This window comes from Duganella sp. SG902 (assembly GCF_013376005.1).
Classification (GTDB): Bacteria; Pseudomonadota; Gammaproteobacteria; order Burkholderiales; family Burkholderiaceae_D; genus Rugamonas.
In genome coordinates, this window is sequence record NZ_JABMJK010000020.1 from 1 (window position 1) to 57,671 (window position 57,671).

At 63.2% G+C, this 57,671-nt stretch carries 49 protein-coding genes, 1 pseudogene and 1 riboswitch (1 of these 51 running past the window's edge); of the genes and pseudogenes, 30 read left to right on the forward strand and 20 right to left on the reverse strand.

The window, feature by feature from the left end; translation table 11 throughout:
• The first annotated feature begins 285 nt into the window (after window positions 1–285).
• Entirely contained in the window at window positions 286–2,673 is a 2,388-nt protein-coding gene (locus FHW83_RS27230) for a catalase (RefSeq protein ID WP_176649507.1), read from the forward strand.
• Window positions 2,674–2,680: 7 nt separating this feature from the next.
• On the opposite strand, the gene FHW83_RS27235 is transcribed toward FHW83_RS27230, so the two are convergent.
• Window positions 2,681–4,024, reverse strand: coding sequence for an amidohydrolase (locus tag FHW83_RS27235; protein WP_176649508.1), 1,344 nt, complete (start codon window positions 4,022–4,024; stop codon window positions 2,681–2,683).
• Window positions 4,024–4,872: a pyruvate, water dikinase regulatory protein gene (locus FHW83_RS27240; RefSeq protein ID WP_176649509.1), complete on the reverse strand. Its 849-nt coding sequence runs from the start codon at window positions 4,870–4,872 to the stop codon at window positions 4,024–4,026. The genes FHW83_RS27235 and FHW83_RS27240 overlap by 1 nt, the downstream gene beginning before the upstream one ends.
• Window positions 4,873–5,025: 153 nt before the next feature.
• On the opposite strand from FHW83_RS27240, the gene ppsA reads away from it, so the two are divergent.
• The 5 genes from ppsA (at window position 5,026) to FHW83_RS27265 (ending at window position 10,222) form a co-directional block, all read left to right on the forward strand.
• Window positions 5,026–7,455: a phosphoenolpyruvate synthase gene (gene ppsA / locus FHW83_RS27245; RefSeq protein ID WP_176649510.1), complete on the forward strand. Its 2,430-nt coding sequence runs from the start codon at window positions 5,026–5,028 to the stop codon at window positions 7,453–7,455.
• Window positions 7,456–7,596: 141 nt separating this feature from the next.
• Window positions 7,597–8,019 carry an NfeD family protein gene (locus FHW83_RS27250; RefSeq protein WP_176649511.1) on the forward strand — a complete coding sequence of 141 codons (423 nt, stop codon included), beginning with the start codon at window positions 7,597–7,599 and terminating at the stop codon, window positions 8,017–8,019.
• 21 nt (window positions 8,020–8,040) lie between these two features.
• Window positions 8,041–8,976 carry an SPFH domain-containing protein gene (locus FHW83_RS27255; protein WP_176649512.1) on the forward strand — a complete coding sequence of 312 codons (936 nt, stop codon included), beginning with the start codon at window positions 8,041–8,043 and terminating at the stop codon, window positions 8,974–8,976.
• Between the two features lie 2 nt (window positions 8,977–8,978).
• A complete protein-coding gene (locus FHW83_RS27260) occupies window positions 8,979–9,389 on the forward strand; it encodes a DUF4259 domain-containing protein (protein WP_176649513.1) in 411 nt (136 codons plus the stop codon).
• 2 nt (window positions 9,390–9,391) lie between these two features.
• On the forward strand, window positions 9,392–10,222 hold the full coding sequence (locus FHW83_RS27265; protein WP_176649514.1) for an NAD-dependent protein deacetylase: 831 nt from the start codon (window positions 9,392–9,394) through the stop codon (window positions 10,220–10,222).
• Here the strand turns inward: FHW83_RS27265 and FHW83_RS27270 are convergent.
• From FHW83_RS27270 to smpB, 3 genes are all read right to left on the reverse strand, one after another.
• Window positions 10,219–10,770, reverse strand: coding sequence for a FlgO family outer membrane protein (locus FHW83_RS27270; RefSeq protein WP_155463898.1), 552 nt, complete (start codon window positions 10,768–10,770; stop codon window positions 10,219–10,221). The genes FHW83_RS27265 and FHW83_RS27270 overlap by 4 nt on opposite strands.
• The gene (locus tag FHW83_RS27275) at window positions 10,770–11,444 is read right to left on the reverse strand and encodes a hypothetical protein (protein WP_229224383.1); all 675 of its coding nucleotides are present in this window, start codon (window positions 11,442–11,444) and stop codon (window positions 10,770–10,772) included. The genes FHW83_RS27270 and FHW83_RS27275 overlap by 1 nt, the downstream gene beginning before the upstream one ends.
• Window positions 11,445–11,597: 153 nt before the next feature.
• Window positions 11,598–12,047 (reverse strand): SsrA-binding protein SmpB, encoded by a 450-nt coding sequence (gene smpB / locus FHW83_RS27280; protein WP_176649516.1) that lies wholly within the window; start codon window positions 12,045–12,047, stop codon window positions 11,598–11,600.
• Between the two features lie 75 nt (window positions 12,048–12,122).
• On the opposite strand from smpB, the gene FHW83_RS27285 reads away from it, so the two are divergent.
• From FHW83_RS27285 to FHW83_RS27295, 3 genes are all read left to right on the forward strand, one after another.
• Window positions 12,123–12,557: a type II toxin-antitoxin system RatA family toxin gene (locus tag FHW83_RS27285; protein ID WP_176649517.1), complete on the forward strand. Its 435-nt coding sequence runs from the start codon at window positions 12,123–12,125 to the stop codon at window positions 12,555–12,557.
• Window positions 12,547–12,837, forward strand: a complete 291-nt coding sequence (locus FHW83_RS27290) for an RnfH family protein (protein ID WP_176649518.1) — start codon at window positions 12,547–12,549, stop codon at window positions 12,835–12,837. Before FHW83_RS27285 ends, FHW83_RS27290 begins: the two co-directional genes overlap by 11 nt.
• Window positions 12,838–13,237: 400 nt before the next feature.
• Complete coding sequence (locus FHW83_RS27295; protein WP_176649519.1) at window positions 13,238–13,495, forward strand: hypothetical protein; 258 nt, start codon at window positions 13,238–13,240, stop codon at window positions 13,493–13,495.
• On the opposite strand, the gene FHW83_RS27300 is transcribed toward FHW83_RS27295, so the two are convergent.
• Window positions 13,492–14,688: a triacylglycerol lipase gene (locus FHW83_RS27300; RefSeq protein ID WP_229224384.1), complete on the reverse strand. Its 1,197-nt coding sequence runs from the start codon at window positions 14,686–14,688 to the stop codon at window positions 13,492–13,494. The two genes, FHW83_RS27295 and FHW83_RS27300, sit on opposite strands and share 4 nt — an antisense overlap.
• 129 nt (window positions 14,689–14,817) lie before the next feature.
• Here FHW83_RS27300 and FHW83_RS27305 point away from each other — a divergent pair, with 129 nt between their 5' ends.
• Window positions 14,818–15,660, forward strand: coding sequence for an ABC transporter substrate-binding protein (locus FHW83_RS27305; protein WP_176649520.1), 843 nt, complete (start codon window positions 14,818–14,820; stop codon window positions 15,658–15,660).
• On the opposite strand, the gene FHW83_RS27310 is transcribed toward FHW83_RS27305, so the two are convergent.
• The 8 genes from FHW83_RS27310 to FHW83_RS27345 form a co-directional block, all read right to left on the reverse strand.
• A complete protein-coding gene (locus tag FHW83_RS27310) occupies window positions 15,657–17,903 on the reverse strand; it encodes a glycoside hydrolase family 3 protein (RefSeq protein WP_176649521.1) in 2,247 nt (748 codons plus the stop codon). The two genes, FHW83_RS27305 and FHW83_RS27310, sit on opposite strands and share 4 nt — an antisense overlap.
• Window positions 17,904–17,940: 37 nt before the next feature.
• Window positions 17,941–20,310 (reverse strand): GH36-type glycosyl hydrolase domain-containing protein, encoded by a 2,370-nt coding sequence (locus tag FHW83_RS27315; protein ID WP_176649522.1) that lies wholly within the window; start codon window positions 20,308–20,310, stop codon window positions 17,941–17,943.
• Between the two features lie 13 nt (window positions 20,311–20,323).
• Window positions 20,324–21,661 (reverse strand): MFS transporter, encoded by a 1,338-nt coding sequence (locus FHW83_RS27320; protein ID WP_373997276.1) that lies wholly within the window; start codon window positions 21,659–21,661, stop codon window positions 20,324–20,326.
• 92 nt (window positions 21,662–21,753) lie between these two features.
• On the reverse strand, window positions 21,754–22,224 hold the full coding sequence (locus FHW83_RS27325) for a gluconokinase (RefSeq protein WP_176649569.1): 471 nt from the start codon (window positions 22,222–22,224) through the stop codon (window positions 21,754–21,756).
• Window positions 22,225–22,366: 142 nt separating this feature from the next.
• On the reverse strand, window positions 22,367–23,395 hold the full coding sequence (locus FHW83_RS27330; RefSeq protein WP_176649524.1) for a LacI family DNA-binding transcriptional regulator: 1,029 nt from the start codon (window positions 23,393–23,395) through the stop codon (window positions 22,367–22,369).
• Window positions 23,396–23,458: 63 nt separating this feature from the next.
• Window positions 23,459–23,947, reverse strand: a complete 489-nt coding sequence (locus FHW83_RS27335; protein ID WP_176649525.1) for a DUF4124 domain-containing protein — start codon at window positions 23,945–23,947, stop codon at window positions 23,459–23,461.
• 74 nt (window positions 23,948–24,021) lie between these two features.
• Window positions 24,022–24,495, reverse strand: coding sequence for an FxDxF family PEP-CTERM protein (locus FHW83_RS27340; RefSeq protein ID WP_176649526.1), 474 nt, complete (start codon window positions 24,493–24,495; stop codon window positions 24,022–24,024).
• Between the two features lie 164 nt (window positions 24,496–24,659).
• Entirely contained in the window at window positions 24,660–25,310 is a 651-nt protein-coding gene (locus tag FHW83_RS27345; protein ID WP_373997277.1) for a PEP-CTERM sorting domain-containing protein, read from the reverse strand.
• 642 nt (window positions 25,311–25,952) lie between these two features.
• Here FHW83_RS27345 and FHW83_RS27350 point away from each other — a divergent pair.
• The 3 genes from FHW83_RS27350 to guaA all read left to right on the forward strand — a co-directional run bounded on the left by FHW83_RS27350 (window position 25,953) and on the right by guaA (window position 30,524).
• Entirely contained in the window at window positions 25,953–26,969 is a 1,017-nt protein-coding gene (locus FHW83_RS27350; RefSeq protein WP_176649527.1) for a PIG-L family deacetylase, read from the forward strand.
• A gap of 418 nt (window positions 26,970–27,387) precedes the next feature.
• Window positions 27,388–28,851, forward strand: a complete 1,464-nt coding sequence (gene guaB / locus FHW83_RS27355; protein ID WP_176649528.1) for an IMP dehydrogenase — start codon at window positions 27,388–27,390, stop codon at window positions 28,849–28,851.
• Window positions 28,852–28,913: 62 nt separating this feature from the next.
• Window positions 28,914–30,524, forward strand: coding sequence for a glutamine-hydrolyzing GMP synthase (guaA, locus tag FHW83_RS27360; protein WP_176649529.1), 1,611 nt, complete (start codon window positions 28,914–28,916; stop codon window positions 30,522–30,524).
• Window positions 30,525–30,528: 4 nt separating this feature from the next.
• Here the strand turns inward: guaA and FHW83_RS30965 are convergent, their stop codons facing one another.
• The 3 genes and pseudogenes from FHW83_RS30965 to FHW83_RS31425 all read right to left on the reverse strand — a co-directional run.
• Window positions 30,529–30,774 carry a transposase gene (locus tag FHW83_RS30965; RefSeq protein WP_176649530.1) on the reverse strand — a complete coding sequence of 82 codons (246 nt, stop codon included), beginning with the start codon at window positions 30,772–30,774 and terminating at the stop codon, window positions 30,529–30,531.
• Window positions 30,775–30,799: 25 nt separating this feature from the next.
• Complete coding sequence (locus FHW83_RS27370) at window positions 30,800–31,738, reverse strand: family 43 glycosylhydrolase (RefSeq protein ID WP_176649531.1); 939 nt, start codon at window positions 31,736–31,738, stop codon at window positions 30,800–30,802.
• Window positions 31,739–31,784: 46 nt separating this feature from the next.
• Window positions 31,785–31,988 (reverse strand): annotated as a pseudogene (locus FHW83_RS31425) (MFS transporter); the annotation flags it as partial.
• Between the two features lie 194 nt (window positions 31,989–32,182).
• Between FHW83_RS31425 and FHW83_RS31430 the strand changes: the two are divergent.
• Window positions 32,183–32,524: a response regulator transcription factor gene (locus FHW83_RS31430; protein ID WP_373997278.1), complete on the forward strand. Its 342-nt coding sequence runs from the start codon at window positions 32,183–32,185 to the stop codon at window positions 32,522–32,524.
• Window positions 32,525–32,526: 2 nt separating this feature from the next.
• On the opposite strand, the gene FHW83_RS27380 is transcribed toward FHW83_RS31430, so the two are convergent.
• Complete coding sequence (locus tag FHW83_RS27380; protein ID WP_176649532.1) at window positions 32,527–33,438, reverse strand: LysR family transcriptional regulator; 912 nt, start codon at window positions 33,436–33,438, stop codon at window positions 32,527–32,529.
• Between the two features lie 158 nt (window positions 33,439–33,596).
• Here FHW83_RS27380 and FHW83_RS27385 point away from each other — a divergent pair, with 158 nt between their 5' ends.
• Window positions 33,597–34,379, forward strand: a complete 783-nt coding sequence (locus FHW83_RS27385) for an SDR family oxidoreductase (RefSeq protein WP_176649533.1) — start codon at window positions 33,597–33,599, stop codon at window positions 34,377–34,379.
• Window positions 34,380–34,400: 21 nt separating this feature from the next.
• Here the strand turns inward: FHW83_RS27385 and FHW83_RS27390 are convergent, their stop codons facing one another.
• Window positions 34,401–34,805, reverse strand: a complete 405-nt coding sequence (locus tag FHW83_RS27390) for a hypothetical protein (RefSeq protein ID WP_218106467.1) — start codon at window positions 34,803–34,805, stop codon at window positions 34,401–34,403.
• Between the two features lie 143 nt (window positions 34,806–34,948).
• Here FHW83_RS27390 and FHW83_RS27395 point away from each other — a divergent pair, with 143 nt between their 5' ends.
• From FHW83_RS27395 to FHW83_RS27465, 15 genes are all read left to right on the forward strand, one after another.
• Window positions 34,949–35,278, forward strand: coding sequence for a hypothetical protein (locus tag FHW83_RS27395; RefSeq protein WP_176649535.1), 330 nt, complete (start codon window positions 34,949–34,951; stop codon window positions 35,276–35,278).
• A gap of 233 nt (window positions 35,279–35,511) precedes the next feature.
• Complete coding sequence (locus FHW83_RS31195; RefSeq protein WP_176649536.1) at window positions 35,512–37,125, forward strand: methyl-accepting chemotaxis protein; 1,614 nt, start codon at window positions 35,512–35,514, stop codon at window positions 37,123–37,125.
• Window positions 37,126–37,257: 132 nt separating this feature from the next.
• The gene (locus tag FHW83_RS27405; protein WP_176649537.1) at window positions 37,258–40,197 is read left to right on the forward strand and encodes a diguanylate cyclase; all 2,940 of its coding nucleotides are present in this window, start codon (window positions 37,258–37,260) and stop codon (window positions 40,195–40,197) included.
• A 128-nt stretch (window positions 40,198–40,325) separates the two neighbouring features.
• Complete coding sequence (locus FHW83_RS27410) at window positions 40,326–40,958, forward strand: response regulator transcription factor (RefSeq protein ID WP_176649538.1); 633 nt, start codon at window positions 40,326–40,328, stop codon at window positions 40,956–40,958.
• Window positions 40,959–41,037: 79 nt separating this feature from the next.
• Window positions 41,038–43,137, forward strand: a complete 2,100-nt coding sequence (locus FHW83_RS27415) for an EAL domain-containing protein (protein WP_176649539.1) — start codon at window positions 41,038–41,040, stop codon at window positions 43,135–43,137.
• A gap of 120 nt (window positions 43,138–43,257) precedes the next feature.
• A complete protein-coding gene (locus FHW83_RS27420; protein ID WP_176649540.1) occupies window positions 43,258–46,158 on the forward strand; it encodes a TonB-dependent receptor domain-containing protein in 2,901 nt (966 codons plus the stop codon).
• 111 nt (window positions 46,159–46,269) lie between these two features.
• Window positions 46,270–47,100 (forward strand): PHB depolymerase family esterase, encoded by an 831-nt coding sequence (locus FHW83_RS27425; protein ID WP_218106468.1) that lies wholly within the window; start codon window positions 46,270–46,272, stop codon window positions 47,098–47,100.
• A 2-nt stretch (window positions 47,101–47,102) separates the two neighbouring features.
• Window positions 47,103–49,043, forward strand: coding sequence for a beta-L-arabinofuranosidase domain-containing protein (locus tag FHW83_RS27430; RefSeq protein WP_176649541.1), 1,941 nt, complete (start codon window positions 47,103–47,105; stop codon window positions 49,041–49,043).
• A gap of 69 nt (window positions 49,044–49,112) precedes the next feature.
• Window positions 49,113–49,331: riboswitch (cobalamin riboswitch) on the forward strand.
• A gap of 269 nt (window positions 49,332–49,600) precedes the next feature.
• Window positions 49,601–51,601 (forward strand): TonB-dependent siderophore receptor, encoded by a 2,001-nt coding sequence (locus FHW83_RS27435; RefSeq protein ID WP_176649542.1) that lies wholly within the window; start codon window positions 49,601–49,603, stop codon window positions 51,599–51,601.
• Window positions 51,589–53,091: a PepSY domain-containing protein gene (locus FHW83_RS27440; protein WP_176649543.1), complete on the forward strand. Its 1,503-nt coding sequence runs from the start codon at window positions 51,589–51,591 to the stop codon at window positions 53,089–53,091. The genes FHW83_RS27435 and FHW83_RS27440 overlap by 13 nt, the downstream gene beginning before the upstream one ends.
• 71 nt (window positions 53,092–53,162) lie before the next feature.
• On the forward strand, window positions 53,163–53,798 hold the full coding sequence (locus FHW83_RS27445; RefSeq protein WP_176649544.1) for a response regulator transcription factor: 636 nt from the start codon (window positions 53,163–53,165) through the stop codon (window positions 53,796–53,798).
• Window positions 53,799–54,038: 240 nt separating this feature from the next.
• A complete protein-coding gene (locus tag FHW83_RS27450; protein ID WP_176649545.1) occupies window positions 54,039–55,019 on the forward strand; it encodes an alpha/beta fold hydrolase in 981 nt (326 codons plus the stop codon).
• A complete protein-coding gene (locus FHW83_RS27455) occupies window positions 55,016–55,861 on the forward strand; it encodes an alpha/beta fold hydrolase (protein ID WP_176649546.1) in 846 nt (281 codons plus the stop codon). Before FHW83_RS27450 ends, FHW83_RS27455 begins: the two co-directional genes overlap by 4 nt.
• Before the next feature lie 12 nt (window positions 55,862–55,873).
• Complete coding sequence (locus tag FHW83_RS27460) at window positions 55,874–56,554, forward strand: isochorismatase family protein (RefSeq protein WP_176649547.1); 681 nt, start codon at window positions 55,874–55,876, stop codon at window positions 56,552–56,554.
• 10 nt (window positions 56,555–56,564) lie between these two features.
• Window positions 56,565–57,173: a pyridoxamine 5'-phosphate oxidase family protein gene (locus tag FHW83_RS27465; RefSeq protein ID WP_176649548.1), complete on the forward strand. Its 609-nt coding sequence runs from the start codon at window positions 56,565–56,567 to the stop codon at window positions 57,171–57,173.
• A 6-nt stretch (window positions 57,174–57,179) separates the two neighbouring features.
• Here FHW83_RS27465 and FHW83_RS27470 read toward each other — a convergent pair whose 3' ends face one another.
• Window positions 57,180–57,671, reverse strand: the 3' portion of a protein-coding gene (locus FHW83_RS27470; protein ID WP_176649549.1) for a triple tyrosine motif-containing protein. It continues 2,442 nt past the right edge of the window; 492 of the gene's 2,934 nt are visible here — the last part of the coding sequence; its start codon lies beyond the right edge, outside the window; it ends in the stop codon at window positions 57,180–57,182.

Here is a 57,671-nt window from a genome sequence, read left to right on the forward strand (position 1 = left end):
CCGTTAACCAATACCTGCAACACCTTCAGGCTTATTCAAGCAAATTTATTCCGGACAGCAGTGCGCCTGCGCGGGAATGACGGCTCATCAGTTTGTACTCAACGGCATTAGGGTCAGGCATTAGCGGCATTAGGGTCACGGCATTAGCGGCATTAGGGTCAGGTCCTCCATTTCTACACGAGCTCATGCTCAAATGGAGGACCTGACCCCGGATTGAGGCGGATCAAGCCGTCTCGGCCGTAACAATCGCACACTCGTTCCTCTGTTCAACAAAGGAGGTGCGACATGGCTAAACGCAAGAGCAACGGCGGCGCGGTGGATGGCGCCGGATCGATCCTGAGCACGGTGGCCGGGCCGGCGGCGCCGCCGCATCCCTCCCGCCTCGGGCCGCCCAATCCGATCGCTGAGCAGTTGCTGGAAAAGGTGACCGGCGATGAGGCGCTGGCCGCCGAGATGCCGTTCAACGCCACCAAGCCGCTGGAGTATGGCGAGGCGGCCTACACGCCCCACGCCGGCGAGACCCACGCTCCACCGACGCCCATCGCCACCGCCAGCACCAGCACCGAGACCATCGCCTCGCCCAAGCTGGGCGACGGCCAGCCGGAGATCGGCGACAACGCGCTTACCCGCCCGCTGGACCGCGTGCGCGTCGATGACACCGGCCGCGAACTGACCACTAATCAGGGCGTGCCGGTGGCCGACAACCAGAACTCCCTGAAAGCAGGCCTGCGCGGCCCGACCGCGATGGAAGACTTCATCCTGCGTGAAAAGATCACCCATTTCGACCACGAGCGCATTCCCGAGCGGGTGGTGCACGCGCGCGGCTCGGCCGCCCACGGTTATTTCGAAAGCTATGAGGATCTGCGCGCCATCACCCGCGCCGCACCGTTTGCGGCAGCCGGGAAACGCACGCCGGTGTTTGTGCGCTTCTCCACCGTGGTGGGCGAGCGCGGCTCGGCTGATACTGTGCGCGATGTACGCGGCTTCGCCACCAAGTTCTATACGGATGAAGGCAACTGGGACCTGGTGGCCAACAATATCCCGGTGTTCTTCATCCAGGATGCAATGAAGTTCCCGGACCTGGTGCATGCGGTCAAGCCGGAGCCGCACCACGCCATGCCACAAGCCTCCAGCGCCCACGATACCTTCTGGGATTTCGCCTCGCTCAGCCCCGAGATCGCGCATATGCTGATGTGGCATACCTCGGACCGCGCCATCCCGCGCAGCTACCGCATGATGCAGGGCTTCGGCGTGCACACCTTCCGCTTGATTAACGCGCAGGGCCAGTCGCTGTTCTGCAAATTCCATTGGACGCCGCTGGCCGGCACGCATTCTCTGGTGTGGGATGAGGCGGCAAGGCTGGCCGGCGCCGATCCTGACTACCATCGCCGCGATCTGTGGGAAGCCATCGACAGCGGCCAGTTCCCGGAATGGGAACTCGGCCTGCAGCTGTTCACCGAAGAGCAGGCGGCCCAATTCCCGTTCGATATCCTCGACTCCACGAAAATTGTGCCGGAGGAGATGGTGGCGGTGCGCCCGGTCGGCAAGCTGGTGTTGGACCGCAATCCCGATAACTTCTTTGCCGAGACCGAGCAGGTGGCGTTTTGCGCCGCGCACGTGGTGCCGGGTATCGACTTCACCGACGATCCCCTGCTGCAAGGGCGGCTGCATTCCTACATCGACACGCAGATCAGCCGCCTGGGCGGGCCGAACTTCCACGAGATTCCGATCAACACCCCGGTGGCGCAGATCCACAACAACCAGCGCGAAGGCTTCCACCGCCAGCAGATCAACCGTGGCCGCGTGAATTACGAGCCCAATTCGCTGGCCGGCGGCTGCCCGTTCCAGGCCGGCGCGCGTGGCTTCAGCAGCTTCCCGGAGCCGATCCACGCCAGCAAGGTGCGCGGCAAGCCGGAACTGTTTGCCGATCACTACTCGCAGGCGCGCCTGTTCTGGATCAGCCAGAGCGCGATCGAACAGCGTCACATCATCGATGCGTTCCGCTTCGAGCTGACGCGGGTGCAGACGCCGGCGGTGCGCAGCCGCACGCTGGCGCTGCTGCTGAATATCGATAGCCGCCTGGCCGGCGCGGTGGCCGATGGCCTGGGCATGGAGCTGCCGCCGCCGCTGCCGCTTTCCACCGACAAGCCGCCGTACGAGTATCCGCCCTCGCCCGCCTTGTCCCTGTTTGCGCGCCCGGGCATGCTGGGCGTGCGCACGCGGCGCGTGGCGATCATCGTCGGGCAGGGCGTGGATGGCGCGCAGGTGCGCAAGCTGTACGCGTCGCTGCTGGACGCGGGCGCCGTGCCGCGCCTGATCTCGGCGCGCATCGGTCCGCTCGCCACGGCCGACGACAGTGTGCTGGATGTGGAAATCAGCTTCGAGGCCGGGCCGTCGGTGCTGTGGGATGGTGCGATCGTGGCGGACAGCCCGGTGTTCGTGGCCGAGGCGCTGGCGCTGGAATTCCTCAAGCTGCAGTACCGGCACGACAAGCCGATCCTGGCGTTGGGGAATGGCGCCGAGCTGCTGAAGGCGGCCAAGATCCCGCGCAAGCCCGATCCCGGCGTGATCGTGGCCGACAGCGCGGATGCGGCGGAAGCGCTGAACAGCTTCAAAGCCGTGCTGGCGCAGCACCGGGTGTACGCGCGCGAGGCCGCGCGGCCTCGCGGCTAGCGCGCATTCAGTCGCCGCTGTACGATGCGCGCGTTTTGAGCCGCAACAGGTCTAGCGCGCCGCTGTCGTACCAGCGGCCTTCCGCCATCACCCCGACCGGCTTGCGCAGCGTGGACAGGCCGTCCAGCGGATTCTGCTCGCTCAGCAGCAGGTCCGCGCGATACCCGGTCCGCACCTGTCCGAACGGTGTGCCGCCTTTGGTGCGCGCGATGAATTCACCTGGCGCGCGCGTTGCCGTGCTCAACGCCTGATAGCGCGTCAACTGCGAGCGCTCCAGTTCCGCCAGATTGTCGTGCAGCGAGTAGCCCGGCACCAGGCCGGGAATCGATGGCGCATCGGTGCCTGACAGCAGCTGGACGCCGCCATCGGCCATGGCCTTGACCAGCTTGCGCTCGAACGCCAGCTTGGCCGCCAGTTTGGCGGACTTGCTGCCGTAGCTGCTGCGGCGCCATGCCTGGCGATCGGCCGGCGTCACGTAGGCGGCTTCCGGCGCGGCCAAGTAGCGGGCCAGCATCTCCGGACGGCCGATTTGTTCCGCGATGGTTTTGAAGGTCACCACATCCGCCGTCACCGCCGCGCCGTATTGACGCACCAGCGCCACGGCCTGAGGGATGCGCGCCTCATCCGGCGGCGCGTCGGTTTCCTGCGCGCCGGCCGGGGTGAAGTAGGTGTAGAAGAATTCCTCCAGATGCGCGACCATCACCTGGCCTTGCGCCAGTTGCCGCTCCAGCCGTACGGCCGTCACGCCGTGGCCGACCAGCGGCAGATTATATTGACGGCCGGCGTCCGCCAGCGCGCCGAAGACAGCTGGCGTCAAGCCGACATAGGCCTTGATGAAGTCATAGCGGTTGGCTGCCGCCAGTTCCACCACGGCGCGCGCCTGCGCTGGCGTCTTGATCACCAGGCCGTTGTAGTCTGGCGTGCCGTCGACCATCAGGCTGGCATAGACGTACGGGCCGGGCAGGTCGCCGCGCTGCACAGCGGGGATGATGCTGTCGACCAGGTTGGGACGCGCGCCGCCCATGTTCAGCACTGTGGTCACGCCGTTGGCGAGGTACACGGCCAGGTCGCCGCGCGTTTCCGCGTGCGTGTGCATGTCGGCCAGGCCGGGCGAGAGCCAGCGCCTGCCATAGCCATCGATCACTTGGGCGCCGGCCGGCACTGGCAAGCCTTCGCCCACGGCGGCGATGCGGCCCTCCCGCACCAGCACGGTCTGGTCCAGCAGTACCCGCTCGCTGTCCATCGGCACCACGTTGACGTGTACAAACGCGGTGACGCCGGCGTCGGCCAGCGCGGCGCCGGCCAGCAAGGCTGCGGCGCAGGCCGCGATCAGGCGGGCAAATAGACGCATCAGTACTCGCGCCGGTCCGGCTTGATCTCTTGCAGGATGGTGGTCGAGATTTCCTCGATCGATTTGGTGGTGGAGGACAGCCAGCGAATGCCCTCGCGCTTCATCATCAACTCCGCTTCGTTGACCTCGTAGCGGCAATTCTCCAGCGATGCGTATTTGCTGCCCGCGCGCCGTTCGTTGCGGATCTCGCTCAGGCGCTCGGGCGTGATGGTCAGGCCGAAAATCTTGGACTTGAACTCATACAGCGACGACGGCAGCTTGCCGCGCTCGAAATCGTCCGGGATCAGCGGGTAGTTGGCGGCCTTGATGCCGTACTGCATGGCCAGGTACAGGCTGGTCGGCGTCTTGCCCGAGCGCGACACGCCTACCAGAATCACGTCGGCCGAGGACAGGTTCTTGTGCGACTGGCCGTCGTCGTGCGCCAGCGAGAAGTTGATGGCCTCGATGCGGTTCTTGTATTCCTCGCTGTCGACGATGTTGTGCGAACGGCCGATGGTGTGGGTCGATTTCACGCCCAACTCTTGTTCAAGCGGGGCGACAAATGTCTGGAACATGTCCATGTACATGCCCTTGCATAGACGAATGACATCTGACAACTCGGTCTTCACCAGGGTGGAGAAGATGATCGGCCGCTGACCATCAGTCGCAAACGCTTCGTTGATCTTGCGCACCGCGTCGTGCGCCTTGTCCAGCGTATCGATGAACGGCAGCCGCACCTGGCGGAAGCGCAGCTCGAACTGGGTCAGCACGGAGTGACCAAAGGTTTCAGCGGTGATGCCGGTGCCGTCGGAGACGAAAAAGACGGTGCGCGCGGCGGAGGGATGTTGTGGTCGTTGTTCTTGTGTCATGTAGAGGAAGCTATCGTGTATTGTGAATCGTCAATTTGCGCCGCAGGCTGTAGAATGAAAGACTATGGTTAGATTGTGCTGCACGACGAACAGAATAACAAGAAACAAGTCTGCGCCTCGCTGGAAGATTTCTATCATCAAAAAGGTGTAATTATGTCCAACGCAGCATTGAAGGAGCAGAGTAACGACGCGGTATACGTTGCCTCATTTGAACACTTGCGCATGACGGATGTCGAGTCCGTCGGCGGCAAGAACGCCTCCCTGGGCGAAATGATCAGCCAGCTGGCAGGGGCCGGTGTGCGTGTGCCGGGTGGTTTCGCCACCACGGCCCAGGCCTTCCGTGACTTTCTGTCGCACAGCGTCGACGGCGGTAAATCGCTGGCCGACCGTATTGCCGATCGCCTGTCGGATCTGAACATCGACGACGTGCGCTCGCTGGCGCAAGCCGGCGCCGAGATCCGTCAATGGATCATCGACACGCCATTCCAGCCACGCCTGGAAGACGAGATCCGCACCTATTACGAGAAACTGGTGGCCGATTCGTCGACCGAAGTCTCGTTTGCCGTGCGTTCCTCGGCCACGGCGGAAGACTTGCCGGACGCGTCGTTCGCCGGCCAGCAGGAGACCTTCCTGAACGTGGTCGGCATCGACAACGTGCTGGATGCGATGAAGCACGTCTTCGCGTCGCTGTACAACGACCGCGCGATCTCCTACCGCGTGCACAAGGGCTTCACCCACGCCGAAGTGGCGTTGTCGGCCGGCGTGCAGCGCATGGTGCGCTCGGACCTGGGCGCCGCCGGCGTGATGTTCACCATCGACACCGAGTCCGGCTTCAAGGATGTGGTGTTCGTGACCTCCAGCTACGGCCTCGGTGAGACCGTGGTGCAGGGCGCGGTGAATCCGGACGAGTTCTACGTGCACAAGCCGATGCTGGAAAAAGGCAAGTCGCCTGTCATCCGCCGCAACATCGGCTCCAAGCTGATCAAGATGGAATTCACGGCCGAAGCCAAGGCGGGCCGCTCTGTGAAGACGGTGGACGTGCCGGTCGAGCTGCGCAACCGCTACTCGCTGAACGACGAGGAAGTGGTGGAGCTGGCCAAGTACGCCGTCATCATCGAGAACCACTACGGCCGTCCGATGGACATCGAGTGGGGCAAGGATGGCCGTGACGGCAAGCTGTACATCCTGCAGGCGCGTCCGGAAACCGTGAAGTCGCAGCAGAAGGCCACCGACGTGCAGCAGCGCTTCAAGCTGAAGTCGAGCGGCACGGTGCTGGCCTCGGGCCGCGCCATCGGCCAGAAGATCGGCGCCGGTCCGGTGCGCGTGATTACCGATCCGTCGGAAATGGAACGCGTGCAGCCGGGCGACGTGCTGGTGGCCGACATGACCGACCCGAACTGGGAACCGGTGATGAAGCGTGCCTCGGCCATCGTCACCAACCGTGGCGGCCGTACCTGCCACGCGGCGATCATCGCGCGTGAACTGGGTGTGCCGGCGGTGGTCGGTTGCGGCGACGCGACCGAAGTGCTGAAGGATGGCACTTTCGTGACCGTGTCCTGCGCCGAGGGCGACGAGGGCAAGATCTACGACGGCCTGCTGGAAACCGAGGTGTCGGAAGTCTCGCGCGGCGAGCTGCCGAAGCTGCCGACCAAGATCATGCTGAACGTGGGTAACCCGCAGCTGGCCTTCGACTTCCAGGCCGTGCCGAATGGCGGCGTGGGTCTGGCGCGTCTGGAGTTCATCATCAATAACAACATTGGCGTGCACCCGAAAGCGATTCTGGAGTACCCGAACATTGATGCGGACCTGAAGAAAGCGGTGGAGTCGGTCGCGCGCGGCCACGCCTCGCCGAAAGCCTTCTATGTCGACAAGCTGGCTGAAGGCGTGGCGACCATCGCCGCCGCCTTCTGGCCGAAGCCGGTGATCGTGCGCCTGTCGGACTTCAAGTCCAACGAGTACAAGAAGCTGATCGGCGGCTCGCGCTACGAGCCGGACGAGGAAAACCCGATGCTTGGCTTCCGCGGCGCGGCGCGTTACTTGGCCGCCGATTTCGCCGGCGCATTTGAAATGGAATGCGCGGCGATGAAGCGCGTGCGTAACGACATGGGCCTGACCAACGTCGAGATCATGGTGCCGTTCGTGCGTACCCTGGGCCAGGCGGAGAAGGTGGTCAACCTGCTCGGCAAGAACGGCCTGGTGCGCGGCGAGAACGGCCTGCGCCTGATCATGATGTGCGAAGTGCCATCCAACGCGATCCTGGCGGAGCGCTTCCTGGAGCACTTCGACGGCTTCTCGATCGGTTCCAACGACCTGACCCAGCTGACCCTGGGTCTGGACCGCGATTCCGGCATGGCGCTGCTGGCGGCCGACTTCGACGAGCGCGACGACGCGGTGAAAGCCCTGCTGTCGCAAGCGATCAAGGCCTGCCGCGCGCAAGGCAAGTACATCGGCATTTGTGGCCAGGGGCCATCCGACCACCCGGACTTCGCGGCGTGGCTGATGGAGCAGGGCATCGAGTCGATGTCGCTGAATCCGGACTCGGTGATCGACACTTGGCAGAAACTGGCGTCCTTGCAGAAATGATTGACGTACGCTGAAAATGGTATAGACTGGGGTTATCGAATTTAGTAGCAAAAACCTCTATCAATACCATCTGTCAGCAGCAAAAAGCCCTCGCAGCCCATTCCGGGAAGCGGGGGTTTTTTCATTTGAAAGGAGCGCATCATGGCTGATTGGAGCTACTGGCTGGCCGCGGCAGGCCTGACAGTGATACTTGAACTGTTCAGCGGGACGTTTTACCTGCTGATGATCGCCATCGGCCTGGCGGCCGGCAGTGCCGCCGCCTTGCTGGGCTTTGGCGGCGAAGTGCAACTGCTGGTGGCGGCGGTGGTCGGCGCCGGTGCCACCGCCGCGCTGCGCCGCAGCCGCTTCGGCAGGCAGCAGGGCAGCGTGCAGGCCGAGCGCGATCCCAACGTCAACCTGGACATCGGCCAGACCGTGCATGTGCCGGAGTGGCGCGATAACGCGGCGCGCGTGATGTATCGCGGCGCGCTGTGGGATGTCGAACTGGCGCCGGGCGGCACGCCGGCGCCGGGGCAGTACACCATCCGCGAAGTGCGCGGCAGCCGCCTGATCGTGGCGGCTTAAGATTAACCAACGGAGATTTACATGGACATCAGCATAGGTAATGTCACCTTCATTCTGTTTATTCTGGCTTTGGTGTTTGTCATCAAAACCATCAACGTGGTGCCCCAGCAGCACGCTTGGGTGGTGGAACGGCTGGGCAAGTATCACGCGACCCTGGGGCCGGGTCTCAACATCGTGATTCCGTTTGTCGACCGCATCGCCTACAAGCACGTGCTGAAAGAGATTCCGTTGGATGTGCCTCCGCAGGTCTGCATCACGCGCGACAACACCCAGCTGCAGGTGGACGGCATCCTGTACTTCCAGGTGACGGACGCCATGCGCGCGTCGTACGGCTCGTCCAATTACATCGCCGCGATTACCCAGTTGGCGCAAACCACGCTGCGCTCGGTGATCGGCCGCATGGAACTGGACAAGACGTTTGAGGAGCGCGAGCACATCAACACCACCATCGTCAACGCGATTGACGAGTCGGCCGCCAACTGGGGCGTGAAGGTGCTGCGCTACGAGATCAAGGATCTGACGCCGCCCAAGGAAATCCTGCACGCCATGCAGGCGCAGATCACCGCCGAGCGCGAGAAGCGCGCGCTGATCGCGGCATCGGAAGGTCGCAAGCAGGAACAGATCAACATCGCCAGCGGCGAACGCGAAGCGCAGATTGCGCGCTCGGAAGGCGACAAGCAGGCCGCCATCAACCGCGCGCAGGGCCAGGCGGCGGCCATCGTGGCGCTGGCGGAAGCCAATGCGTCGGCGCTGCGCCAGGTTGGCTCGGCCTTGCGTGAACCGGGCGGCGACGAGGCCATGAACCTCAAAGTAGCCGAGCAGTACGTCAACGCCTTCGGCCAACTGGCCAAGACCAATAATTCGATTATCATACCGGCTAATTTGGGCGACATGAGCGGGCTGATTGCCACCGCCATGCAGGTCGTCAAGACGCAAGGCAAGATCATCAAGGAGTAAGTATGGGTACCTGGGCAGTGGATGCCTTCGGCAATGATTACGCGCAGGATTGGGCGGAGGATTTGCACGAGACCAGCAATCTGGATGCGGTGGAAGACACGCTCAACACGGTACTGGACAGCGGCGCCGAGCTGGAGGCGCCGTTCGCGGCCGAAGCGCTGGCGGCGATTGAAGTGCTGGCGCGCCTGCAAGGCAAGGGCGGCCCGCGCACCGAAGACAGCGCGGCCGTCGACGGGTGGGTGGACGCGCGCAAGGCCAAGGCCAAGCCGCGCGCCGACCTGGCCGAGAAAGCCGTCCGTGCCATCGAGCGCATCCTGTCGCCGGAAAGCGAGCTGCGCCAGCTGTGGGAAGACAGCGAACACTATGCGGATTGGCGCGCCGCCGTGGAAGACTTGCGCGGCCGTCTGAATTGATCATGAAGCACGAGATTGACCAGCTGCAGGACTTTTTGCAGCGCCACCGGCGTGTGCTGGTGCTGACCGGCGCCGGCCTGAGCACGGCGTCCGGCATTCCCGATTACCGCGACAAGGATGGTGTGCGGCGTGGCCGCAATCCCATCCAGGGGCCGGATTTCCGCAAGTCCGAGGCGGTGCGGCGCCGCTATTGGGCGCGCAGCATGGCCGGCTATCCGACCCTGGCCGGCGCGTCGCCCAACGCCGGCCACCGTGCGCTGGCCGAACTGGAAGCGGCCGGGCGCATCCACGGCATCATCACGCAAAACGTCGACGGCCTGCACACGCGCGCCGGCAGCCGCAAGCTGATCGAGCTGCATGGGAATATTCACGGCGTGGTGTGCCTTGATTGCCGCACTGTGCATCCGCGTGCCGACATTCAGGCATGGCTGGCGCAAGCCAATCCCGCGCTGGTGCCGACCGGACCGGCCGGCGAGGTGGTGCCGGAGGCGCGTCCCGATGGCGATGCCGAGGTCGAGCTGGATGAGTTCCAGGATTTCCAGCTGCCGTACTGCGGCGCCTGCGGCGGCACCCTGCAGCCGGACGTGATCTTCTTTGGCGATAACATCCCGTCGGAGCGCACGGCGGACGCCCTGGCCATGGCCGAGGAGGCGGACGCGGTGCTGGTGGTGGGATCCTCGCTGATGGTGTTTTCCGGCTACCGCTTCGCCAAGCTGGCGGCGCAAGCGAACAAGCCGATCGCGGCCATCAATCTCGGGAAAACCCGGGCGGATGACCTGATCGGCCTGAAGGTGGAGGCGTCGGCGGTGGAAGTGCTGCCGCTGCTGGTTTAATTCCGCTGCAGCATGGAGCGGACGATGGCTTCCTTGGCCAGCACATAGTCGTGACCGGCCAGCACGAAGTTGGTGTTGGGCTGGATCACCTTGACGTTGATGAATACCATGTCGCTGGTCTCCGCATACGAACCGACCACGATGGCTTGCGCGTTGTGGCTGTTGGCCACTTCGCCAATCTCGCGCGTCAGCATCAGCTCGCCCTGATTGCGTTTCAGGTAGACGCTGTTACGCAGCTTCATCTCCAACATGCTCAGGCCGCCTTGCGCCATGCGCGTGGACAGTTGCTCGGACACCAGCCGCCCCAGCGTGGTGGTCTGCTCCAGCGCGTCGATATTCACCACGGTCGCCATGATCAGCGGCTTGTCGGCCACCAGCTTGCCGCTCAGTTGCTGCAGCAAGGCGTCGGCGGCCTTGTAGTTGGCGTTGATGAACTGGTTGGAGGAGATGGTGGCGTAATTGCCTTCTTCCTGTTTGGGCGTGGAGGAGCAGGCGGCCAGCAGCAGCGGCGCGGCCAGCAGGGCGGTGCGCAATACGGTTTTCAGCATTACATGTCTCCGCGTACCTGGAAGGTACGGGTCAGTTTAGGTTCTTCGGGCTTGGGATCGACGATGCCGTACAGCACGCGGTCGCTGTCGGCCACGTAGTAGGCCGAGGTGCTGCGCGCCAGGTAACGGTACTGGTCGGACACCGAGACGGTGACGATGATTTCGGTCTTGGGCGTGGCGCCGGGGGCGAACTGGGCGTTGAACCAGTCGTAGGCGTCCCACGCGCCGGCGCCGGCCGCCACGTTGAACAACGCCGGCGCCTCGATCTCGCTCAGCAGCCAGACGCCGGCGCCCAGGATGGCGCGTTCGCCGTGGTAGCGGTATTGCGGGCGGTTGGCGCTGAAGGTGACGGCCTGCACGTCGAGGTCGACCTTGAGCGAGCCGGCCGGCGTGCGCGACACCACATGGCCATCGTTCACCAGCGACGTGGTCAGCTGAGTCGCCAGCGCGCGCTGGAACGGGGTCGGGTCCTTCGGTTCGTTGATATAGACCGGGCGTGGCGGGCTCTTCTTGAGCTCGGCCGCCACCTGTTTCTCGATATTGTCGGAAATGACGCCCCAATGGTAAGCGGCCTGCAGTTTGGCTTGCTTGGTGGTGGGGAAGTTGGCCGCCAACGGGGCCGGCGTGTAGCGCGCCGCGCATCCTGCCAGCAGAATTCCGGCTGCCAGAGCCATTGCAGTTTTCAGCGCCATGATTGCCTCATCGTCAAAGGTGCGAATGTAAAATCGGTCTTCGCCCAGTTTAGCATGGATGTTTCTAATTAGAAATTGTCCCCCCAATAAAAAACCCGGTGCGGGACCGGGTTTTGTACAGAGTGCGCAACAGTTTTAGCGGCGGTGGGTTTTCATCGCCTGCGCGACCTCGCGCTTGCCGTCGCGATCTTTCTCCGTGGCACGTTTGTCGTGCATTTTCTTGCCCTTGGCGAGGCCGATTTCACATTTGATACGGCCGGCCTTGTAATGCAGGTTGAGCGGCACCAGGGTGTAGCCGGCGCGCGTGACCTTGCCGATCAGCTTGTCGATCTCCTGGCGGTGCAGCAGCAGCTTGCGGGTGCGCACCATGTCCGGCGTGATGTGGGTGGAGGCGGTCGGCAGGGCGCTGATGTGGGCGCCAAACAGGAACAGCTCGTCGCCCTTGATGGTGACGTAGGCTTCCTTGATCTGCACCTTGTTGTCGCGGATGGCCTTGACTTCCCAGCCTTCCAGCACGATGCCCGCCTCGAAGCGGTCCTCGATGAAGTAGTCAAAAAAGGCTTTTTTGTTATCGGCTATGGTCATGAGATGGTATCGGTTAAACTACTGCTTTGCGCTGCACAGCGCGAATAATTCAACATCATAGCAAATGGTTAGCACATGGCAGTAGTACACAAATCAGTTTTACTCGGTTACAGCGCCCAACAAATGTTCGATCTGGTGGCCGCCATCGAGGACTATCCCAAATTTCTGCCATGGTGCGGTGGCGTCGAGATCAAGGAACGCAATGGCGACACGGTGGTGGCCAGCGTTGGCATCAACTACCACGGCGTCAAGCAAAGCTTCACCACCGCCAATGAAAACATTCCGGGCACGGCCATCAAGATGAAGCTGGTGGATGGTCCTTTCAAGTGTCTGGACGGCGTCTGGACCTTCAAGGCGCTGCGCGAGGACGCCTGCAAGATCGACCTCGACCTGCACTATGAATTTTCCAGCGCCTTGCTGGCCAAGCTGGTGGGGCCGGTGTTTGGCATGATCGCCAACAGCATGGTGGATTCCTTCTGCAAGCGGGCGGAAACCGTGTATGGCGGCTGAGACCATCAACATCCAGGTGTGCTACGCCAGCGACGCGCTGCAATTCCTGCGCGCGCTGCAAGTGCCGGCGGGCACCACGCTGGAGCAGGCGATCGTCCTCAGCGGCCTGGCGGCGGAACTGCCGGGAGTTGACCTGAACACGCTGGAAACCGGCATCTACGCCAAGAAAAAACCGCGCGACACCGTGCTGCGCGAGCACGACCGCATCGAACTCTACCGCCCCCTGATCGCCGACCCCAAGCACGCCCGCAGACGCCGCAAATCTCCCGTGCCCGTTTGATATAGATCAGGTGCAGTAGCGTGCCGTCTCGCACAATGATGCATGTCAAGCGTCTCTGGAGGGTGTATGGCGTCCCAACACGACATCCCGGTTCAGTTTGCATTTGCAGCGCCATTCTCGCACAATCTTTATTCCTGCTTGAGTGCGCTCGAATTCCGGGCGTTAAAACTGCTGATTGGTGAAGAACCAGAGATTGGCGCGCGACTACATGGGTCCCGTAATTCGAGATCGCTGGATTTCTGCGGCTGCGTCGTGTATTACTCCTACGAGCCGATATTCCGGGCAGTCTGTTTTATGGATGTGGAAATGGTGGAGTGGCGCGGCAGACCTCTACTTAGTTGCTGGCGGAGGTTGAGGAACTTTTTCGGGCTATAGATGTCTCACGACGACGGAGGACATCATGGACACTAAGGCAATTTTGCGAGGCATTGAAGAATTTAGAAAGTATCTGCTAGGTGAGGCACCCATGCTGGTGGGGGGCGCGCACGACGATATCGCTGACCTTGTCCCCACGTATTTCAAGGGGAAGTTGCCGCCGGATGCGGAGATATGGCAGCTCTTCGAATATGTGAAAGAAAATCCCGCGCTCTTTGAGGCGGAATTGGAGGAGCGCCATCGAGAGATCCTTCGTGCGCATCGAGCGTGGGTGGGGCGCTAGCCTAAGTGCTTGAGCAGGAAGTCGCGGGTGGCTGGGTGGGAAAAGAATTCGGTGTGCCAGACTTCGTTTTGTTTTTGCGCCTCGCTGCCGAAGTTGAGGAGGTGGCCGGGGGCTGGCGGCGTTAACGGCAGCAGCACGTTGGCGTAGGGGACCACCACGTCATTGGCGGTGTCCAGCAGCGCGCGGCTGAGCAGGGCGCCGGTGCGCTCCAGCAGCGAGTCGCCGTAGTCAAAGTTGGCGCGCGCGTAGTAGCTGTTGGCGCTGGTCAGCAGGCTGCCGCCTCGGTCCAATTTGCCGATCAACGCCGAGCCGTTCGCCAGCGCCTGCACGCTGGGCCGGCTGAAGCCCGCCGATACCACCATCCGCGCCAGCGCGATCACGATGTCCAGCGCCATGCCGGGGCTGAACGAGGCCAGCATCGCCGCCACATTCAGGAAGTGCTGGATCTCTTCCGGCGAGGCCAGCGGCGAGCCCTGGTTGGCCGCCGCCACGAACACGACCTTGCCGACCTGGGCGATGCGGCCCGCCCGCGCGCGCGCCACGTCGGCCAGCGCCTCGCTGAGCAGCGAACGCACCACCAGTCCGCCGCGGCTGTGGCACAGGATGTCCACCTCCCAGCCGGCGTTGGCCGGCAGCAGCAACAGCAGGTCGAGCGCGTTGCGTTGCGGCGTCTTGGCGATGGTCCAGTGGTCATAGGCGAAGACGCGGCCCTCGTAGCGCGCCAGCAGCGGTTGCAGGTCCAGCGCGCCAAACGCGCCTTCGCTGGAACTGAACACGCCGTGCACCAGCAGCAGCACCTTGCGCCCGTGCGCCGCCGCCAGCTCCGCCGGCGTGGCCGCCTTGCCGTAGCCATGGCGCAGCGACAGCAGGCGTTCCGCCTTGTTGTGTTCCTCGAGGCGCTCGATCATCGCCTGGGTGAGGCGTTCCTTGCCGCGCAGGGTGGCTTGCACGATCCAATCCCAGCCCTGCGACATCAAGCCCTGCGCCGATGACGGAAACAGGAACTGCACACAACCGCTGTCCTTGTGGCGCACGATGTGCAGCTCGCTGTCGACGATGTGGGCGGTGGGCAGCGGCGGCGTGCCGGCCAGCGGCTGCATGCCCGGCGGCGCCGCCAGCAGGGCATGGTCGTCCGCCGCGTCCCGCAGGGCGCGATGCAACTCGGCTTGCTTGGCTGGCGTGAGCGTCATCATGGCCGATAGTTTAGCGCCGCCCGCGCGCCGCCCTTTGCACTGTTGCAAACAAGCTTTGCGATAATGCCCCTTCCTCGCCGCCGGCGCTCAACCTAAGATACACTCATCGTTACTTCCCGCTAAGAGTTCATGATGAGACGCAATCGGTTGCTGGTCGTCGCCGTGTTGTATTGCAGCCTGTCCGGCGCCTGGGCCGGCGCCGCGTGTCCCGCCGTCACCCGGGTGGGGGTGAGCGACCTCGGTTACACCGCCTTCCGCGAGCAGGGCCGCATCGGCGGTATTTCGGTCGAGATCGCCAATGAAATGGCGCGCCGCACCGGCTGCAGGTTCGAATTCCACTGGTATCCGCGCCAGCGCCTGTTTGTCGAGCTGGAGGCGGGCCACATCGACATGACCTTGGGCTCGCTCCGCACGCCCGAGCGTGACGCCTATGCGCGCCACCTGCCTTACGCCTACCTGCAATACGACCTGATATTGTCGCCCGCGCCGCCGCGCCATTACAGCAGCCTGGCCGACTATGTGACAAACGGCAGCGGCCGCCTCAATGTGACGCGCGGCATCACCTACGGCCCGGCGATAGACGCCCAACTGGCGCGGCTGGCCACGGCCGGGCGGCTGGAGGTGGTGAACGATTACGAGACGGTGTTCGGCAAGCTGGAGATGGGGCGCGCCGAAGCGACGCTGGCGACGCCGCCGATTTACGGTAAATACCTGAAACAGGGCGCCCTGCGCGGACACGCCGTGGTGATAGCGATGCCGGAAGCGGCGCCGCGCTTCACCGGCGTCTACCTGTCGAAAAAGACGGTGCCGGAAGCGGTGCGCCAGCGCTATGCCGACGCCCTGAAGGCGATGGTGGCGGAGCAAAGCGTCCGCACCATCTACGCGCGCTATTTCGATGAAGCCATCCTCAAGCGGACGTTCCGACAAGGCCCAGGCCCATTGCTTGCGGCCTTGTCGGCGCCGGAGAATTAACGGCCGTTCACGTCCACGGTTTTGGCGTCCAGCTTGACCTTGACGCTTGCGGCCGGCTTGGCGCCGGCCGAGTCGGCCAGCGTGACCAGGTATTCGCCTGCGGCGATTTTCCAGGTCTTGCTGGCGCTGTCGTACACGCCCAGCAGGCGCGGGTCGATCTGCACCGTGGCCTTGCCGCTGGCGCCGGCCTTCAGCTCCAGCTTGTCCCAGCCGCCGAGGCGCTTCGGCGCTTCCCAGCCGCCCGACACCGGCGACACGTAGACCTGGCCCACCGCCTTGCCATCGCGCTTGCCGGTGTTCTTGATGTTGAACGTGACGGCGATGCCGTTGCCCGCCGGCTGGGCGCTCAAGCCTTCATAAGCGAAGCTGGTGTACGACAGGCCGTAACCGAACGGGAACAGCGGCTTGTGGCCCTTCAGGTCGAACCATTTGTAGCCGACGGCTGCGCCTTCGATGTTGTAGTCGGTGGTGACCTTTTCGATGATGTTCTCATCCTTGGTCTTGGCGTCGCCATCCAATTTTGGACGCGGCAGCTGCGCCAGAGAGGCTGGGAAGGTGGCTGGCAGGCGGCCGGACGGGTTGACTTCACCAGCCAGCACGCGCGCGATGGCCGCGCCGCCGTTGGTGCCCGGATACCAGGCTTCCAGCACGGCGCCGACGTTGTTCAGCCATGGCATCACGACCGGGCCGCCGGTCTGCAGCACCACCACGGTTTTCGGATTGGCCTTGGCCACGGCCGCGATCAGCTCGTCCTGCTTGTTCGGCAGGTTGAGGTCGTCCGAGTCGAAGCTTTCGGCCATCCACTGGGTGCCGAACACGATGACCACATCGCTGCCGGCGGCCAGCTTGGCGGCGGCGGCGACGTCCTTGCCGTCGTTGTAGCTCAGCTTGGCCTTGGTCAGCTTGGCCAGTTCGCCCATCGGCGACGAGCGGTGATAGACGATAGGGCCGGGGAACGAGGTCGGACCTTCGTTCGGCACCGCCGAGCCGCCCTTCGGATACACCTGCGCCGAGCCGCCGCCCGACAGCACGCCGACGTTGGCGTGGCCGCCGATGATGGCGACGCTACGCACGCCGGCCGCCAGCGGCAGCAGGTTGTTGTGGTTCTTCAGCAGGACGATGGCTTCCTCGGCGTCGGCCTGGGCGACCTTGCCGTGGGCGTCGAAATCGATGCCGGCGTCGGCCGAGGTCGGTGTCGCCACCGGATGTTCCACCACGCCGTTGGCGAACATGGCCCAGGTGATGCGCTTGACCATGTCGTCCAGACGCGCTTCCGGCACGTGGCGGTTGACCACGGCTTCCTTCAGCGGCGCGTTGAAGTAATCCGATTTGTCGAACGGGAAGCCGGACTGCTGGTCCAGACCGCGCAGCGCGGCCGGGATGGTGGAGTGGGTCGCGCCCCAGTCGGACATGACGTAGCCCTTGAACTTCCAGTCCTGCTTCAGCACTTCGTTGAGCAGGTAATCGCTCTCGCAGGCGTAGTCGCCGTTGACGCGGTTGTAGGCGCACATCACCGAGCCCGGATTGCCGCGCTCGATGGCGAACTGCAGCGCCAGCAGGTCCGACATGCGGCCGGCCTTGTCCTCGATCTTGACGTTGACGTGGTTGCGGTTGGTTTCCTGGTCGTTGAAGGCGTAGTGCTTGACGGTCGAAATGATGTGGTTCGATTGGATGCCGCGAATCTGCTCGCCGACCATGATGCCGGCCAGCAGCGGGTCTTCGCCGCCGTACTCGAAGTTGCGGCCGTTGCGCGGCTCGCGCATCAGGTTGACGCCGCCCGCCAGCAGCACGTTGAAGCCGGTCGAACGGGCCTCGCTGCCGATCATGGCGCCGCCGGCGAAGGCCAGCTTGGGGTTCCAGGTGGCGGTGGTGGCCAGGCCCGAGGGCAGGGAGGTGCGCTCGTACGGCTTCTTGGACACGGCTTGGGTGGCGACGCCGACACCGGCGTCCGACTGCCATTGCGACGGCAGGCCCAGACGCGGCACGCCCGGCACCCAGCCGGCGGAGTCGGGACGGCCGTCTTTTGGCTGCTCGTATTTCTTCGGCGAGAATTCGGTCGAGAAGTAGGCGAACACGGTCTGGATTTTTTCATCCAGCGTCATCGCCTTGACCAGCTGGTCGGCGCGCGCCTCGGGCGACTGCGCGGGGTTCAGCCAGGGTTGGTTCGCGTCCGCGGCGTGCGCGGCGCCGGTCAACATGAGTGGGTAAGCCAGTGCCAGGGACAGCCAGAGACGCTTTTTCATACGGTAAGTGGTCCTTGTAATTATTCGAGTTGATCGGTCAGCGCGGGATCAAAACTTCCAGCGCGTATGCTCCGCCCGCAACGATACCGGTGAAAACGTTTTCAGTCAAACGCCTGCCTTTATGCCAGACTTGAATTTCGCCCACGTCCGCACGTTGTATAGACACGTTGAAGGTGGCGTGACGGAACTTGCGCACCACCTTGATGCCGTCCCAGTGCGAGGGCAGTTGCGGCTTGATGACCAGGCCGTTGGCGTTGCCCTTCAGGCCGCACAGGCCTTCGATGAAGCATTGATAGGCCCACGACACCGTGCCGGTGTTGAACAGCTGGCTGGAGCGGCCGGCCGTGCGCGGATACTCGTGCCAGGCGCCGCGGTAGTAGTTGGGGATGAACACCGGCAGCTGGCCGCGCTGGAGGTAGTCGGCCTCGCTCGGGCCGGGCAGCATGCGGCGCAGCAGGTCGTAGGCGCGGTCGCTTTCGCCGATGGTGTACAGGCTGTAGATGTAGAACACGGCCGCGTGGTTGTACACCGCGCCGTTCTCGGCCGAGCCCGGATGCTTCTGCGTCACGCGGCCGACGTCGTCGCGCATGGCGCTGAACGGCGGCGCGAACATTTGCACGCCGTAGGGCGTCACGAGTTGCTCATCGACCTGCGCCAGCATCGAGGCGCGCTGACCGGCGTTGGCGGCGCCGCCGAGGATGGCCCAGGCTTGCGGATTGAGCCAGATGCGGCCTTCCTTGTCCTTGCTGGTGCCGAAGACGACGTCGTCGTCGGTGATGCCGCGCGCGAACCAGTCGCCATCCCACAGGTGTTCGTTGGCGGCGCGGTTGACGGCGCGCGCGCCGGCGCGGAAGTGCTTGGCGCTTTCGGCCAGCGAGGAGCTGGCGCCGGTGGTCTCGCAAATCTCGGCCCACAGGTTGAGGGCGTAGGCGGTGGCCACGGTCAGCCAGCCGGACACGCCGCGGCCCTTGTAGCCGACCATGTTCATCGGGTCGCACCAGTCGCCCTGGGCGATGTAGCTGAGGCCGCGCTTGTCGCGCGCCTGCAGCAGCCAGTCCATGGCGCTGCTCACGCGCTCGGAGACGGTGAGGGCCACGCCCGACTCCGCGCCGACCACGTCCTCGTTGAGGATGTCGTAGTCGCCGGTTTCGTCGAGATAGACCTTGAGCGCCACCGGCAGCCAGACGCAGTGGTCGGTGTGCGGCACCTGGTTGATGTACTTGAGCTCCGCGCCCTCGGCCAGCAGGATGCCGTCCGGCATGGCGCCGCTGGCCTCCTGCTGCGACAGCGCGTGCAGGAAGGCCGCGCGCATCACGCTGGGCTTGATGAAGCTCATGCCCATATTGTCCTGCAGATAGTTGCGCGTTTGCGGATCGGTGCTCAGGCGGTTGACGTCGCCGTGGTAGAACACCTGGCGCGGCAGCCAGTTGTTGACGAAGTTGTCGAGATCGGCGTCCGGCGTCTCGATGCGCAGGCAGCCGGTGCCGCTGGCGATGTAGGCGGCGTAAGCCTCCTGCGCGGCGGCGAAGGCCGGTGCGCTCAGGTACTTGGCGCGCACGGCCTTGATCTCGGCGTCGTCAAACGCCGGGCCGAACAGGAAGCGGTAATCGTGCGCCTCGCCGTCGGCCAGCGCCAGGCGGTACTGCACCACGGCGGTCGGGGTTTCGTAGCGCGCGTCGCTGCCGCCCAGCAGCTCGGCCTCGATGGCTTGCGGACGGTTCAAGGTGCCTTCGCCTTCGAAGGCGGACTGGCGCACTTCCCACGCGTCCGGCGCCTGCTCGCACAGGAAGTAGGTCTTGTCCTTGAAGTCCTTCTGCTTGAAGTAGTCGGCCACCTTCTGATACGGCGTGACGCTGCTGGCCACCACGCCGCCCAGGTCCGGACGGTATTCGCCGGACTGGTTCATCCACGACATGTAGCCGATCGGGAAGTAAGGATAGACGCTCAGCTTGCGCGCGCGGCCCGAGATGTTGGTCACGCGCAGCGACCACAGCTCCACCACGTCCGCCACCGGCAGGCTCAGCGTGAGCTCGACGCGCACGCCGAGGTGCTCGACGGTCCAGGCGAGATTGCTTTTGCCGACCGAGAAGTTGAAGCTGTCGACCTTGGCGCGCACCGGTTCGTAGGGCGCCGAGAACAGCTCGCCGGTCTCCTCGTCCTTGATGTAGAAGAAGCGGCCGGGGTGGTGCGCGTAGTAGTTCTGCTCCGGCTGCATGAAGGTCTTGGCCTCCAGGTTGGGCGCGTGCGCGTACTTGGCCGGTTCCGGCTGCATGAACTGGGCGGTGGCGTAGCCGCGGCAGGTGATCTGTATCATCATCTTCTGATTCCACAGGAAACCGGCCGCCTGCGGCATGGCCGTGGCGCTGGTCAGTTCATAGCGGTCGCCGTTGTGGGTGGGGCGTAACATAGACATCTCTCCGTCAGGATTTGCGCGCTTCAAGATCCCTCTGGATCTGCAGCAGTTTGTGGTTATCGAGGTTGTAGAAAAACATGACCGCCACCGCCAGCAACGCGAAGGCGGCGGGTATGAACGACATCAGCCAGACGATGCCGGCCTGCGACACGGCGCTCTGCGCGGCGTTGGCCACGTAGCCCAGCCTGGTGAAGATGGCGCCGATCACGGCGACGGCGACGGCGGTGCCCAGCTTCTGCGAGAAGGTGGCGGCGGCGAACGTCATGGCGGTGGCGCGGCGGCCGGTGCGCCATTCGTTGTAGTCGGCGGTGTCGGCGTACATGGAGAAGGCCAGCGGCGACTTCGGCCCCAGCGCCAGGCCCATGCCGACCTGCAGCACGAACATCAGCGCGATCTGGTCCTTCGGCACGAAGAAGAAGGCCGAGGACAGCAGGGCGGTGATGGTCATCAGGATCATCATCAGTTTCTTCTTGTCGACGAAGCGCGTCATCAGCGGCGTGAGCGAGGCGCCGGCGGCGGCGGCCATCATGTAGGCCGGCACGAAGCCCGCCATCAGGTCCGGGCGTTCCACCACGTACTTGAAGTAGTAGGCCGCGCTGCTGGTGCGCAGTGTGATGGTGATCATGATGATCAGGGCCAGGAGGAACAGCGCCACCCAGGGACGGTTTTGCGACAGGTCGCGCACGTCCTGCCAGACATTGCTCTTTTGCTCGGCCGGCGGGGCGATGCGCTCGCGCGTGTTGAGGAAGGTGAGCACGAACAGCACCGAGGCGAACGCGCTCCACGCCAGCATGGTCAGCTGCCAGCCCAGCTTGTCGTTGCCGCCGCCCAGGTGACGCACCAGCCATGGCGTGGCGGCCGTCACCAGCGTGCCGCCGGCAAACGCGAAGATGAAACGCAGGCCGTTGACGGTGGAGCGCTCCTGCGCGTCGGCCGACAGCACGCCGGACAAGGCGTTGTACGGGATGTTGATGCAGGTGTAGCACACCATCATCGACAGGTAGGTGCCGTAGGCCCAGATGATCTTGCCGTCCTCGGACAGGTCCGGCGTGGTGTAGGTGAGGAAGGCGGCGCACGCCAGCGGCAGCGGCACCCAGATCAGGTAAGGGCGGAACTTGCCCCAGCGCGTGCTGGTGCGGTCGGCCGCCGCGCCGATCATGGGGTCGGTGAAGGCGTTGATGATTTTGATCGTGAACATCATGGAGGCGGCGGCGGCGGCTGAAATGCCGAACACGTCGGTGTAGAAGATCAGCAGGAAGGTGGCGACATTGGTCCAATAGAAATTGAAGCCCATATCGGCCACGCCGTAGCTGATTTTTTCGCGCCAGGTCAGTTGTTTGTTCACGGTCGTCTTCATACGCTTGTAAAAGCAGGCAGCGTAACACTGCCTGAACGGAACGTGTCACTGTTCCGGGGAGAGCTCTTTGATAGCGGTAACTATGTTCTTAAAATGTGCCGCACCAGTTCCGCCGGCGGCTGGGCGATGTCCAGCACGACGCCGGCCTCGTCGTCCTGCAGCGGCTCCAGCGTGGCCAGCTGGCTGTCCAGCAGGGTGGTGGGCATGTAATGATCCTTGCGCGCGGCCATCCGTTCGGCGATCAGTTCGCGCGGGCCGGCCAGGTGGGCGAAGCGCAGTTCCGGATCGGCGCTGCGCAGCAGGTCGCGGTAGCGCCGCTTCAGCGAGGAGCAGGACAGCACCAGCCCCGAGTGCCGCAGGCGCGCTTCGCGAATCTCGCGGTGCAGCGCCCACAGCCAGTCGGCGCGGTCGGCGTCGGTGAGCGGCACGCCGGCCGTCATCTTGGCCACGTTCTCGTAGGAGTGATAGGTGTCGCCCTCGAGGAAGGGCACTTCCAGCGCGCCAGCCAGCTGCAATCCGACCGAACTCTTGCCGCAGCCGCTGACGCCCATGACGACCCAGCGTTGGGATTTTGTTTGTACACTTTTGAGCATAGGTATGATAGCGCTAACAGATGCGACGAGTTTAGACGGATTGCGAAATTTGTAAAGAACTATCGATGCTGCGACGCAGCAGATGGCGCGGCCTGGGTGCTCAGGCGCTTTCGCGCGCCATCAGCGTGAAGCCGAGGTCGATCTGGCGCGTGACCGGCTGCTCGCCCTTGATGACCGAGCGCAGCAGGGTGGCGGCCTCGAAGCCGATGCGGTAGCGCGGCGTGCCGATGGTGGTCAGCGACGGATTCATCCACGCCGAGGCCGGCAGGTCGTTGAAGCCGCAGATCGCCAGCTGGGTCGGCACGGCGATGCCGCGCCGCTGGCACTGGTAAATGGCGCCGTGCGCCAGGTCGTCGTTGCAGCAGAAAATGGCGTCGCAGTCGGGCGCCTGCGCCAGCATGCGGCCCAGCAGCTCGGCGCCCAGCGCGATGGTGGACGGTTCGGCCACCATCACCTCCAGCTTGGCGTCCGCGCGGCCGGCCTCCTGCATGGCCTTGCGGTAGCCTTCGGCGCGGCGCAGGGTGCGCTCGTCCAGCTGCGCGCCGATGAAGCCGATGCGCTTGTGGCCTTTGTCCAGCAGATAGCGCGTCATGGCGTAGCCGGCCTGGAATTGCGAGAAGCCGACGGTGTATTGCTCGGGATCGGTGGACATGTCCATCATCGACACCACCGGCACGCGCGAGGTGGTGAGGATTTGCTGCACCTTCGGGCTGTGGGTCAGGCCGGACAGCAGCATGCCGTCCGGGTTGGACTGCAGATAGGTGCCGATCAGCTTCTCCTCCTCCTTGTCGGAATAGCGGGTGTTGCCGATCAGGATCTGGTAGTCGTCGGCGTCCAGCGCGTCCTGGATGCCGGCCAGCACCTCGGTGAACACGGCGTTCGACAGCGACGGCACCAGCACGGCGATCACCTTGGACTGCGACGAGGCCAGCGCGCGCGCCGCGCGGTTGGGCACATAACCCAGTTCGGCCACGGCGGCGTCGACCCGGTCGCGCAGGGCTTGCGACACCATCTCCGGCTGGGTGATGGCGCGCGAGGCGGTCATGGTGGCCACGCCTGCCCGCTCGGCCACCATGGCGAGGGTGATGCGGCCGCTGGCGCGGCTCTTGCCCGCTTGAGTCTTGGTCATTGCTGCACTATCGATGATGTTGATAGCGATATCATACGGCAGCTATGACCAAAGGAAGAATATCTATTTGCAATCGGCCAACACTTTTTGCGTATTTTTGCGCAATTCTTCGCGTTGCTGGTCGTTCATATAGCCGCGTTCGCCGTTTTTGTCATAGGTGCTCAGGCGCAGGCCCTGGTCCAACGCCCGCTGGTTCTGGCGCGCGGCGTCGCAGTTGGCGGCCTCGTCGGCCTTGCGCTGGGCGTTGGCGGCGGCTTGTTTCTCGGCCTCGGCGGCCTCGCTCCTGCGCTTGTTGAAATCGGCGTTGCGCTCGGCCAGCGTGGGCGCGGGCCTGGCGGCGGCCGCGTCGGCGGACGGTTCGGCCTCGGCCGGGGCGTCGGGATTGAAGCGGGGCTTGCCGGGCGCCTTCAGGATGCGTTTTTCGGGCACACCGGGTGGCGGCGGGCGATCGGAGAATTGCTTGATGCCCTTGTCGTCAAGCCACACATACTGCGCCAGCGCCAGTGGGCAAGCGAGCAGCAGGGCGGCCAACAACGGATGACGGGGATTCATAAAAAGCGCTCCAGAAGACATACAACGATTTCGCCATGATTCATGGCAACTGTCAACTGGAGCGCCGCTGCTGCTTACGACTGCTTCTTGCGGCGTGCCGCCATGCCCAGCAGGCCCAGGCCGCCCAGCAGCATGCCGTAGGTGGCAGGCTCAGGTACGGCGGTCACGGTGATGGCGCCTTGGTATTGGGCCAGCGAGGAGGTGGCCTCGGTGCCAGCCAGCGTCAGGGTGAAGGGCGAGTTGGTGTTGAGGGTCAGACCACCAATGCTGAAGTAGCCGGTTGGGCCGCCGATCACCAGGGCGGTGCCCAGGTTGTTGTTCAGCGTGACCGTGTCGATATTCAGGAAGTTGCCCTGATACGAAACGGTGACGTTGTACAGGCCGGTTGCCAGACCGTCGAAGGTCAGGGTGTCGGAGCCGCCTTCCAGCAGCGTAGGCGTACCAAAGAAAGTCGTCGTTCCCAGGCCGATGTTGATCAGTTGATCGGCGGCGCTGGCGGAGAATGCGGCGCCAGCAAGTACTGCAGCAGCAAGTAGTTTCAGTTTCATCGTAGAACCCCTAAACATAACGTTTATAGTGACCGGCAGATGCAGCTACCGGGCTGTTGGCGCCTTTTGTAAAAGGCAAGCTACGATATCAATATTTTTAAATTAGCGTTAAAACAACACCAATTCCGCGCAGCAATATTTAACAATTGCTGCGCAGCACCAATTTACACGGCCGCGCGAGGGTCGCCGGCGTTTAGGCACCTGCTTCGGCGGATCAGTCCAAACACGCCAAGACCAGCCAGCAGCATGGTGTAAGTTTCCGGCTCAGGCACTGCGGCTGTAATTTTTACGTTGTCGATGGCCAGGGCCTGCTTCTCTCCGGAGGTATATTCAGGATAGTAGGTGCCTGCCAGGCGGACTTCATCGAAACCACCGTGGGAAAACCCCACCCAAGCGCCTAGCGATGACTCGACAGTACCACTTTGAACCACAGTGCCGCCTAGAAGGAGTTGGTAGTGGACATAGTTCGGATTTTTAAGCCATCCATTCCCGGCAAGGAATGAGATACTGTCGATTGCCGCGCCACTTGCAAGTTTTATATCGGTGTACCCGACGTCACCGCCGTTGGCGTACCAGGAACGATTACCCTGTGCGCCCCATCCCGTGAAAGCCGCGTAGATTCCTTGAAGGCTATTAACTTCCGTGACCAAAACCCCGTCCTCCAAGTGAGTCGTGGCATAGGTGACGAATTCCAAATCCTCGAAGCCACTGAAATGGTCGGGATTGGTAATGAAATCGGTGGTCTCAACGGTTGCAGCTTGACCGATCCCGGTAGCGAGCGCGAACAGCGCGCCAAAAATCATTTTTTTATCCACATCGCCTCCGTTTTGGCAGTGTTAAAAAGACATTGCAATAGTTTCACTTATTACAAAATTTGTATACCGAATCGGACTGGAGTGTTGTTCGATAAAACTATTTGCTTGATAGCTAACGGTGGTTCCCGGTCCCCGGTGGTTTGGGTAAGTTGCTGACAAGCAGGTGCAATTTCTGTATATAAGTTGCTCTGAAAAGCAGAGGCCCTGTGGCTGCAAGGGTTTTGCGATTCTGTAATTGGGCGAAATTTGGGCGGAATTACCCCGAGCGCTGCCTGCTCGCCGAAACGACTCTCTGATAGTCCTTGGCAACACATTGCCGTCCTGTTCGATCCGCCGGCTGTAATGCCTCGTCAGCATCGTTGTGTCCTTGTGTTCTGCTGATGACTCGTTCTCTATCGTGGTCGGTGAGCCGATGTATAGAGCTATACGCGAAGGGAAGCCGCAGTCGATCTCATTGCTATTGATAGGTTTTGACGCGGAAGAGGCGATACGCCGCGCCTATCGGCGCGCATCTACGAAAAATTGCAAAATAGGCACTGTTACAATTTGCGTATATCTTGACGAAAAAATACTGTAATGTTGACCTGGCGATCGGGCTAGTCAGGGTGATTCTCCGTCTTACAATTAACAAGAGAGGTGTCAATGGTTAAGCGGTTCAGTAAATTTGCGATTTCGCTCGCGGCCGGCGCTGTGATTTCAGCTTCAGCTCAGGCGGCAGTTTATGTCGTCGCTCATCCCGATGACGACATCTTGATGATGGGTCCTAATCTCATCAACGACATAAAACAAAATTACCCTACCGTAATCATTGTTGTTACTGCTGGCGATGCTGGAAAAAGCTATCGCCCGAAGTTGCCGTCGGTCCCAGATGCTGACCAAAATAGTTTCAATAGCCAATCGAACCCATATTATCGCGTCCGACTGACTGCTCGTGAATATGCACTCAATTTATGGGTGCCATCCTCCTACGCACGTCCCCTTGCCAGAAGCTGGGTAAACCTTGGATCGGGGGTTTCACAAGTGGAGAGAATTCAGTTAGGCAACGTCGTTGAGTACCATCTCAATTTGCCAGATCAAGTCGAGGGCAGCGGCAAAACCACGATCCAGAGCCTACGGGATATGGCTGGCTACGTAACGCACGATGTTGAAGGTTTAAACACTTATAGCGCTGCTACATTGCGCGGGGTAATCCGTACAATTATCAGCTCGAATTTTCATAACACGCCAATCCTCAACATAAATTACCAGTCCCCACAAGCAGTTACCGGGGAACATCCGGATCATATCGCCGTCGGCGCCATTGTTCAGGCCGCTATTAACGAAGTTCCATCCTACAAGTGTATGGGTCAAGCAATTTATGATGGCTATTCCGCAAGCGCCGTATCGACAAGCGATCCAAAATTTTATTTCCCTGGTTTGGTGGCAGCACAGAGGGCTGGATATGAGCAAGTTCACGCCGTCTTAAAGGATCAGGGCAACATCACGCCAATCGACGGGGGGATAGTAAATATGGGGACTCCGGCAAGTACTACTACGCCGTACGCCACGTCTTCGGACTCAACGCCCCGACAGATGGGGACTATGGACGGGTTCCACACTAGCTTTTATGGTAAATCTAAATGGACCGCTGTTGCGTCGACCGGCTCTTGTAATCTCTGATTGGTGTACGGAAGGTATATTTCCCGTATGACTCTCAAGCCAAGCCGCCTTTTGGCGGCTTTTTCATCTATGTTCTCTTCGGTATTGTAGGCGCGGACGTTGGCAAGGCGACCTGGGGGGGGCGAGCAGTAGGGGGCCAGCGTTGACGACGGTCTCTTTCACTCTATTAGGCCGGTTCTTCGTTCTGTATTTCGCATGTAAAAATACCAACTGATTCTGTTGTTACGGTATTGATTCAGCCCAAAAACGTGGGCGAAATTTGGGCGAAAAATTGGCGAAAATGCAGACTTTGCCAAACCACTCCAAACATATTGGTTGCAAGTTCCCCTTATACCTATTGTCCCCGGTGGTTTGGGTAAGTTGCTGACAAACAGGTGCAATTTCTGTATAATCTGCTTTTGCGCCTATAGGAAATGCTATGCGTCTACTCCAAAAAGCACTCACATTCGATGACGTGCTGCTCGTCCCAGCGTACTCCAACGTTCTTCCCGCGGATACGTCCCTCAAAACCCGTCTGACCCGCAACATCAGCCTGAACATCCCACTGCTGTCGGCAGCCATGGATACGGTCACCGAGGCCCGCCTGGCCATCGCCATGGCGCAAGAGGGCGGTATTGGCATCATCCACAAGAACCTGAATCCGAAGGACCAGGCGCGTGAAGTGGCGCGCGTCAAGCGCTTCGAGGCCGGCGTGCTGCGTGACCCGATCACCATTCCGCCGACCATGAAGATCCGCGACGTCATCAAGCTGACCGAGCAATATGGCATTTCCGGTTTCCCTGTCGTGGAAGGCAAGGAAGTGGTCGGCATCATCACCAACCGCGACCTGCGTTTCGAGCAAGAGCTGGACGCCGAAGTGCGCGCCAAGATGACCCCGCGCGAAAAGCTGGTGTACGTCAAGGAAGACGCCGACACCACCGAAGCCAAGCGCCTCATGAACAAGCACCGCCTGGAGCGCGTGCTGGTGGTCAACGACGCGTTCGAGCTGCGCGGCCTGATCACCGTCAAGGACATCCAGAAATCGCACGAGCACCCGCTGGCGTCGAAAGACTCGCAGGGCAAGCTGCTGGTGGGCGCCGCCGTTGGCGTGGGCGCCAAGGATGAGGAGCGTATCGACCTGCTGGTCGCCGCCGGCGTCGACGTGCTGGTGGTGGACACCGCCCACGGCCACTCGCAAGGCATCCTGGACCGCGTGAAGTGGATCAAGACCAAGTACCCGCAAGTGGACGTCATCGGCGGCAACATCGCCACCGCCGCCGCCGCCAAGGCGCTGGTGGAATACGGCGCCGACGCGGTCAAGGTCGGCATCGGCCCCGGCTCGATCTGCACCACCCGTATCGTGGCCGGCGTGGGCGTGCCGCAGATCACCGCCATCTCCAACGTGGCCGAAGCGCTGGAAGGCACCGGCGTGCCGTGCATCGCCGACGGCGGCATCCGCTTCTCGGGCGACATCTCGAAAGCGCTGGCGGCCGGCGCCTCGACCGTCATGATGGGCTCGATGTTCGCGGGCACCGAGGAAGCCCCGGGCGAAGTGATCCTGTACCAGGGCCGCTCGTACAAATCGTATCGCGGCATGGGCTCGCTGGGCGCCATGTCGGACGGTTCGGCCGACCGCTACTTCCAGGACGCCACCATGAAGGCCGACAAGTTCGTGCCGGAAGGTATCGAAGGCCGGGTGGCCTACAAGGGCTCGGTGCTGGCGATCATCTTCCAGCTGGTGGGCGGTGTGCGCCAGTCGATGGGTTACTGCGGCTGCGCCACCATCGAGGAACTGCGCAACAAGGCGGAATTCGTCGAGATCACCTCGGCCGGCATGCGCGAATCGCACGTGCACGATGTCCAGATCACCAAGGAAGCGCCGAACTACCGTTCCGGCGACTAACACCTTGCAAACGCCGGCGGCCCGCCGGCGTTTTTCTATATATTCAAACTCGTTCAAACTCCATGCACTCTAAAATCCTCATCCTCGATTTCGGTTCCCAAGTGACCCAGCTGATCGCGCGCCGCGTGCGCGATTCAGGCGTGTTCTCGGAAGTGTATCCGTATGACGTCAGCGACGAATTCGTGCGCAACTACGGCGCCGCCGGCGTGATCCTGTCGGGCAGCCACAGCTCCACGCTGGAAGGCGACGCGCCGCGCGCGCCGGACGCCGTGTTCGAACTGGGCGTGCCGGTGCTGGGCATCTGCTACGGCATGCAAACCATGGCCGCGCAGCTGGGCGGCAAGGTGGAAAACGGCAAGGTGCGCGAATTCGGCTACGCCGAGGTGCGCGCGCGCAACCACACCAAGCTGCTGGACGGCATCGTCGACTTCGTCACCGACGAGGGCCACGGCATGCAGAAGGTCTGGATGAGCCACGGCGACAAGGTGCTGGAAATGCCGCCGGGCTTCGTGCTGATGGGCGACACGCCGTCGTGCCCGATCGCCGCCATGGCCAACGAAGAGAAGAAGTTCTACGGCGTGCAGTGGCACCCGGAAGTGACCCACACCGTGCAGGGCAAGGTCATGCTGAGCCGCTTCGTGCACGAGATCTGCGGCTGCAAGTCGGACTGGAACATGCCGGACTACATCTCGGAGGCGGTCGAGAAGATCCGCGCGCAGGTCGGCAAGGACGAGGTGATCCTGGGCCTGTCGGGCGGCGTCGATTCGTCGGTGGCGGCGGCGCTGATCCACCGCGCGATCGGCGACCAACTGACCTGCGTGTTCGTCGACCACGGCCTGCTGCGCCTGAACGAAGGCAAGATGGTCATGGACATGTTCGCCAAGAACCTGGGCGTGAAAGTGATCCGCGTCGACGCGGAGGACCAGTTCATGGGCCACCTGGCCGGCGTCACCGATCCCGAGCAGAAGCGCAAGATCATCGGCCGCGAGTTCGTGGAAGTGTTCGACAAGGAGTCGGGCAAGCTGGTCAACGCCAAATGGCTGGCGCAGGGCACCATCTACCCGGACGTGATCGAATCGGCCGGCAAGGGCAAGAAGGGCCAGACCATCAAGTCGCACCACAACGTGGGCGGCCTGCCGGAGCACATGAAACTGTCGCTGCTGGAACCGCTGCGCGAACTGTTCAAGGACGAGGTGCGCAAGCTGGGCGTGGCGCTGGGCCTGCCGCATGACATGGTCTACCGCCATCCGTTCCCTGGCCCGGGCCTGGGCGTGCGCATCCTGGGCGAGGTGAAGAAGGAATACGCCGACCTGCTGCGCCAGGCCGATGCCATCTTCATCGAAGAACTGCGCAACACCCCGTACGAGGCGACCGTGGTGCCTGGCTTCGACCAGGACGCCGTGCCGCGCAACTGGTACGAGGCGACCTCGCAGGCGTTTGCCGTGTTCCTGCCGGTGAAATCGGTGGGCGTGATGGGCGACGGCCGTACTTATGAGTACGTGGTGGCGCTGCGCGCCGTGCAGACGCAGGACTTCATGACCGCCCACTGGGCGCACCTGCCGCACGCGCTGCTGGGCAAGGTCAGCAACCGCATCATCAACGAGGTGCGTGGCATCAACCGCGTGGTGTACGACATCAGCGGTAAGCCACCAGCAACCATCGAGTGGGAATAATTCCTTAGCCAGCGGCGGCTGGCGCTGCCTGGCAAACGGCTGAGGCTAAGCCCCTGATTTCCCAGGGGCTTAGTCTTTTTTGTGCGTGAACGCTGAAGCTCATGAAGGGCAGCACTTCATTTTCCGCAGCCACCATCATGTCGGCAACCTTGGGAAGTTTCGGCCTGAGCTGGTCCGTTACCGAGCACCATTGTGCACTGGCCGCTTCGGCGCTCTCCTGCACGAAAATTGTATTGATCACAGCCAGCACGGCCTGGCGCTGGCCTAGATGAATATTATCGGGATGTCGCACTCAAATTGATCTGACGGATGCTTCCATCTGTTTCGTATTCGAGTGGGGCGATGGCGATTGATCGCCGATGGTCGCCACCGCCCGGTAGTAAGTTATCGTGATAGAACAGATAGCTTTTTCCATCGTGTTCAATGATGGCTTGGTGATTGGTGGAGATCCTCAGATAGTCCAAGATAACGCCCCGATAAGCGAATGGGCCGAGCGGCGATGGGCCCGTGGCATAGATGATCTGGCCTGGCCAGCCGGTGGAGAAGCTGAAATAGTAGATGCCATTGCGTTCGTGCAGGAACGGTGCCTCGCCGTACTGCTTTTTTGCGTTGGACGCCGGCAAACCCGTAATCTGGACATCCAAGATTTCGCCCGCCAGATTGATCATATCTGCAGCAAGGCGCACGACCTTCGGCGTGCGCGTGCCAAAATACATGTAGGCTTGGCCGTCCTTGTCCACAAATACCGCCGGATCAATAGGCTCGGCGCCGGCGTTCTTGTCACGTGCTTTGTCCACCAGTGCGTCTTTCCGCGCGTCTATAAACCCACTGTCTGGCCGGTCCGATATCGCGACGCCGATCTTATCGCCCCCAATAGGCGCATAAAAATAGTACTTTCCATTGCGATAAGCTGCTTCGGGGGCCCATGCTTTAGCGTCTTTGCGTGCCCATTTGAATATGGTGACGTCGAGAGGAATGCCTGCGTCCCTCCACGACTTCATGTCCTTGGAAGTGTAAAGTCGCCAACTCGTTGAGTCCCAGTACTTGCCAGAATTACTGGCGTCATCCGTGGCGTAGAGATAAAACTGTCCGCCCGTTTGTGACGTAAAATAATGCGGTGACGGATCCGCATTGAATCGCTGCGAGATCGGGTGGCCAACCTGTGCAAAGGCTGGAAGGGTGGCACTGATTAACGCTAACACCATGTATTTCATCAGACTTACTCCTGAAAAAGTTTGAAGATACGCCAAGGTAGATGTGAACCAGGAACAGGCAGGAGGCCATGCACAGGGCGCCGACCACCCACGGCCCGTGCTTACGCATCCCGACCTTGTCGGACAGGTAGCCGTAGACCGGCTGTGAACACATGGCGGCGATGATATTAGCCGAGAACACAATCCCTGTCTCGGTGTCGGACAGGTGCAGCGCGTCGCGCAACCACAGCGCGGGCAGCGACATGCTCATGGCCTGGGCTGGGCGAAGAATACAAGTAGACGAAGGTGCAAAGGAAGCGGAAGTGCGGCTGCTTGCTGGTCATAACGGCTGGGGTCTCCAGATGTCCGCGTCGTTGCGGGCTTATCTTTGTTATCGATAACTTATCCCGCCTCAATTCCGCTGTCAAGAATTTTCCGCCACGCTCGGAACTGGAAATCGCTCTGGTGTCGCCCGAACCGACGCTGGTGGTCCGCCCCGGCTCTACGAACCGAATCCTGAAACCCGTCACCGAACACGCCGACGCGCTGGCGCGGCTGGAGCACAGCCCGGGCAGGGCCAAACGGCTGATGATCATCAGCCAGCGCGAGCGGGATATTCGCACCGCGATCTCGGCCGGCGTTCACGGCTACCTGCCGCAGCGCTGCGCGGCCGAAAGCATCGCCACCAAGCTCGATATCGGTGTCGGGACAGTGAAGACGCATGTCAAATCGCTGTTCAATAAGCTCGGCGCCACCGCCAGGACCCATGCGGTGGTGCTGGCCACCCAGCGCGGCATGGTGGCCTGAGACTAGGGCCGGTGGAACGGCGCTCGGTCCAGCAAGCAGTCGATGAACACGCCGAGGAGGGCGGGGCGATGCTGCCTGCTCGGGTAGTAGAGGAACAGACCCGGGCGCGAAATCGACCAATCCGCGAGGACTTGCACCAGCCGTCCCTGCGCCAGGAGATCGCCCACGGCATCCCGCTCGAAGTGATAGGCAATGCCGAGCCCATTCAGCGCAGCGGCAATGCCGATGTCCGCATGATTGGTGACGACGGGGCCGTTGACCGCCACTTCCAGCCTTTGCCCCTTTTTCTCGAACTCCCAGCGATAGTGCCGGCCGTCCATCTGGAGCCGCCAGTTAATGCATGCGTGGTGATGCAAATCGGCGGGGGTCCTGGGGCTGCCGCGGGCAGCCAGGTAGTCGGGAGACGCCACGGCAACCATATTGAGATCCGGCGTGAGGCGGATGGCGATCATGTCCTTCTCAAGCCGGTTACCCACGCGGATGCCGGCGTCAAAGCGGCCAGTGACGATATCGGCCAGCGCGTCGTCGACCACGATGTCGAGCACCACGTCAGGGTACATTTGATGGAAGCGTGCAAGCCGGGGCGCAATGATGGTACGCGCTGCGATGCCCAGCGTATTGATGCGCAGCGTGCCGCTGATCTGTCCGGTCGCTTCGCTGGCCTCGGCGACAGCAACGGCCATCTCCCGAAACAGCGGGGCTACGCGACTGTAGAGCAGCTCGCCAGTTGCCGAGGGCGCGACGCTGCGGGTCGTGCGATTCAGGAGACGTGCGCCAATGCGTTCCTCGAGCTGCCTGATGGTCTGGCTGAGCGCCGAAGGCGACAGGCCTAGATACTCTGCCGCGCGCGCGAAGCTCTGACGCTCCACCACGGCGACGAAGGCCTTCAACTCGGCAAAATCGGATCCCCGCATTATGTACTGTGTCCTAAATTATTCATTCAGATTCTAAACCATTCTCTAATGAGGCGCACTGGCGCATGCTTACGACTTCATTCACCACCAGGAGCCGTCATCATGAATGCACCAGCCGCATTATCCCTACCCGAGCCGATCTCGATGGAGATCACGCTATGAGCTTCGATCTTCACCTGCATGGCGTGCGGGCCGTGGTCACCGGCGGCACGCTGGGCCTTGGCGCTGCCGTCGTGAAAACCCTTGCGGAGGCCGGCGCCCGGGTGGCGACATCCGCACGCACTGTGCCAGCGCAGCCGGTAGACGGGGTGACCTATGTCGCCGCCGACCTGTCGACGGCGGAAGGCACAAGTCACCTTGCTCAGACTGTCCTGCAGGATTGGGGCGGCGTCGACATCTTGGTCAACGTGCTCGGCGGCTCCAAGACGCCCGGCGGCGGTTTCGCTGCCATCAGCGATGAGCACTGGTTAGCCGAGCTGAATTTGAACTTGATGCCTGCGGTGCGTCTGGATCGCGCCCTGTTGCCCAGCATGCTGGCCCAAGGTACGGGTGTCATCATCCACGTCAGCTCTATCCAGCGCGTGCTGCCTCTGCCCGAATCCACGACCGCGTACGCCGCCGCCAAGGGGGCCCTCACGACGTACAGCAAGTCGCTGGCCAGAGAGGTGACGCCCAAGGGCGTTCGGGTGCTGAGCGTGGCGCCGGGGTGGATCGAGACCGAGGCTTCGGTCGCGTTTGCGGAGCGTACGGCTGCACAGGCTGGAACTGACTACGAAGGCGGCAAGAAAATCATCATGGACTGGCTGGGCGGAATTCCAGTGGGCCGCCCCGCCCAACCACAAGAGGTTGCTGATTTGATCGCCTTTCTGGCGTCGCCGCGATCCGCTTCGATTGCAGGGACCGAGTATCGGATCGACGGCGGCACGGTTCCCACCCTGTAATCAAGCTCGAAGCACGCGGTTCTAGGCGTGTCCGAAAATCTGTGCCAACGATGCCCTTAGCCAGGCGTTAGCGCCATCCTTGGCATATTTCCGGTGCCAGTGCTGTTTCAGGTCGAAGCCCGGCACTTCCACCGGCGGTTCCACCAGCCGCACCGGGGCGAAGCGTGCAAAACTTTCCCCGACTGCGCGCGGCACGGTCGCTATCAGGTCGCTGGCCGCGATGACGAAGGGAATCGACATGAAATGCGGTGTGGAGAGCACCACCCGGCGCGAGATGCGGTTCCGGATGAGTAGTTGTTCGAACACTTCCTGGCTGCGGCCTTCCGCTTTGACCACCGCATGTCCCATGCTCAGGAATTTCTCCATCGTCAGCCGCTTCCCGCGGAACGGGTGGTGTGCGATCAGGATGCAAATGAAGCTCGCCAATCTTGTAGAGCTGCTCTTGCAAAACAAGCGGCTGCCGAAGGCGCAGGGATTTCCCTACACAAGATCAGCCTTGCCTTATAGGTGACGGCATAACGCAGCGGCATACTAACCGTGATCACTGCTTTTGACGGTAAGGAAAGAACATGAACGCAGCCTCGTTTTATAAAAAATACGTGGGCCGCCTCGGATCGGTGCTGCATCTGTTGGACCAGATTCTGGCCCAACCCCAGCCTGGCCGGGCCGGCGATGCGCAGGCGCGCTTGCGCCATCTGTTTGAGGAAGCCCTGACGACGTTTGAAACGGTCGCCGACCGCATGCATGCCCAGGCGCAGCGCGGTGGGTTGGCGATCGATGCCGAGCTGTGCGCCAGGCTGGGAGAATGCCGCGCCAAGCTGGCAGTGCTGGCGGAGCGGTGCGCCTTCAGTCAGGAGGACCTGGGCGAGGGTGCCCGTCTGCCAGGCGGCACGAAGTAACGCCGCGGCTTGCCGGCCTGTCGAATTTCATCGCACGCTTTGGCGCTTGTTGTAGTCATTTCCTTACGGTTGTTTCGGGATACCGTCGCTGTTTTTCGAGGACGGGATTGCCTATAGTTGAGGCGAGTGCCGAGTGCACCGAGATCCGGTCCCGGCGACGCGATAACGTGGAGTGCAAGGAACCGGCTACTTAACACCATCGTTTCCATGAAACGGAACAGCCGGGGGCTACAATGAAAATCGCAAATCTGAAAATCGGAACCAGGCTAGGACTGGCTTTTACCGCGCTGCTCGCGCTGCTGCTGGGCGTCGCCTACATGGGCTGGTCCGCGCTGGAGAGCACCAAGGCGGAGGCCGATACCGTCATCACCCAGAACTTTCAGAGGATCGACGCCGCCTCCGATATCCAGCGCGAGCTCAATATGTGCGCGCGCGCCGTCCGCAATTACATTCTGTTTGCCGACAGCCGCCAGAAAGCCATCATGCTGAAGCGCCTGGATACCGCCCTGCACAATATGGACGAGCCGATAGAGCGCATGCATGGGCTGGCGAAGAATGACGCCTCCCAGCAACTGCTGGCCGAATTGGAGAGCGGTCGCGCCGTCGTCACGCCACTGTTCCGGCGGGTCGTGGCGCTGGTGGACGCCGGCCAGAGCGAAGCGGCCACAAAATTCTTGCTCGATTCGCTGCAGACGCCGCAGGACCAGCTGTTTGACACGATCAAGCGCATGATCGCGCTGCAGGAGCAATATAATGCGGCGGCGATCGAGCACATGAACCAGGAATATCATTTCGCCGCGCGCGCCCTGCTGATTGCCGTGGCCTTGTCGCTCATCGGTGGCGCCGTGTGCGCGTGGCTGATTACGCGCTCGATCACCGGCCCGCTCCGGCGCGCCGTGGCGGTCGCCAAGGCCGTCGCCGCCGGCGACCTCACCAGCGTGATCGCGGTGCATTCGGCCGACGAAACGGGCGAGTTGCTGCGGGCGCTGCGCGAGATGAACGCCAGCCTGGTCAATCTGGTGGGCCAGGTCCGCAACAGCAGCGACGTGATCGCCTCCGCGTCGGGACAAATCGCCAGCGGCAATATGGACTTGTCCGTGCGGACCGAGCAGCAGGCTGGCTCGCTGGAGGAAACGGCGGCGTCGATGGAGCAGATCGCCTCCACCGTCAGGCAGAGCGCCGACCATGCGCGGCGGGCCAATCAGCTGTCGATCTCGGCCTCCAGGGTGGCGCGCGAAGGCGGCGCGGTGGTCACGCAAGTGGTCGATACGATGGCGGCGATCAATGCCGCCTCCGGCAAGATTGTGCAGATCATCGCGGTCATCGACGGCATCGCGTTCCAGACCAATATCCTGGCCTTGAACGCGGCGGTGGAGGCGGCGCGTGCCGGTGAGCAGGGCCGCGGCTTCGCGGTGGTGGCCGGCGAGGTGCGCACGCTGGCGCAACGCTCCGCCGCGGCCGCCAAGGACATCAAGGCCCTGATCGGCGACTCGGTGGCGCAAGTCGATGCCGGCACCGGACTGGCCGCGCGGGCGGGCGCGACCATGAATTCGGTGGTCGAGAGTATCCAGAACGTCACTGACATCATGGGCGAGATTGCCGCGGCCGCGCAGGAGCAGACGGCCGGCATCGGGCAGGTCAACCGCGCCATCATCCAGATGGATGCGGTGACCCAGCAGAACGCGTCGCTGGTGGAGGAGGCGGCCGCCGCCTCGCGCTCGCTGCAGGACCTGGCCGGCACCTTGTCCGAGGTGGTCGGCGTGTTCAAGCTGGACTTCAATCGCGGTCAGTCGTCGCCTGTCATCGCCACGCGCCGCGTGCAGCAGCCGAGACTGCTCGCCTGCTGATGCCGGCGGGAGCGGCCGGCCGCTCCGATTCAGGAAAACCCTACAGTAAGTTCAGTTCAGCCCGATATCCCGCCTGGCGCAGGGCGGGGTAGGATCGAGGTCCCGGCGGCATCTCGACAACACGGTTAAAGTATGGCGCTTTATGTCTATTTCCTGCTCACGCTCGCAGTCCTGCTGCCGGGTTTCCGCGGTGGCGACGCCGCGGCGCAGCAACTGCCGCTGCACTATCTAGGCCAGCAGGAGGGCTTGGGCAATCTGTCGGTCAATGCCCTCGAACAGGACGCCTCCGGCTACTTGTGGGTGGGCACGGACAATGGCTTGTTCCGCTATAACGGCAAGCAGTTCCAGCGCTACGCTCAGGCCGAGGGCATGGTGGGCACGCAAGTCACGGCGTTGCTGGCCGATCGTCTGGCGCGGCTGTGGGTGGGGACCGCTGATGGCGCTTACCTGCTCAGGGGGCGCCGTCTGCTGCCGCTGCGGGCAGCCGGCGCCGCGCTGCCGGTCGACGCTGGCCAGTCGCTGACGCCTGGTCCGCAGGGCAAGCTGCTGCTGGTGAGTTCGGGCCGGCTGTACGAGGCCGACCCCCAGCCCGATGCTGCGGGGTATGTCAACGCCCGTGCTGTCTTCAGTAAAGTCGAGCGCCAGGCCTTGCCTCAACTCGACCAGCTGGCTGGCGTCCTGGCCGAAGCCGATGGCGACGTATGGATGGGCTGCGGCGCCGCGCTGTGTGTGCGAAGCCGGCGCGGCGTGGCGGTGTGGGGCGTGGCCGCCGGCGTTCCCGAGGACCGTTGGCTCAACCTGCGGCGCGGCAGCGACGGCTGGCTGTGGGCGCGCGGCCAGCACCATGTGATTGTGCTGTCACCGGGGGCGCACCGCTTTCATGAGCGCAGCCCGCGCGCCAACGTGATGCGCAAGGTGGCCGTGGCCACGGCCTTGGTGGAGGACGGCGATCACCGCATGCTCATCAATACCGACCAGGGACTGGCGCGCTGGCATGCCGGTGGCTGGCAGTACTTCGGCGGCGCCAACGGCTTGCGCATGGGCGGCGGCGTGCCGGCCATGCTGGTGGACCGCGACCACGGGCTGTGGCTCGGCACCGCCGGTCACGGCCTGGTGCGCTGGAAGGGCTACGACAATTGGGAAAACTGGGGCGCGCCCCAGGGCCTGCCCGACGATCACGTGTTTGCCTTCCTGCGCGATCGCGCAGGAAGGCTGCGGATTGGCACCCGTTCCGGCATGGCCATGCTGGCCGGCGGCGCGGCCGCGCGCGCCGTGCCGGTGCCGGGCTACCGGCACGAACAATGGAACAGCATGGTGCAGGACCGGCGTGGCAACCTGTGGAGCAGCAGCTATACCGGCAGCTTGGTGCGCGAGGACGCGGCCAGCGGCCAAGTGCGGCAGGTGGCCACGCTGGACATGATTTTCGGGCTGCTGGCGGATCGCCAGGGGCGGATCTGGATCAGCAGCGCCACCGGCCTCTATGTGCTCGATCCGGCGGCGGCGGCGCCGGTGGCGCGCCGCCCGGCCGGCCTGCCGGCCGGCAGCGCGCTGCTGAGCGAGCTGACGCGGCGCAGCTGCCAGGGCCGTGACGGCACGCTGTGGTTCCTGACCGGCGCCCAGCTGTGGCGGTTGCGTGACGGCAGCTGGCAAGACTATCTGCTGCGCCGGCACAACGAGCCGGAGTTTGACATGCTGGCGTGCTCGGCCGACGGCAGCGTATGGCTGGGACAGGGCTCGGCCGGCTTGTGGCGGGCCAGCGTGACGGCCGGGGGGCTGGTCAAGCGGGCGCTGTCATCTGCGGCGCTGCGCGATAAAGTGCTGCTGAGCATGCACGAGGACCGGCATGGCCGGTTATGGCTGGGGACGGATGCCGGCCTGGTGCTGTGGGACCGCAAACAGTGGCGCCAGTTTGACAGCAGCGACGGCCTGGCATGGAACGATATCAATGCGCGGCCATTCTACGAAGAGGCCGATGGCACGCTATGGATCGCCACCAGCAACGGCGCCTCCCACATCATTCATCCCGAGCGGCTGTTGGCGCCGTATCCGCTGTCGGCGATAGTGGAGGAGGTGGAGCGCGATGGCAGGGCGGTGCGCCTCGGCGATGGCGACGCCTTGCCGTGGTCCGCCGGTGCGCTGCATCTGACCATCGCCAGCCTCAGCTACCAGCATCGCGATGCCTTGCGCTTCCGCTACCGGCTGGCCGGACTGGAGACGGACTGGACAATCTCGGCCTCGCCGACGCCGCGCTACGCCGCGCTGCCGCCGGGCGATTACCGTTTCGAATATCAGGTGCTGAATCAGGATACCGACAGCAGCTCGGCCTTGGCGGAATTACGTTTCACCATCCTGCCGCCGTGGTGGCGCAGCCTTTGGTTCATGCTGCTGTGCGCGCTTTTGCTGGTGGCCGGCGTCGGACAGTTGCATCGCTGGCGCGTGCGCGGCCTGCGCCAGCGCGCCGCGCAGATGGAGTTGCTGGTGCAGGCCCGCACCCGCGAGCTTGAGCTGTCACAGGAAGCGTTGCGCGAGCGCGCCCTGCGCGATGGCCTGACGAAGGCCTGGAACCGCGCGGCGGTGCTGGAAATGCTCGACCAGCTGATCGCCAAGGGGCCACGGGAGGGCGGTGCCTTCCTGCTGTGCCTGATGGACCTGGATTTCTTCAAGCGCATCAACGATAACTATGGCCACCTGGCCGGCGACGCCGTGCTGTGCCAACTGGTACAGCGCCTGATGGCCGGGGTGCGGCCGTACGACCTGGTGGGGCGCTATGGCGGCGAAGAATTCCTGGTCTTGCTGACCGATGTCGATGGCGCCGACGGCGCCGCCCGCGTCGAGCACCTGCGGCGCAGCATCGCAGCCACGCCGTTCGACCTCGGCGCGCAGGGGCCGTTGAAGGTGACCGCCAGCATTGGCGTGGCGGTGTTCGATCCGTCCCGGCCGGTTGCCGGGCTGGAGCTGGTGCGGCGCGCCGACCTGGCCCTGTACCGGGCCAAGGCGCTGGGCCGCAACCGCGTCGAATTCGCCTGCGCCGAAGATGCCGCCACCGATGCGCCGCATCCTCAGTCCCCTTAGCTGAAAGCATTGCATGCCCGTCCCGGCGCGTTTTCAGGATTTCCTTACCCAGCGGTTGGCACTTACCTGAGTGTGCAATCTGGGACTTTTGCCTATGCTGGGTTTCTTTTTCCTGAAAGCCGAGCGCCATGATTCGCCTCCTGATTGCCGATGATCACGCCATAGTCTCCAGCGGACTGTTGCAGCTGTTTAGCCTGTCGAGCGACGTGTGCGTGGTGGCCCTGGCCACCAACGGCGGCCAGGTGATCGATAGCCTGCGCACCACGCCATGCGACCTGGTGTTGCTGGACATGTCGATGCCCGGCATTAGCGGTATCGACCTGATCGGCCGCATCCGCGTGCGCGCGCCGGCCCTGCCCATCCTGGTGCTGAGCATGCACAATGAAGCGCTGGTGGTGCGGCGCGCCCTGAAAGCTGGCGCCAACGGCTACATGACCAAGGACTGCGATCCGGAAGCCTTGTTGCTGGCGGTGCGCAAAGTGGCCGCTGGCGGCCGCTACCTGGACCCGGGCCTGGCCGAGCAGATGGTGTTCGACACCGATAGCGACCAGTTCAAGCACCCGCACGAGCAACTGTCCAACCGCGAGCTGTGCATTTTCCGTCTTTTTGTGTCTGGCATGGGCGTCAACCAGATCGCGGATGAACTGGCCATCAGCAATAAAACCGTCAGCACCCACAAGGCGCGGCTGATGCAGAAGATGGGTTTCCAGAGCAACGCGGACATGCTGCGCTATGGGGTAGACCACAACCTGGGCAGCTAGCATGCCCGCTTCCACACCCCGCACGAGAACTTGCCGGCCCCGGCGGCGCGCGATCACTGCTGTCGCCTGGGGACGAGCGGTGTCCGCATGGCTGGCCAGGCCGGCGGCCCGGTTGGCGCTGTGGGTGGTCACGGTGCGCGATAGTTTCATGCTGCTGTTGCCGCTCACGCTGCTGGGGGTAACGGCGACCTTGCTGGTGAACCTGCCGTTTCCAGCGGCGCAGGGCTGGCTGGCGCGCCTGCTCGGCGGCGGCGGGCAGGGCGCGGCGCAGCAAGTGATGAGTGCCAGCTACGGCATGTTTGGCCTGGCGCTGGCGGTGATCGTCAGCGTGCGGCTGGCGCGCAGGCTGGCGCATGACGCCGACAGCGAAGCGTTGCCGCAGGCCTGGGTCGCGATGGCGGCCCTGGTCAACTTCGTGCTGTGGATGAGCGTGACCGGCGGCCCGGCCGCGCTGAGCCTGGGCTACCATGCCCTGCTGCAGGGCATGCTGATCGGGCTGGCGACCGCTGAACTTCTACTGCCGCTGGCCACGCTGTGCCGGGCGGCGCCCGACTACGACTGCGAGCCGATGTTCCACCATGCGGTATGCATGACGGTGCCGGTGGCGCTGCTGGCGTTGTTGGTGCTGCTGGCGGCCAGTTTGTGGGCGGTGCTGGCGCCGCTATTGCTGGACGGCCTGTGCGGTTGGTCGCGGTCCCTGGCGCCGTGGTTGCGGCACGAGTGGCTGCTCAATAGCGGTGCCGTGCTGCTCAACCATCTATTGTGGTTTGTCGGCATCCCCGGCAACGAGATCCTGGACCAACTGAGCCGGTCGCTGTTCGGCGTGACCAGCGCCGCCTATCTGCCGGAGGCCAACTGGCGTCCCCTGATCAACGCCTTCGGTTTGCCGGGTGGCGCGGGCGCCACCTTGGGTTTGGTGCTGGCCTTGCTGATCGAGGTGCGCGAGGGACCGTTGCGCCGCCTGGCGATGCTGTCGCTGCTGCCCTCGGCCTTCAATATCAGCGAACTGCTGGTGTTTGGCCTGCCGTTGGCGCTCAATCCGCTGTTCCTATTGCCGTTCCTGCTGGTGCCGCTGCTGCTGACTCTGCTGGCGGCGGCGGCGGTGCATGGCGGCCTGCTGGTCGTGCACGATGTCGGCGTGCCGTGGGCCACGCCGATGCTGTTGTCAGGTTACCTGGTCAGCGACTCCTGGCGCGGCCCGGCGCTGCAAGTATGCGGCCTGCTGATCAGCACCCTGATCTACCTGCCGTTTGTGCGGCGCGCCGAGGCGCGGCGGGTGCGCAAGCAGAGCGCGGCGTTCGAGACCACCATTCAGGCGATTGTCGCGCCGGCCCAGCCGCATTTGCGGCTGATGGCGCTCCCTGGCCAGGCCGGTCTGATCGCGCGCGGCCTGCTGGCCACCTTGAGCCGCGACATCGGCACCCCGGCGGTGACGCTGGCGTTCCAGCCCAAACATGACCGCCAGGGCGTCGCCGTCGGGGTGGAGGCGCTGTTGCGCTGGAGGCACGCACGTTACGGCCCGGTGCGCGCCGACGCTACCGTCAGCCTGGCCGAGGAGAGTGGCCTCATCGGCCGCCTCGGGGCCTGGGTGCTGGAAGAGGCCTGCGCCTGCAAGGCGCGCTGGAACCAGCTCGGGCTGGGGTATATCGTGATGGCGATTAATGTTTCACCGCTCCAGCTCGACGCGCCGGAATTGCCGTTGCTGCTGGCGCGCTGCCTGAAGCGCTACCACCTGCATCCCTGCGAAATCCAGCTCGAAATCACCGAGAGCCAGGCCATCTCGCTGCATCAGGTGGTGGACCGCAACCTGGCCGCCATCGTCGACATGGGGGTCACGCTGGCGATGGACGACTTCGGCATGGGCTATTCCTCCCTGCTGCATATGCGCCGTTTCCAGATCCACGCCATCAAGATGGATGGCTCGCTGACGCGCGACGTGCTGACCAATCCCATCAGCCGCGACATCATCCAGACGGTGGCGGCACTGGGCCAGGCGCGCCAGGTCGAGGTGGTCGCCGAGTTCGTGGAAAGCGCGGCCCAGCGCGATGCGTTGGCCGCGCTCGGCTGCGACGTGTTCCAGGGTTACCTGTACAGCCAGCCGCTGCCGGCGGACGAGTGCGCGCGCTACCTGCTGGCGGCGGGCATGCCGGCCCGGTCGCATTTTTCCTTACCCCGCTAGCAGATTTCCTTAGGCAAGTTTAAGGCCGGCCTTATGTTGGCCCTGGCGCCCGCTGCGTATGCTGATTCAGCATTTCGAAAGACACAATCCAACAATAAATACGCTTTTGAGGGAGTTTGAATGAACAAGATCGCTTTAAAAACCAGCGTGATTGCCGTCGCCTTGACGCTGGCATCGTCCCAGATCGTGCTGGCCCAGGACGACAGTGCCAAGCCAATTGAAAAAGTGGTGGTCACCGGGTCCAACATCAAGCGCGTCGAAACCGAAACCGCGACGCCGGTGCAGGTTCTGCGCCGTGTCGATATCGCCCGCCTCGGCGTCAATTCGGTGCGTGAAGCGATCAACTCGCTGACCTCGTCCAGCGGCGATTTGTCCGACATCGGCGGCTCCAATTCCTTCGCCAGCGGCGCTTCCTCGGCCTCGCTGCGCAACCTCGGCAAGCAATCCACCTTGGTGCTGCTGAACTCGCGCCGTGTGGCGCCGTACGCGCTGGCCGACTACAACGAGGTGTTCACTAACCTCGACGCTTTGCCGTTCGACGCCATCGACCGCATCGAAGTGCTGCGCAACGGCGGCTCGGCGATCTATGGCTCCGACGCCGTGGCCGGCGTGATCAACATCATCACCCGCAGCGACTACCAAGGGGTTACGGCGGGCGGCAGCTGGGACCAATCGGTCGCCAACGAACAGTTCAAGACCCGCACCGCCCATCTCACCGCCGGCTTCGGCGACTACAGCAAGGATGGCTACAACGTGCTGGCCAACGTCGAATTGTTCAAGCGCGACAACGTGATCTGGCGCGATGTGCTGGACGATATCAATCCTGCCTACGGCCAGAAATTCTCCGGCGTCGCGCCCGGCAGCGGCCAAATGTTCGGCAACCGCGGCGTGCCGTCGACCTATTCCTATCCCGGCAACCTGATCGGCCAGGGGCCGGTCGCCGGCTGCGGGACGCTCAACGCGGCGGGCCTGTGCATGTACGACCGTTATGCGCATTTCGAAGCGGTGCCCAAGGCCGAGCGCGTCAACGCCCTGGTCTCGGGCACGCTGGACCTGGGACACGGCATCGAGGCGTATTCCGAGCTGCTGTACTCGAAAACCAGTACCACCTATTCCTACGCGGCCGGCACGTATGGCTCGACCCTGTCCGACGCCACCTGGGGCGATCCGCGCAGCAACCAGGGCAGAACCTTCGGCTACCGCTTCCTGTCGCCGGATTCGCCGTTCAACACCACCGGCGCGCCGCTGGAACTGCGCTACCGCTACGCCGACGCGCCGGTCGGCAACCCGAACGACAGCGACCAGTACCGCCTGCTGGCGGGCGCGCGCGGGCAACTGGGCGGCAAATGGGACTGGGACACCGCCGCCGGTGTGATGGGAGGCGCCAGCAAGACCCGCATCAACGGTTCGCTCAGCGACAGCGGTTTCAAGGCGCTGGTCGGGGATTACACCAAGACACTGGCCGGTGATCCTAACTGCGAAGCCAACTTCCCGGGTTACTGCCAGTACACCGCCGCCGACCCCAACTTCTTCAATCACGGCTATAAACTGGGCCAGGTCAATTCGGCCGCCGTGCTGCGCCAGCTGTTCCCCGAACAGGGTTACGACGGCAGGATCACGCAGTACTTCGTCGACGGCAAGATCAGCGGTGAAATTGGCAAGATCGGCGAGCGCGGCATCGGGCTGGCGCTGGGTGCGGAACTGCGCCATGAAAAATTCAAGATCACGCCGACCGCCAATCTGGCCAGCGGCGATATCGTCAGCTACGGCGACGTCTCGGCGGACGCCAGCCGCAGCACCGAGGCCGCGTTTGCTGAAGTCAACCTGCCGGTGACCAAGGCGCTGGAACTGGTGGGCGCCGCCCGCGTCGATAAATTCCCGGGCTTCCAGACCCACGTCTCGCCCAAGCTTGCCGCGCGCTGGGAGGTGACGCCGGCGCTGCTGTTGCGCGGCACGTTCGAAGGCGGCTTCCGCGCGCCCAACCTGACTGAAAGCGCGCAATCGACCAAGTTCGCGTTCGCCTCCGGCATCAACGATCCCAAGCGCTGCAGTAAAGCCCAGGCGCTGGCCACCGACCTGCGCGGCGTGGCCAACGCGCTGGCGGCCACCGATCCCAACCAGGCCCTGCTGCTGGCGCGCGCCGACACCGTCGAGGGCAACGAGTGCGCCCAGGGCGTGGCCAGCATCGTGCGCAACAATCCCAACCTGAAGCCGGAAACCACCCGCAGCGCCACCGTGGGCATGGTGTTCGAGCCGCTCAAGGGCAGCACCGTGTCGCTCGACTACTGGCGCATCGAACGCAAGGATGAGATCCGCTCCAAGAGCACCGATGACTTGCTGGCGGCGGAAGCGGACCAGCCGCCCGGCGTGATCAACCGTGCGCCGCTGTCGCAAGACAAGACCTTCAGCCCGGCCGAGCAAGCGAAGTACGGCGTGACGGCCGGCCCGCTGCTGTCGACCACCGGCATGTTCGAGAACGTCTCGCGCACCAAGACCAGCGGCCTCGACCTCGGCGGCAACGCGCGCATCGACACTCGCTACGGCCGCCTGGACTTGGGCCTGAACGCGACCTACCTGCTCGATCTCAAGTACTTCAGCGCGACGCTGAACAACTATGGCGACAACCTGGCGGGCCGCTACGGTTATTCGAAAATGGTGGCCAACCTGAGCGCGAACCTGCAGACCGGCAAGGTCAACAACGGGCTACGCCTGGTGTACAACAGCAAAACCGCGCTCAACGGCGATTACTACGACGACATCTACACCCAGGCCGGCTGCGCGTCGCTTAAGTGGAGCGCCGACGAGTGCCAGGTCAAGGCCTACGAGCGGCTGGACTATAACGTCAGCTACACCGGCATCAAGAACCTGACGCTGTCGATGTATGTGCGCAACCTTACCAATCGCCGGCCGCCGCTGGACCTGCGCGAATTCAACAGCGGCGGTGGCGGCATCGTCCCGCAGAACTATGCCGACGTCGAGGGCCGCATGGTGCGTGTGACAGCGGAATACAAGTTCCGCTAGGTAGGGTACTACCAATTTCTCTTCAAAAATCATATCGGCTATTGGCAAAAAACATAAGCCACAGTTGTGATCTCGGCAATTAGAATCAAGCTTAAAAACCGAGGAGACGATATGAAACATGCATGGGTCGCGTTGCTTTTCGCCACGCTCATTGCCTGCGGAGGAGGGACGGGCGCCACCGGTACGTCAACACCCGCCCTCCCGCCGGTGGCGAGCGCCGCCGGCTGTGGCGGCGCAGCCAGGCTGACCACCGGCATGCGCACGCTCGTCAGCGACGGTGTCCAGCGCAGCTACTGGGTCGAGATGCCGGCCGCTTACGACCGCAACAAGACCTATCCGGTGATCATCGGGCTGCACTGGCGTGACGGCAGCGCGGCCGATGTTTACGGTTGGAGCGGTTTTTTCGGCCTGAAGAATTTGTATGGCGCCAATGCCATCTTCGTCGCCCCGCAGGGCCTGGATAAGGGGTGGGCGAACACCGGCGACCGCGACATTCGCTTCTTGCGCGCCATGATCGGCGAGGTACAGCAGGGCGCGTGCACCGACACCCGGCGTGTTTTCGCCACCGGCTTCAGCTTCGGCGGCATGATGTCCAACGCCATCGGATGCCAGATGGGCGACGTGGTGCGTGCGATCGTGCCGATGGCCGGTGCGCTCTGGAGCGGCTGTGGCAGTTCTTCCCACAAGGTGGCGGCCATGTTCATCCACGCCAAAGACGATAACACCGTGCCTTACTCGGCGGGGATGGAGGCGCGCGATCTTTTCCTTAAGCGTAATAGTTGTAGTGCCGCCACCGTGTCGGTGGGGAGTAACGGCTGCGTCGAGTACCAGGGCTGCGACAGCGGCAAGCCCGTGATGTGGTGCGGCACGGAGACCGGCGGCCACTGGTATCCTGGTTTCTCGGCGCAGGAGTCCAAGGCATTCTTTGATCGGTTCCAGTAACCATGTCCTTCACGCGCCGTTCGATGCTCAAGGCCACCCTCGCGGCGCTGCCGGTGTATTGCGCCGCCAGCGATCCCGGACAACCGTTGCGGGCGCGCGCCTTCCTGGCAGATCAGGTGCGCTTGCTGCCGGGAAGTCCGTTTTACGTAAGGCAGGAGCTGCATCGCAAAGGTGTGCTCGCGTCTTATGATCCCGACAGGCTGCTTTACCCCTACCGCGCTTTGGCCAAGCTTCCCCAGAGAGCGGGCATCGAGAGCGGTTACGACGGCTGGGACAGTGGATTTCTTCGCGGGCATATGACAGGGCACTATTTGTCCGCCGCCTCGCGCATGGCGGCGGCTACGGGAAGCGTGCTTTTTCGCGAAAGGGTCAACTATGTCGTGCGCGAGCTCTCCAGATGCCAACAAGCCTTGAATCTTGATGGTTACCTGAGCGCCTTTTCCACGGCCGCTTTCGACCAGCTTGAAGGCAAGCCCGGCGTCGATGCCGGGGGCATTGGCGTGCCTTATTACACGATCCAGAAGATCATGTCGGGCCTGCTTGATGCCCATGCGTATGTCGGCAACAAGCAGGCACTCGAGCTGCTCACTGGCATGGCGGACTACTTTGGCAAACGGCTTGCCGCGCTGAATGCCGCACAGATTGAACGGATGTTCCGCACTGACGCCAGCCGCAATCCCCAAAACGAATTTGGTGCGATGAGTGATGTGCTGACGGAGCTTTTCAAAATCGATCAGGATCCGCGCCGCCTTGAAGCCGCTCGCATGTTCAATCGCGCATGGTTTTTCGGCCCGCTCGCCGAGGGTGAGGACAGGCTGGGCGGCCTGCATGCCAACACGCACATCGCACAAGTGGTGGGCTTGGCGAATTGCGCGAACGTCAACGGCAATCCGGAGGAACTGAAGGCGTCCGAGAACTTCTGGCGGCTGGTTGTGCATAAGCATTCGTTCACCAATGGTGGCACCTCGGTTAACGAGTGGTTCGATCAGCCCGGCGCGGAGGTCGGCCCGTCCATCGATGATCAGAAGGTATTGCCGCCGACCACCGCCGAGACGTGTAACACCTACAACATGCTCAAGCTGACCGCCAGGCTGTTCGAGCGTCATCGTCGGGCGGAGCTTGCTGATTACTACGAGCGTGCCTTGTACAACCATGTGTTGGCGTCGGTGGCGCCGGATTCTGGCGCCACGACCTACTTCACGCCGTTCCACGGGGACTTTCGCACCTATCTCAACGGCAGCTTTTGCTGTACCGGCAGCGGTATTGAAAACACCGCGCGCTACAACGAAGGGATTTACTTCCGCAATGATGATGCGCTGTGGGTGAACCTGTATATCCCGTCCGAGCTCAATTGGCGGGAAACCGGGATGATTTGGCGGCAGCAAGGGGACATCACGCGCGGCGAGCCGGCGCGCCTGACGGTGATCGAACCGGGCGCCGCCGCCGTCACGCTCCATTTGCGCGTCCCGGCATGGGTGGCCAAACCGGTGACGGTAAAGATCAACGAGAAGCCGCAAAGTGTGAAAGCCAGCCCCGCTAGCTATATCGCGCTAAGGCGGCAATGGAAGGCCGGTGACGTGGTCGAGCTTGCGTTGCCGGCTGGGCTGCGGCTGGAGCGAGCCCGGGACGACTCGTCGATGGTCTCCATGTTCCACGGTCCCGTATTGCTGGCCGGAGAACTTGGCAGGGGCAATATGCCTGTCAGCGACGTGGGTGACAAGGATGCTTACCTGAAGCTCGCGCCGGCACCGGTGCCCGATATCGTCAGCAAGTCCGACGATCCTGCCGACTGGCTCGTTCCGCTCCCCGGTGATCCGTGCGCGTTCAAGATGAAGGACGCCGGTCCGGTGGACGGAATTGTCGTTCGTCCTTTATTTGACTTGCACCATCAACGCTATGCCGTTTATTGGCGCCTTCGCAAAGACACGCCGTCGGATAGCTGAATCGTGATAGCGTCCTTTTTGCGTTCGCACCATGAATGGTGTGACAATGGCGGTTCTTGCATGTAAAATGCGCACCAATACGTGAATGGTGCCCTTCTGCTTGTCAGCCGAAGGGTGAAACGGGAAGCCGGTGACGCGCGAGATTTTCATTTCGCGCCAGTCCGGCGCAGCCCCCGCTGCTGTAAGCCTGACGACTCTGATCGAACGCCACTGCGCATTGCGCGGGAAGGCAGGATCAGGGAAGGATGACGGCGAGCCAGAAGACCGGCCAGTCACGATGCATGCGTAAAGCCCGGGGTGTGGCTTTGCCAGAGATATGTTCATCGTTTTCCGTTGCCCTTGAAGCACTCGCACACCGTCCTCGTGCGCGTTCCGTTCGCCCTGCGCGCACGGTGCGCGCAGGGCCGGCTGGTGTGCGGGCGCGTCGGGCATTCACTTTCTCGAGAGATTCCCGCATGATCCAGTCCTGCCACGCTTATTCCACTTCCATGCGTCCCATCGTCGCCGCCGTCGCACTGCTGTGCGCCCCGGGGGCGTGGGCTCAGCAAGCCGAGATCATGCCCACAGTGACTGTGCAGGGCGATGCATCGCATGAAGGACTGGGATTGGCCCGCCAGAGCGCCACGGCCAGCCGTTTGAACCTGACAGCGCAGGAACTGCCGGCCAGCGCCGAATCGCTCAGCGCCGACACCATGCAGGCGCGCGGCGATTTGCTGGTGAAGGACGCCGTCACGCGTACCACCGGCCTGACCGACATCAGCTCGCCTGGCAATGGCGTGGCCTATTCCGCGCGCGGTTTCAGCGGCAACGGCTCGGTGGCGATGCTGGAGAACGGTCAGCGGCCTCAGGTCGGGTCGGGCACGGCCACTTATCCGTCCGATCCGTGGGGTTATGAGTACATCGAAGTGCTGCGCGGTCCGGGTTCCATCGTCTACGGCAGCGGCACCACCGGCGCCACCATCAACGCCGTGCGCAAGGCGCCTTCGCGCGCCAGCTCCTTCGAAGCGATGGCTGGCTACGGCGGCGGCAAGGCGCTGCGCGGCGGCGTCGGCGCCACCGGCGCACTGGGGGAGAAGGGGGCGTTCCGCATCGATGCCTATGCCGATCGCAGCGACGGTTTCATTGATCGCGGCGAGTCCCGCCACGGCAAGATCCTGACCAGCATGACCTATGCGCTGACGGCGGACCTCGACCTCGACATGTCGCTCGATCACCTGGAGCAGAAGCCGCAGCGTTACTTTGGCACGCCGCTGGTCAACGGCCATATCTCGCGCGAACTGCGCGACCAGAACTACGACGTCGGCGATGCCGACATCTCGTTCAATGACGACAAGGCCATCGCCCGGCTGACCTGGCGTGTGACGCCCGCGCTGACCATCAGCAATGAGCTGGCGTACATGAAGGCGCGCCGTAACTGGCGCAACGCCGAATACTATTATTACGACACGCAAGCCAACGTGGTCGAGCGCAGCGACTACATCGCCATCCAGCACCGCCAGGAGCAGACCGGCAATCGGCTGGAAGCGCGCTGGAACGCCGGCGCCAACCGCGTCGTCGCCGGCTGGGAGGTGGCCAGCATCAACTTCCAGCACAACAATAATTCGCCATACGGCGGCTCGTCCACCGTGACGCCGACCGGCTTTAACCCGGGCGTGTTCGATAGTCCGGATCCGGTCAAACCCAACTTCAGGACCGACACCACCACCAACGCGCTGTATGTTGAAGATGCGTACAGCGTTGCCGATAGCCTGCTGCTGCTGGGCGGCGTGCGTCACGACCAATACAAGGTCGGGCGGGTCAGCCTGCTGGGCGCGGCTGGCTTTACTTCCAGGCTGCATTCGAACGCGGTGCGCCTCGGCCTGACGTGGAAGCTGGCCAGCGATACCTCGCTGTACGGCCAGGTCAGCAGTGGTAGCGACCCGGTCGTCAGCTTGCTGTCGCTGAACCTGGCCAACAGCCGCTACAAGCTGACCAGTTCGCGCCAGGTCGAGACTGGCGTCAAGCAGTCGCTGGCCAACGGCAAGGTGGAATGGACGGCGGCGTTGTACCACATCGGCAAGGACGACATCATCACGCGTGACCCGTCCAATCCGGCGCTGTCGATCCAGGGCGGCTCGCAATCGTCGCGCGGTGCGGAAGCGACCGCCAGCGTGACACTGGCGCAAGCATGGCGACTGGAAGCGAATGCGGCGTACACCGACGCCCAGTTCGACCAGCTTATCGAAAGCGGCAACGTGTCGCGTGCCGGCAATCGTCCGGCCGACGTGCCGAAGGTATCGGCCAACTTGTGGCTCAATTACCGCCGCGACGGCTGGCGCGGCGCGCTGGGCGCGCGTTATGTCGGCGCGCGCTTCATCGACAACGGCAACACGCAGGTGCTGCCGGCCTACACCACGCTGGATGTCTCGCTGGGCTGGAATGTCAACCGCAATGTCGTGGTGCAGCTCAACCTGCGCAACCTGACCGACAAGCTGTACGCCGCCACCTCGTACAGCGACAGCCAGTACCTGCTGGGTGATCGTCGTCACGCCGAGTTGACGGTGCAATGGCGTTATTGATGGCGCAGGCAATGGGCTCATGGAAGCGCCAACTGCACTTATGGCATCGCTGGCTGGGCATCGTGCTCGGCTTGCTGGTGCTGCTGTGGTTTGGCTCCGGCATCGTGATGATGTATGTCCCGTATCCGTCGCTGAGCGAACAGGAGCGCATGCAATGGCTGATGCCGCTCGACGCCTCTCAGATCAAGCTGAGCGCCTGGGACGCGTGGCAGGCGAGCGGTGAGCCGGGTATTCCAGGCGTGGTGCGGCTCAACAGCGTTGCCGGCCGTCCGGCCTATCATTTCAAGGTCGATGGCAGGTGGACGTCGGTGTGGGCCGACAATGGCGCGGCGCTACAGGTGACCGGGACGATAGCCAAGGCCTCCGCCGGCAGCGCGGCGCCCGGCGCCAGGGCGATGTCGGTCGATGTTGTCGATCTGGACCAGTGGACCTTCGGCCGTGTGAAGGAACACCGGCCGCTGTACCGCGTGGCAGCTGTCGATGCGGCAGGCAGTGTGCTGTACGTGTCGGGCCGCACCGGTGAGCTGGTGCGTGACACCACGCGCAGCGAGCGCGCCTGGAATTGGGCCGGGTCCGTGATCCACTGGATTTATTTCACGCCATTGCGCACGCATGGGCAACCGTGGCGGCAGGTGGTGATGTGGAGTTCCGGCGCGGCTTTCCTGCTGGTCATGCTGGGCATGGTGCTGGGTATCCAGCGTGTGCGGCTGCGCCGGCGATACGCGGGTGGGCGGCGCTCACCTTATCGCGGCTGGCAGGCGTGGCATCATTGGCTGGGCCTGGGAATGGGGACACTGACGCTGACTTGGCTGTTCAGTGGCTGGCTGTCCGTCACGCCGTTCGACTGGCTGTCCTCGCCGGGCGTGACAGACAAGGACCGGCTGGCGTTTGCCGGCGGCCCGCTGGAGCCCAAGGACCTGTCGCTGTCAGTCGCGGAGCTGGTTCGAACGCATACGGGATTGCTGGAGCTGGAGTGGCGGCGGGTGGATGGCAGGCTCTACTTGAGCGCATTCGATCGCATGCGGCGCAGGCTGTTCGACGCGGCCAGCGGCCTCGTGGTGACCTCGATTCCCGAGCAAACGCTGCTGCATGCGGTGCGGGCGACGCGACCGGATGTGCCCTTGCTGGCGGCGGAAATGCTCGGCACCGGAGACAGCTATTACTACAGCCACCACGCGGAAGCGGCATTCCCCGTGCTCCGCGTGCGGTTCAAGCTGACCGATGAAGCGACATTCTACGTGGACCCGGCCCAGGGGCTATTGGCCGGCTACGCGGACAGCAACAGCAAGTGGAACCGCTGGCTGTTCAACGGGTTGCACCAACTCGATTTCGCGGCCATGGTGCGTGCGCGGCCGGCATGGGACATCATGGTGGCGTCGCTCTGCGTGCTGGGCGCGATGCTGAGTGCGACCGGTCTGGTGCTGGGTTGGCGGCGGCTCCGGAAGCGCCGGCCGGGCAACAACGCCGGCGCGGCGGTATCGCGCATCTGAGGTATTGATACCAAATTAGTCCTGTTGTAGGCTGGTGTTCCTCTGCCACCCTCCGCGTTACGTTGATTTCGATGAATCTGATCCATCCGCTACCGATCTCGATCCTGACCGTGGACGACCACCCGCTGTTCCAACAGGGCATCGCCAGCGTCATCAACGTCGAACCCGATCTGTACCTGGTCGGCCAGGCCGGCAGCGGCGCCGAGGCGGTCGCGCTGTATCGCCAGACGCGTCCGGCCATTACGTTGATGGACTTGCAGTTGCCGGACATGAGCGGCATCGACGCCATCACCGCCATCCGCGCGGAATTCCCGGCCGCGCGCATTGTCGTCCTGACCACGCTGGAGGGCGACGTGCACGCGACTCGCGCCATCAAGGCGGGCGCGGTCGGGTTCATCTACAAGAGCACGGTACGCAAAAACCTGCTGGACACGCTACGCAGCGTCCACACCGGCGGGCGCTGCATCCCACCATCGCTGGTGTACGCGCTAGCGGAGACGCGCAACGGCAACGCCATCACCCCACGCGAGGTCGACGTGCTCAAGCTGGTTGCGCGCGGCAATTCCAATCCGATGATCGCTGTGGCGCTGGGGCTGTCCAGCGAAACGGTCAAGGGCTATATGAGCAGCATCCTGCTCAAGCTCGGGGCGCGTGATCGGACCCACGCGGTAATGATCGCGCTGGAGCGGGGCATCCTCAGCCTCTGACGACGCACCTCTGCATAGAGTAGCAGACCACACTACCTCGATCGAGGTAGCGTCGCGCGGTCAGCACCGCCGCTCCCCCTGTTCGGGGGGAAAGCGCGGCGTCATCTTTTCTCCGGCATCGCTCGGCGGCAAAAAAATCAGGCAAGCTGATCCTATGAAAGCGGCTCCCATCGAATGTGGCCTGCTCACTACCTCAGGCCGCTAACACCGCGTCATTCAAGGTAGCTTTTCGGAGGATTGATGAACACACTTAAATTGTTGGCCCTGGTTTTCCTGATGTCGGCCGCCCCGGCGTTCGCCGAGCAAGCCTGTTCCAAACCAGCGCAGGGCAGGGCCGCGCAGGCGGTGCCGGTGATTCACTACAAGACGGCGAATATCGACGGCATCAATGTCTTCTACCGCGAGGCCGGACCGGCCAATGCGCCGGTGCTGCTGCTGTTGCATGGCTTCCCGACCTCGTCCCATATGTTCCGCAACCTGATCCCGCTGCTGGCCGACCGCTACCATGTGATCGCACCGGATTACCCCGGCTTTGGCCAGAGCGACTCGCCGGACCGCGCCCAGTTCAAATACACCTTCGCCAATTTCGCCGACATCACCGACAAGCTGACCGTAGCGCTGGGTGTCAAGAAATACAGCATGTACATGATGGACTATGGCGCGCCGGTCGGTTACCGCATGGCGATCAAGCATCCTGAACGCGTGCAGACGCTGATTATCCAGAATGGCAATGCCTACACCGAGGGCCTGGGCGCCTTCTGGGACCCGATCAAAGCCTACTGGGCGGACGGCTCGCAGGCGCACCGCGAAGCCATCGGCAACCTGGTGACGCTGCCGATCACCAAGTTCCAGTACACGGACGGCATGAGCGACGTTTCCCGCATCAGTCCTGACAACTGGATCATCGACCAGGCGTTGCTGGACCGTCCGGGCAACCGCGAGATCCAGCTCGACCTGTTCCTCGATTACGGCACCAATCTGCCGCTGTATCCGGACTTCCAGGCCTTCTTCCGCAAGGTCCAGCCGCCCACCCTGATCGTATGGGGCAAGAATGACAAGATCTTCCCGGAAGCCGGCGCGCACCCCTATCTGCGCGACCTGCCCAAGGCTGAAATGCACATCCTCGACAGCGGCCACTTTGCGTTGGAAGACCAACTGCACGTGATGGCGCCGCTGATCCACAACTTCCTCGACCGCAAGCTCTGCAAGGATGCGAAATGACCCACCATCGCACGGCGCAGGTGGCCGGCCTCACGCTGTTTTACCGCGAGGCCGGGCCGGCCGACGCACCGGTGGTGGTCCTGCTGCATGGCTTCCCCAGTTCGTCGCACATGTTCCGCCACCTGATCCCGGCGCTGGCTGACCGGTATCGCGTGATTGCGCCCGACCTGCCAGGCTTCGGCCTGTCGGACATGCCGCCGCTGGCGGATTTCCCGTACAGCTTTGCGGCCTTCGCGGACATCGTCGATCAACTGCTGGCGCAGTTGGGCGCCGAAAGTTACGCGCTGTATGTGATGGATTACGGCGCGCCGGTCGGCTTGCGCCTGGCGCTGCTGCATCCTGAACGCGTGTCGGCCCTTATCATTCAGAACGGTAATGCCTACGAAGCCGGCATGGGCGACTTCTGGGCCACCACGCGCGCGCTGTGGGAGGACAACAGCGCGGCCAACCGGGACGCCATGCGGCCTTTCCTCAAGCTGGACGCCACCCGTTTCCAGTATCTGGCAGGGGTGAAGGACGAGACCAGAATCGATCCGGCCGCCTGGATACACGACCAGTTTTTCCTCGACCGCCCCGGCAACGACGAAATCCAGCTGGCCATCATGTACGACTACCGCACCAATGTCGCGCTGTATCCGGCCTTCCATGACTACTTCCGGGTGTTTCAACCGCCCGCGCTGATCTTATGGGGTGTCAACGATCCGATCTTCCTGCCCGAAGGCGCGCAAGCCTTCCTGCGCGATTTGCCGCGGGCCGAGCTGCACCACCTCGATACTGGCCATTTCGCGCTGGAAGACAAGACGGACGAAATGGTGCCGCTGATCCGACAATTCCTCAAATAAAGGAGAACTACCATGCAAACCACTTCAACGGCAAAGACCAGCGTGCTGGCAACCGGCGGCGGCGCGCGCCTGCTGGACCCGGCGGACACCCAAGTGCTGCTGCTCGATCATCAGTCCGGCCTGTTCCAGACCGTCAAGGATATTCCGGTCGCTGACCTGCGGCGCAATGTGGCCATGATCGCCCGGCTGTGCACCTTGCTGAAGATTCCGGTCATCACCACCGCCTCGGAACCGGCCGGCAGCAACGGTCCGCTGATGCCGGAAATTCACGAGCTGGCGCCGCATGCGGTCTACGTGCCCCGCAAAGGCGAAGTCAACGCCTGGGACAACGAGGACTTCGTCGCCCAGGTGCGCGCGACCGGCCGCAAAACGCTGGTGATGGCGGGCGTCTGGACCAGCGTGTGCGTGATGTTCCCCGCGCTAGACGCGGTGGCGGCCGGCTACGACGTCTATGCCGTCATCGACGCCTCCGGCGACCCGAGCGAGATGGCGTCGCGCGTATCGCTGGCGCGCTTCGTGCAGGGCGGCGTCAAGCCGACCAGCAGCAACGCGTTGCTGTCGGAAATGCACCGCACCTGGGCGCGCCCGGAGGCAGCCGACCTCGCGCAGCTGTATGCGCTGGCGGCGCCAAATTATGCGGCGGTGATGGAGAGCTACGCACGGGCGCAGCAGGCCGCCAGGGACAGGGTTTAAGGAGTTGGTCATGACATACGGATTCATGGATGTGGCGCGCACGCCGGCGGTACGCGCCGCGCAGGCCGAGATGGGCGCGGATCACCTCTGGGCCGATTTCACGGGGCACCGCGACTTCGATCGCTTCACCGATCAGGAGGAGGCCTTCATCGCGCGGCAGGATACGCTGTACCTGGCCTCCGTGTCGGAAACCGGCTGGCCCTACGTCCAGCATCGCGGCGGACCAGCCGGGTTCGTGAAAATGGTTGACGACCAGACCCTGGCCTTCGCCGATTACCGTGGCAACCGGCAGTACATCAGCACTGGCAATTTCAAGGCCAACGACCGCGCCTGTATCATCATGGTCGACTATCCGCGCCGCGCCAGGCTGAAGATTTACGTCCACGTTGAAAAGCTGGCGCTGGACGCCGACCCGCAACTGGCCGAACGCGTGCTGGACCCGGACTACGGAGCGGTGCCGGAGCGGATCTTCAGGCTGCGGCTGCAGGCCTTCGACTGGAACTGCCCGCAGCACATTACACGGCGCTACACAGAGTCCCAGATCGCCACCGTGGTCGATCCCTTACGCGAGCGTATTGCACAACTGGAGCGGGAGAATGCCGCGTTGCGGCACGCCTGAACTGCCTTATTCATAGGCTAGCCGGCCCGGCAAGGTGACGACCACGCTGGTGCCCACACCTGGCGTGCTGTGGATCGCCAGCTTGGCGTTGATCCGGGCAGCGCGCTCGCGCATGCCGGTAATACCCCAATGCCGTTCCCGTCGTCCTGTTTTTCTTACCGTGTCGTCCAGCCCTTTGCCCTGGTCGCGGACTTCCATTGAGAACATCGTGGCGCCATAGCACAGTTTCACAACCAGCACTTTAGTGCCAGAGTGGCGCAGCGCATTGCTGATCGCCTCCTTGGCGATGGGGAACAATTCTTCTTGCACATGGACCTGCAGCTGACGGCGTGCGCCTTCCTCTTCCAGCAAGCATTCCACACCATAGGGCAGGGCGGCATTGTCACCAAACGTTCTCAGCGCCGACGCAAGATCGTCGCGGTAGAGATGATTAACGCGCAACTCCATCAGTTCCTCGCGGCCTTCCTCCACCACGGCGTCCGCCGCGTCCAGCGCATC

Bases quoted from the DNA above. Each gene is read 5' to 3' on its own strand.
- FHW83_RS27230 (WP_176649507.1), top strand. From the start codon at position 286: ATGGCTAAACGCAAGAGCAACGGCGGCGCGGTGGATGGCGCCGGATCG.
- FHW83_RS27235 (WP_176649508.1), bottom strand. From the start codon at position 4,024: ATGCGTCTATTTGCCCGCCTGATCGCGGCCTGCGCCGCAGCCTTGCTG.
- FHW83_RS27240 (WP_176649509.1), bottom strand. From the start codon at position 4,872: ATGACACAAGAACAACGACCACAACATCCCTCCGCCGCGCGCACCGTC.
- ppsA (WP_176649510.1), top strand. From the start codon at position 5,026: ATGTCCAACGCAGCATTGAAGGAGCAGAGTAACGACGCGGTATACGTT.
- FHW83_RS27250 (WP_176649511.1), top strand. From the start codon at position 7,597: ATGGCTGATTGGAGCTACTGGCTGGCCGCGGCAGGCCTGACAGTGATA.
- FHW83_RS27255 (WP_176649512.1), top strand. From the start codon at position 8,041: ATGGACATCAGCATAGGTAATGTCACCTTCATTCTGTTTATTCTGGCT.
- FHW83_RS27260 (WP_176649513.1), top strand. From the start codon at position 8,979: ATGGGTACCTGGGCAGTGGATGCCTTCGGCAATGATTACGCGCAGGAT.
- FHW83_RS27265 (WP_176649514.1), top strand. From the start codon at position 9,392: ATGAAGCACGAGATTGACCAGCTGCAGGACTTTTTGCAGCGCCACCGG.
- FHW83_RS27270 (WP_155463898.1), bottom strand. From the start codon at position 10,770: ATGCTGAAAACCGTATTGCGCACCGCCCTGCTGGCCGCGCCGCTGCTG.
- FHW83_RS27275 (WP_229224383.1), bottom strand. From the start codon at position 11,444: ATGGCTCTGGCAGCCGGAATTCTGCTGGCAGGATGCGCGGCGCGCTAC.
- smpB (WP_176649516.1), bottom strand. From the start codon at position 12,047: ATGACCATAGCCGATAACAAAAAAGCCTTTTTTGACTACTTCATCGAG.
- FHW83_RS27285 (WP_176649517.1), top strand. From the start codon at position 12,123: ATGGCAGTAGTACACAAATCAGTTTTACTCGGTTACAGCGCCCAACAA.
- FHW83_RS27290 (WP_176649518.1), top strand. From the start codon at position 12,547: ATGGCGGCTGAGACCATCAACATCCAGGTGTGCTACGCCAGCGACGCG.
- FHW83_RS27295 (WP_176649519.1), top strand. From the start codon at position 13,238: ATGGACACTAAGGCAATTTTGCGAGGCATTGAAGAATTTAGAAAGTAT.
- FHW83_RS27300 (WP_229224384.1), bottom strand. From the start codon at position 14,688: ATGATGACGCTCACGCCAGCCAAGCAAGCCGAGTTGCATCGCGCCCTG.
- FHW83_RS27305 (WP_176649520.1), top strand. From the start codon at position 14,818: ATGATGAGACGCAATCGGTTGCTGGTCGTCGCCGTGTTGTATTGCAGC.
- FHW83_RS27310 (WP_176649521.1), bottom strand. From the start codon at position 17,903: ATGAAAAAGCGTCTCTGGCTGTCCCTGGCACTGGCTTACCCACTCATG.
- FHW83_RS27315 (WP_176649522.1), bottom strand. From the start codon at position 20,310: ATGTTACGCCCCACCCACAACGGCGACCGCTATGAACTGACCAGCGCC.
- FHW83_RS27325 (WP_176649569.1), bottom strand. From the start codon at position 22,224: ATGGGCGTCAGCGGCTGCGGCAAGAGTTCGGTCGGATTGCAGCTGGCT.
- FHW83_RS27330 (WP_176649524.1), bottom strand. From the start codon at position 23,395: ATGACCAAGACTCAAGCGGGCAAGAGCCGCGCCAGCGGCCGCATCACC.
- FHW83_RS27335 (WP_176649525.1), bottom strand. From the start codon at position 23,947: ATGAATCCCCGTCATCCGTTGTTGGCCGCCCTGCTGCTCGCTTGCCCA.
- FHW83_RS27340 (WP_176649526.1), bottom strand. From the start codon at position 24,495: ATGAAACTGAAACTACTTGCTGCTGCAGTACTTGCTGGCGCCGCATTC.
- FHW83_RS27350 (WP_176649527.1), top strand. From the start codon at position 25,953: ATGGTTAAGCGGTTCAGTAAATTTGCGATTTCGCTCGCGGCCGGCGCT.
- guaB (WP_176649528.1), top strand. From the start codon at position 27,388: ATGCGTCTACTCCAAAAAGCACTCACATTCGATGACGTGCTGCTCGTC.
- guaA (WP_176649529.1), top strand. From the start codon at position 28,914: ATGCACTCTAAAATCCTCATCCTCGATTTCGGTTCCCAAGTGACCCAG.
- FHW83_RS27370 (WP_176649531.1), bottom strand. From the start codon at position 31,738: ATGAAATACATGGTGTTAGCGTTAATCAGTGCCACCCTTCCAGCCTTT.
- FHW83_RS27380 (WP_176649532.1), bottom strand. From the start codon at position 33,438: ATGCGGGGATCCGATTTTGCCGAGTTGAAGGCCTTCGTCGCCGTGGTG.
- FHW83_RS27385 (WP_176649533.1), top strand. From the start codon at position 33,597: ATGAGCTTCGATCTTCACCTGCATGGCGTGCGGGCCGTGGTCACCGGC.
- FHW83_RS27395 (WP_176649535.1), top strand. From the start codon at position 34,949: ATGAACGCAGCCTCGTTTTATAAAAAATACGTGGGCCGCCTCGGATCG.
- FHW83_RS31195 (WP_176649536.1), top strand. From the start codon at position 35,512: ATGAAAATCGCAAATCTGAAAATCGGAACCAGGCTAGGACTGGCTTTT.
- FHW83_RS27405 (WP_176649537.1), top strand. From the start codon at position 37,258: ATGGCGCTTTATGTCTATTTCCTGCTCACGCTCGCAGTCCTGCTGCCG.
- FHW83_RS27410 (WP_176649538.1), top strand. From the start codon at position 40,326: ATGATTCGCCTCCTGATTGCCGATGATCACGCCATAGTCTCCAGCGGA.
- FHW83_RS27420 (WP_176649540.1), top strand. From the start codon at position 43,258: ATGAACAAGATCGCTTTAAAAACCAGCGTGATTGCCGTCGCCTTGACG.
- FHW83_RS27425 (WP_218106468.1), top strand. From the start codon at position 46,270: ATGAAACATGCATGGGTCGCGTTGCTTTTCGCCACGCTCATTGCCTGC.
- FHW83_RS27430 (WP_176649541.1), top strand. From the start codon at position 47,103: ATGTCCTTCACGCGCCGTTCGATGCTCAAGGCCACCCTCGCGGCGCTG.
- FHW83_RS27435 (WP_176649542.1), top strand. From the start codon at position 49,601: ATGCCCACAGTGACTGTGCAGGGCGATGCATCGCATGAAGGACTGGGA.
- FHW83_RS27440 (WP_176649543.1), top strand. From the start codon at position 51,589: ATGGCGTTATTGATGGCGCAGGCAATGGGCTCATGGAAGCGCCAACTG.
- FHW83_RS27445 (WP_176649544.1), top strand. From the start codon at position 53,163: ATGAATCTGATCCATCCGCTACCGATCTCGATCCTGACCGTGGACGAC.
- FHW83_RS27450 (WP_176649545.1), top strand. From the start codon at position 54,039: ATGAACACACTTAAATTGTTGGCCCTGGTTTTCCTGATGTCGGCCGCC.
- FHW83_RS27455 (WP_176649546.1), top strand. From the start codon at position 55,016: ATGACCCACCATCGCACGGCGCAGGTGGCCGGCCTCACGCTGTTTTAC.
- FHW83_RS27460 (WP_176649547.1), top strand. From the start codon at position 55,874: ATGCAAACCACTTCAACGGCAAAGACCAGCGTGCTGGCAACCGGCGGC.
- FHW83_RS27465 (WP_176649548.1), top strand. From the start codon at position 56,565: ATGACATACGGATTCATGGATGTGGCGCGCACGCCGGCGGTACGCGCC.